Source organism: Salinibacterium sp., from assembly GCF_031364185.1.
Lineage (GTDB): Bacteria > Actinomycetota > Actinomycetes > Actinomycetales > Microbacteriaceae > Rhodoglobus.
In genome coordinates, this window is record NZ_JANLVV010000298.1 from 1 (window position 1) to 51993 (window position 51993).

At 63.0% G+C, this 51993-nt stretch carries 54 protein-coding genes; 43 read left to right on the plus strand and 11 right to left on the minus strand.

The window, feature by feature from the left end:
* Positions 1-1982, plus strand: a 1982-nt coding sequence (locus RMN95_RS12900; protein ID WP_309617312.1) for a polyribonucleotide nucleotidyltransferase, incomplete at its 5' end; no start/stop codon positions are given.
* Between the two features lie 379 nt (positions 1983-2361).
* Positions 2362-3354, plus strand: coding sequence for an aldo/keto reductase (locus RMN95_RS12905; RefSeq protein WP_309617313.1), 993 nt, complete (start codon positions 2362-2364; stop codon positions 3352-3354).
* Between the two features lie 92 nt (positions 3355-3446).
* Here the strand turns inward: RMN95_RS12905 and RMN95_RS12910 are convergent, their stop codons facing one another.
* Positions 3447-4058 carry a TetR/AcrR family transcriptional regulator gene (locus tag RMN95_RS12910; RefSeq protein WP_309617314.1) on the minus strand — a complete coding sequence of 204 codons (612 nt, stop codon included), beginning with the start codon at positions 4056-4058 and terminating at the stop codon, positions 3447-3449.
* A 234-nt stretch (positions 4059-4292) separates the two neighbouring features.
* On the opposite strand from RMN95_RS12910, the gene RMN95_RS12915 reads away from it, so the two are divergent.
* Together RMN95_RS12915 and RMN95_RS12920 are read left to right on the plus strand one after the other, a co-directional pair.
* Positions 4293-5666, plus strand: coding sequence for a pitrilysin family protein (locus RMN95_RS12915; protein ID WP_309617361.1), 1374 nt, complete (start codon positions 4293-4295; stop codon positions 5664-5666).
* A gap of 7 nt (positions 5667-5673) precedes the next feature.
* The gene (locus RMN95_RS12920; RefSeq protein WP_309617315.1) at positions 5674-6276 is read left to right on the plus strand and encodes a histidine phosphatase family protein; all 603 of its coding nucleotides are present in this window, start codon (positions 5674-5676) and stop codon (positions 6274-6276) included.
* On the opposite strand, the gene RMN95_RS12925 is transcribed toward RMN95_RS12920, so the two are convergent.
* The gene (locus RMN95_RS12925; protein ID WP_309617316.1) at positions 6273-6737 is read right to left on the minus strand and encodes a GNAT family N-acetyltransferase; all 465 of its coding nucleotides are present in this window, start codon (positions 6735-6737) and stop codon (positions 6273-6275) included. The genes RMN95_RS12920 and RMN95_RS12925 overlap by 4 nt on opposite strands.
* 101 nt (positions 6738-6838) lie before the next feature.
* Between RMN95_RS12925 and dapB the strand changes: the two genes are divergently transcribed.
* A complete protein-coding gene (gene dapB / locus RMN95_RS12930) occupies positions 6839-7600 on the plus strand; it encodes a 4-hydroxy-tetrahydrodipicolinate reductase (RefSeq protein WP_309617317.1) in 762 nt (253 codons plus the stop codon).
* Positions 7597-8043 carry a hypothetical protein gene (locus RMN95_RS12935; RefSeq protein ID WP_309617318.1) on the plus strand — a complete coding sequence of 149 codons (447 nt, stop codon included), beginning with the start codon at positions 7597-7599 and terminating at the stop codon, positions 8041-8043. Before dapB ends, RMN95_RS12935 begins: the two co-directional genes overlap by 4 nt.
* Before the next feature lie 20 nt (positions 8044-8063).
* Here RMN95_RS12935 and RMN95_RS12940 read toward each other — a convergent pair whose 3' ends face one another.
* Genes RMN95_RS12940 through RMN95_RS12955 form a run of 4 tightly spaced genes read right to left on the minus strand, consistent with a single transcriptional unit; the run spans position 8064 to position 10240 of the window.
* Positions 8064-8963 carry a TIGR01777 family oxidoreductase gene (locus tag RMN95_RS12940; RefSeq protein ID WP_309617319.1) on the minus strand — a complete coding sequence of 300 codons (900 nt, stop codon included), beginning with the start codon at positions 8961-8963 and terminating at the stop codon, positions 8064-8066.
* Positions 8963-9388 carry an OsmC family peroxiredoxin gene (locus RMN95_RS12945; RefSeq protein ID WP_309617320.1) on the minus strand — a complete coding sequence of 142 codons (426 nt, stop codon included), beginning with the start codon at positions 9386-9388 and terminating at the stop codon, positions 8963-8965. Before RMN95_RS12945 ends, RMN95_RS12940 begins: the two co-directional genes overlap by 1 nt.
* A 37-nt stretch (positions 9389-9425) precedes the next feature.
* Positions 9426-9932, minus strand: a complete 507-nt coding sequence (locus RMN95_RS12950; RefSeq protein WP_309617321.1) for a DUF4395 domain-containing protein — start codon at positions 9930-9932, stop codon at positions 9426-9428.
* Positions 9929-10240, minus strand: a complete 312-nt coding sequence (locus tag RMN95_RS12955) for a thioredoxin family protein (protein ID WP_309617322.1) — start codon at positions 10238-10240, stop codon at positions 9929-9931. Before RMN95_RS12955 ends, RMN95_RS12950 begins: the two co-directional genes overlap by 4 nt.
* Positions 10241-10329: 89 nt before the next feature.
* Between RMN95_RS12955 and RMN95_RS12960 the strand changes: the two genes are divergently transcribed.
* The 17 genes from RMN95_RS12960 (at position 10330) to dapF (ending at position 28367) form a co-directional block, all read left to right on the plus strand.
* Positions 10330-11139, plus strand: coding sequence for a thymidylate synthase (locus RMN95_RS12960; RefSeq protein ID WP_309617323.1), 810 nt, complete (start codon positions 10330-10332; stop codon positions 11137-11139).
* Positions 11136-11666, plus strand: a complete 531-nt coding sequence (locus tag RMN95_RS12965; protein ID WP_309617324.1) for a dihydrofolate reductase — start codon at positions 11136-11138, stop codon at positions 11664-11666. Before RMN95_RS12960 ends, RMN95_RS12965 begins: the two co-directional genes overlap by 4 nt.
* 10 nt (positions 11667-11676) lie before the next feature.
* Positions 11677-12651: a 4-hydroxy-tetrahydrodipicolinate synthase gene (gene dapA, locus RMN95_RS12970; protein ID WP_309617325.1), complete on the plus strand. Its 975-nt coding sequence runs from the start codon at positions 11677-11679 to the stop codon at positions 12649-12651.
* Between the two features lie 66 nt (positions 12652-12717).
* On the plus strand, positions 12718-14394 hold the full coding sequence (locus RMN95_RS12975) for a ribonuclease J (protein ID WP_309617326.1): 1677 nt from the start codon (positions 12718-12720) through the stop codon (positions 14392-14394).
* Between the two features lie 585 nt (positions 14395-14979).
* Complete coding sequence (locus tag RMN95_RS12980) at positions 14980-15948, plus strand: hypothetical protein (RefSeq protein ID WP_309617327.1); 969 nt, start codon at positions 14980-14982, stop codon at positions 15946-15948.
* Positions 15945-16667, plus strand: coding sequence for an ABC transporter ATP-binding protein (locus RMN95_RS12985; protein ID WP_309617328.1), 723 nt, complete (start codon positions 15945-15947; stop codon positions 16665-16667). The genes RMN95_RS12980 and RMN95_RS12985 overlap by 4 nt, the downstream gene beginning before the upstream one ends.
* The gene (locus RMN95_RS12990) at positions 16664-17875 is read left to right on the plus strand and encodes an ABC transporter permease (protein WP_309617329.1); all 1212 of its coding nucleotides are present in this window, start codon (positions 16664-16666) and stop codon (positions 17873-17875) included. Before RMN95_RS12985 ends, RMN95_RS12990 begins: the two co-directional genes overlap by 4 nt.
* Positions 17876-17951: 76 nt before the next feature.
* A complete protein-coding gene (locus RMN95_RS12995; RefSeq protein WP_309617330.1) occupies positions 17952-20708 on the plus strand; it encodes a DNA translocase FtsK 4TM domain-containing protein in 2757 nt (918 codons plus the stop codon).
* 7 nt (positions 20709-20715) lie between these two features.
* Positions 20716-21354 (plus strand): CDP-diacylglycerol--glycerol-3-phosphate 3-phosphatidyltransferase, encoded by a 639-nt coding sequence (gene pgsA / locus RMN95_RS13000; RefSeq protein ID WP_309617331.1) that lies wholly within the window; start codon positions 20716-20718, stop codon positions 21352-21354.
* A 13-nt stretch (positions 21355-21367) separates the two neighbouring features.
* Positions 21368-21874, plus strand: a complete 507-nt coding sequence (locus RMN95_RS13005; RefSeq protein ID WP_309617332.1) for a nicotinamide-nucleotide amidohydrolase family protein — start codon at positions 21368-21370, stop codon at positions 21872-21874.
* Between the two features lie 121 nt (positions 21875-21995).
* Entirely contained in the window at positions 21996-22304 is a 309-nt protein-coding gene (locus RMN95_RS13010) for a helix-turn-helix domain-containing protein (RefSeq protein WP_199279554.1), read from the plus strand.
* 148 nt (positions 22305-22452) lie between these two features.
* Complete coding sequence (locus RMN95_RS13015) at positions 22453-22677, plus strand: DUF3046 domain-containing protein (RefSeq protein WP_309617333.1); 225 nt, start codon at positions 22453-22455, stop codon at positions 22675-22677.
* A 258-nt stretch (positions 22678-22935) separates the two neighbouring features.
* Positions 22936-24120: a recombinase RecA gene (gene recA / locus RMN95_RS13020; protein WP_309617334.1), complete on the plus strand. Its 1185-nt coding sequence runs from the start codon at positions 22936-22938 to the stop codon at positions 24118-24120.
* A gap of 138 nt (positions 24121-24258) precedes the next feature.
* The gene (locus RMN95_RS13025; RefSeq protein WP_309617335.1) at positions 24259-24876 is read left to right on the plus strand and encodes a regulatory protein RecX; all 618 of its coding nucleotides are present in this window, start codon (positions 24259-24261) and stop codon (positions 24874-24876) included.
* Positions 24877-25019: 143 nt separating this feature from the next.
* Positions 25020-26567, plus strand: a complete 1548-nt coding sequence (gene miaB / locus RMN95_RS13030) for a tRNA (N6-isopentenyl adenosine(37)-C2)-methylthiotransferase MiaB (RefSeq protein ID WP_309617336.1) — start codon at positions 25020-25022, stop codon at positions 26565-26567.
* A gap of 3 nt (positions 26568-26570) precedes the next feature.
* Positions 26571-27488, plus strand: coding sequence for a tRNA (adenosine(37)-N6)-dimethylallyltransferase MiaA (gene miaA / locus RMN95_RS13035; RefSeq protein ID WP_309617337.1), 918 nt, complete (start codon positions 26571-26573; stop codon positions 27486-27488).
* Between the two features lie 3 nt (positions 27489-27491).
* A complete protein-coding gene (gene dapF / locus RMN95_RS13040) occupies positions 27492-28367 on the plus strand; it encodes a diaminopimelate epimerase (protein ID WP_309617338.1) in 876 nt (291 codons plus the stop codon).
* Between the two features lie 3 nt (positions 28368-28370).
* On the opposite strand, the gene RMN95_RS13045 is transcribed toward dapF, so the two are convergent.
* The gene (locus RMN95_RS13045) at positions 28371-28979 is read right to left on the minus strand and encodes a methyltransferase (protein WP_309617339.1); all 609 of its coding nucleotides are present in this window, start codon (positions 28977-28979) and stop codon (positions 28371-28373) included.
* A 42-nt stretch (positions 28980-29021) separates the two neighbouring features.
* Here RMN95_RS13045 and hflX point away from each other — a divergent pair, with 42 nt between their 5' ends.
* From hflX to metE, 3 genes are all read left to right on the plus strand, one after another.
* On the plus strand, positions 29022-30596 hold the full coding sequence (gene hflX, locus RMN95_RS13050) for a GTPase HflX (protein WP_309617340.1): 1575 nt from the start codon (positions 29022-29024) through the stop codon (positions 30594-30596).
* Positions 30597-30717: 121 nt separating this feature from the next.
* Entirely contained in the window at positions 30718-31644 is a 927-nt protein-coding gene (locus RMN95_RS13055; protein WP_309617341.1) for a methylenetetrahydrofolate reductase, read from the plus strand.
* Positions 31641-33956 (plus strand): 5-methyltetrahydropteroyltriglutamate--homocysteine S-methyltransferase, encoded by a 2316-nt coding sequence (gene metE, locus RMN95_RS13060; RefSeq protein ID WP_309617342.1) that lies wholly within the window; start codon positions 31641-31643, stop codon positions 33954-33956. Before RMN95_RS13055 ends, metE begins: the two co-directional genes overlap by 4 nt.
* A 36-nt stretch (positions 33957-33992) precedes the next feature.
* Here the strand turns inward: metE and RMN95_RS13065 are convergent, their stop codons facing one another.
* On the minus strand, positions 33993-34850 hold the full coding sequence (locus tag RMN95_RS13065; RefSeq protein WP_309617343.1) for a hypothetical protein: 858 nt from the start codon (positions 34848-34850) through the stop codon (positions 33993-33995).
* A gap of 19 nt (positions 34851-34869) precedes the next feature.
* Positions 34870-35550: a transcriptional repressor LexA gene (gene lexA / locus RMN95_RS13070; RefSeq protein WP_309617344.1), complete on the minus strand. Its 681-nt coding sequence runs from the start codon at positions 35548-35550 to the stop codon at positions 34870-34872.
* Positions 35551-35847: 297 nt separating this feature from the next.
* Here lexA and RMN95_RS13075 point away from each other — a divergent pair, with 297 nt between their 5' ends.
* From RMN95_RS13075 to RMN95_RS13100, 6 genes are read left to right on the plus strand one after another with little or no spacing between them, the layout of a single operon-like run.
* Positions 35848-36231 (plus strand): LysM peptidoglycan-binding domain-containing protein, encoded by a 384-nt coding sequence (locus RMN95_RS13075; protein WP_309617345.1) that lies wholly within the window; start codon positions 35848-35850, stop codon positions 36229-36231.
* A gap of 53 nt (positions 36232-36284) precedes the next feature.
* The gene (locus RMN95_RS13080; protein WP_309617346.1) at positions 36285-37400 is read left to right on the plus strand and encodes a histidinol-phosphate transaminase; all 1116 of its coding nucleotides are present in this window, start codon (positions 36285-36287) and stop codon (positions 37398-37400) included.
* Positions 37397-38002 (plus strand): imidazoleglycerol-phosphate dehydratase HisB, encoded by a 606-nt coding sequence (gene hisB, locus RMN95_RS13085; RefSeq protein WP_309617347.1) that lies wholly within the window; start codon positions 37397-37399, stop codon positions 38000-38002. The genes RMN95_RS13080 and hisB overlap by 4 nt, the downstream gene beginning before the upstream one ends.
* Position 38003: 1 nt before the next feature.
* Complete coding sequence (hisH, locus tag RMN95_RS13090) at positions 38004-38636, plus strand: imidazole glycerol phosphate synthase subunit HisH (protein WP_309617348.1); 633 nt, start codon at positions 38004-38006, stop codon at positions 38634-38636.
* Positions 38633-39382 carry a bifunctional 1-(5-phosphoribosyl)-5-((5-phosphoribosylamino)methylideneamino)imidazole-4-carboxamide isomerase/phosphoribosylanthranilate isomerase PriA gene (gene priA, locus RMN95_RS13095; protein WP_309617349.1) on the plus strand — a complete coding sequence of 250 codons (750 nt, stop codon included), beginning with the start codon at positions 38633-38635 and terminating at the stop codon, positions 39380-39382. The genes hisH and priA overlap by 4 nt, the downstream gene beginning before the upstream one ends.
* 12 nt (positions 39383-39394) lie before the next feature.
* Complete coding sequence (locus tag RMN95_RS13100) at positions 39395-40144, plus strand: SseB family protein (RefSeq protein WP_309617350.1); 750 nt, start codon at positions 39395-39397, stop codon at positions 40142-40144.
* 40 nt (positions 40145-40184) lie between these two features.
* Here RMN95_RS13100 and RMN95_RS13105 read toward each other — a convergent pair whose 3' ends face one another.
* Positions 40185-40535, minus strand: coding sequence for a DUF1844 domain-containing protein (locus tag RMN95_RS13105; protein ID WP_309617351.1), 351 nt, complete (start codon positions 40533-40535; stop codon positions 40185-40187).
* Positions 40536-40785: 250 nt separating this feature from the next.
* Here RMN95_RS13105 and infC point away from each other — a divergent pair, with 250 nt between their 5' ends.
* The 10 genes from infC to pheT all read left to right on the plus strand — a co-directional run bounded on the left by infC (position 40786) and on the right by pheT (position 49977).
* Positions 40786-41496 carry a translation initiation factor IF-3 gene (gene infC / locus RMN95_RS13110; RefSeq protein WP_309617362.1) on the plus strand — a complete coding sequence of 237 codons (711 nt, stop codon included), beginning with the start codon at positions 40786-40788 and terminating at the stop codon, positions 41494-41496.
* Positions 41489-41683, plus strand: coding sequence for a 50S ribosomal protein L35 (gene rpmI / locus RMN95_RS13115; RefSeq protein ID WP_283504470.1), 195 nt, complete (start codon positions 41489-41491; stop codon positions 41681-41683). The genes infC and rpmI overlap by 8 nt, the downstream gene beginning before the upstream one ends.
* A gap of 17 nt (positions 41684-41700) precedes the next feature.
* Positions 41701-42087, plus strand: a complete 387-nt coding sequence (gene rplT, locus RMN95_RS13120; RefSeq protein WP_309617352.1) for a 50S ribosomal protein L20 — start codon at positions 41701-41703, stop codon at positions 42085-42087.
* A gap of 85 nt (positions 42088-42172) precedes the next feature.
* Entirely contained in the window at positions 42173-42976 is an 804-nt protein-coding gene (locus RMN95_RS13125) for an RNA methyltransferase (protein ID WP_309617353.1), read from the plus strand.
* An 89-nt stretch (positions 42977-43065) separates the two neighbouring features.
* The gene (locus RMN95_RS13130) at positions 43066-43803 is read left to right on the plus strand and encodes an amino acid ABC transporter ATP-binding protein (RefSeq protein ID WP_397545292.1); all 738 of its coding nucleotides are present in this window, start codon (positions 43066-43068) and stop codon (positions 43801-43803) included.
* Between the two features lie 57 nt (positions 43804-43860).
* The gene (locus RMN95_RS13135; protein WP_309617354.1) at positions 43861-44715 is read left to right on the plus strand and encodes a glutamate ABC transporter substrate-binding protein; all 855 of its coding nucleotides are present in this window, start codon (positions 43861-43863) and stop codon (positions 44713-44715) included.
* A gap of 114 nt (positions 44716-44829) precedes the next feature.
* Complete coding sequence (locus RMN95_RS13140) at positions 44830-45477, plus strand: amino acid ABC transporter permease (protein ID WP_309617355.1); 648 nt, start codon at positions 44830-44832, stop codon at positions 45475-45477.
* Positions 45474-46424, plus strand: coding sequence for an ABC transporter permease subunit (locus RMN95_RS13145; protein ID WP_309617356.1), 951 nt, complete (start codon positions 45474-45476; stop codon positions 46422-46424). Before RMN95_RS13140 ends, RMN95_RS13145 begins: the two co-directional genes overlap by 4 nt.
* Before the next feature lie 20 nt (positions 46425-46444).
* Positions 46445-47485: a phenylalanine--tRNA ligase subunit alpha gene (pheS, locus tag RMN95_RS13150; protein WP_309617357.1), complete on the plus strand. Its 1041-nt coding sequence runs from the start codon at positions 46445-46447 to the stop codon at positions 47483-47485.
* Positions 47485-49977, plus strand: a complete 2493-nt coding sequence (pheT, locus tag RMN95_RS13155) for a phenylalanine--tRNA ligase subunit beta (protein WP_309617358.1) — start codon at positions 47485-47487, stop codon at positions 49975-49977. Before pheS ends, pheT begins: the two co-directional genes overlap by 1 nt.
* 334 nt (positions 49978-50311) lie before the next feature.
* Here the strand turns inward: pheT and RMN95_RS13160 are convergent, their stop codons facing one another.
* Positions 50312-50857, minus strand: coding sequence for a DUF937 domain-containing protein (locus RMN95_RS13160; protein WP_309617359.1), 546 nt, complete (start codon positions 50855-50857; stop codon positions 50312-50314).
* Positions 50858-51168: 311 nt separating this feature from the next.
* On the opposite strand from RMN95_RS13160, the gene argC reads away from it, so the two are divergent.
* A partial coding sequence (gene argC / locus RMN95_RS13165) for an N-acetyl-gamma-glutamyl-phosphate reductase (RefSeq protein ID WP_309617360.1) occupies positions 51169-51993 on the plus strand: 825 nt, incomplete at its 3' end.

Sequence of the window (51993 nt, forward strand, 5' to 3'; positions counted from 1 at the left end):
GACCGCTGCGCCCGACCTTTGTCGAGGGCCTGCGCAACGAGGTTCAGATTGTCATCACGGTGTTGTCTATTGCACCGGATGAGTTCTACGACGCACTCGCGATCAACGCCGCCTCGCTCAGTACGCAGATCTCTGGCCTTCCGTTCTATGGACCGGTCGGGGGCATCCGCCTCGCCCTCATCTCGGCTCCCGGTGGGGCAGACCAGTGGGTCGCCTTCCCGAGGCACTCACAGCTTGCTGACGCCGTGTTCGATCTGACCGTCGCCGGCCGCCTCGTCACTGACGAGAATGGTAACGAGGACATCGCCATCATGATGGTGGAGGCCGAAGCCACCGAGGGCAGCTGGGAGCTCATCAAGGCAGGTGCCACGAAGCCGGATGAGGCCATCGTCGCGCAGGGTCTTGAAGCATCCAAGCCGTTCCTCACGCAGCTCATCAAGGCCCAGCTGTCGCTTGCGTCGACCGCAGCGAAGCCCATTCAGGACTTCCCGCTGTTCCCGCCCTACAGCCAGGCCACCTACGATTCCGTCGCCGGTCTCGCCTGGGAAGATCTCAAGGCCGTCTATCAGATCGCCGACAAGATCGAGCGCCAGAACGCCGACGACCAGCTCAAGGATCGCGTCAAGGGCCACGTTGCCGCCGAGGTCGAGGCCGAGCGCCTTCCCGCCTCCGCTAACGGCGAGGTGTCTGCTGCGTACAAGAGCGTGTCGAAGAAGGTCATGCGTAACCGTGTGCTGACCGAGGGCATTCGTATCGACGGTCGTGGCCTGACCGACATCCGTGCGCTCGACGCGGAGGTGCAGGTCATCCCGCGCGTTCACGGTTCGGCGATCTTCCAGCGCGGCGAGACCCAGATCCTGGGCGTCACCACGCTGAACATGCTCAAGATGGAGCAGCAGATCGACTCGCTGAATCCCGTCACGAAAAAGCGCTACCTCCACCACTACAACTTCCCGCCGTATTCGACGGGTGAGACCGGTCGTGTCGGTTCGCCGAAGCGCCGCGAGATCGGGCACGGGTTCCTCGCCGAACGCGCCCTCGTTCCCGTGCTCCCGTCGCGCGAGGAGTTCCCTTACGCGATCCGCCAGGTGTCAGAGGCTCTCGGTTCCAACGGCTCCACGTCGATGGGTTCGGTGTGTGCCTCGACCCTGTCGCTGCTGAACGCCGGTGTGCCGCTGCGCGCACCCGTCGCCGGTATCGCGATGGGCCTCATCTCCGACGACGTCGACGGCCAGGTCCGCTATGCGGCGCTGACCGACATCCTCGGTGCCGAAGATGCACTCGGCGACATGGACTTCAAGGTCGCAGGTACCTCCGAGTTCGTGACAGCGATCCAGCTCGACACCAAGCTCGCCGGTCTGCCGTCCTCTGTTTTGGATGGCGCGCTCAAGCAGGCGAAGGAGGCTCGCACCGCGATCCTCGCCGTCATCAACGCCGCGATCGATGCCCCCGACGAGATGGCGCCGACCGCGCCCCGTGTCATAAGCGTTCAGATCCCGGTCGACAAGATCGGTGAGTTGATCGGCCCGAAGGGCAAGACGATCAACCAGATCCAGGATGACACTGGCGCTGACATCTCAATCGAAGACAACGGGACCGTCTACATCGGTGCCGTCGACGGCCCGTCGGCAGAGGCAGCTCGTGCCGCAGTCAACGCGATCGCGAACCCGCTGAATCCAGAGGTCGGTGAGCGGTTCCTGGGAACCGTCGTCAAGCTCGCGACGTTCGGTGCGTTCGTCTCGCTCACCCCCGGCAAGGACGGCCTGCTGCACATCAGCGAGGTCCGTAAGCTCGCCGGTGGTAAGCGCGTCGAGAATGTGGAGGACGTACTCGCGGTCGGCCAGAAGATCCAGGTCGAGATCATCAAGATCGATGACCGCGGAAAGCTCTCGCTCGCTCCCGTCGACGATGCCGCAGAGCCCGCGGACACCGACAGCTCCGCTGCCGCGTCCGAGGGTCCGGAAGCGCCCGCTGAAGGGTAACGCGCCCGCGTGCTCCCGGGAGGGGTCCGGTGCTTGCGCCGGTACCCTCGCGGTCAGCAACGCGGAATAGATCTGCGCGGGGCCTCTCGCCAGGCGCTCGCGTAAGACACTAGGGCCCATCCCCTCGGGGATGGGCCCTTTTGCGTACTCACGATCGTGAGCCCCATCGGAACAGGGGGGTCGTCCGATCTCAGCATTCACTTGCTGCTGGCACGGACGCAGGGTTGCCTTCGAGGCGATGGTTGGCGACGCGACGACAGCCTTCGATACAGACGGATAACGATTGGTCGATCCGTATCCCGGCGCACCCCTGACGGCAATACAGTGATAAAACCTTGGGTGAGGACGAGTGGCCCGGCTCGAGACGAGACAGTTCGACATGACAGAGCGTGTACCAGCGCCGCAGGAGCCCGCCGACGCGACCCAACCTAGCGCGATTCAACCCGGCGAGGCCGAACTGCGTTTCGTTGGCAACTCCGATCTGCGGGTCTTTCCGATTGCCATGAGTGGCAATGTCTTCGGCTGGAAGACTGATGATGAGGCGACCAATCGCATTCTCGATAGCTTCGCGGCCCAGGGCGGCAACTTTATTGATACGGCCGACTCGTATGCGGCCGGACGCAGTGAGACGATGATCGGCAACTGGATGAGGTCACGCCGGAATAGATCGAGCATCGTGGTTGCCACCAAAGTGGGTAAGAGCGCAGACAACCCGGGTCTGCGCGCGAGGGTCCTGACGAGGGCCGTGAACGCGTCTTTGGATCGACTCGGAGTGCAGCACATCGACCTGCTGTACCTACATATCGATGACACGACGGTCGCTTTCGAGGAGACTTTACTCGCGGTCGACGAACTTATCCGAGCCGGGAAGGTGAGGTTCTTTGGCGGATCAGACCACACCGGCAATCGACTCATTGAGGCAAGGATCGCGTCGGCAATGGTCGGAGTGGCTCCGATGGTCGCCCTGCAGAACCACTACAACCTCGTACACCGCCAGGAATACGAGGGCGACCTGGCGAACGTTGCGGCGCAGCAGCGTCTCGGGGTCATGCCCCGGTTCGCTCTCGCGAGCGGATTTCTTACCGGCAAGTACCGGCAGAGGTCGGATCTGGCACTCAACCCCCGAGGCGGAGAGGCGGCGAAGTACCTCAATCGCCGGGGCCTGCGAATACTGTCCGCTCTCGACGGGATCGCGAAGGCTCACGACTCAAGCGTCGCCTCCGTCGCCCTGGCCTGGTTGCTGGCCAAGCCGAACGTGGTCGCTCCGGTAGTCTCGGCCTCGCATCCGGAACAGGTGGCTGACCTTGCCGCCGCCGCTGGGTTGCAACTCTCACGACTACAGGTAGCCGAGCTCGACCTCGTGTCACGCTAGCCAACTGCCCATCACTGCCGTCGCAACAGCTTCCTTCATTCTCGAAGCAGAGCAGCACCGCGATGGCACTCCCGCTTCGACTGCGGTCGTCGCTAGTGGCCCACGGATTCTGCCAACACACGATTAGCGATACGGCCCAAAGCGGCGGATGCTGCGACGGAGTCCCCAGCGTAGCCGCCGGCGAGAGCACCATCCCTGGCGAGCAACAGCTCGTCAGCTGCGTCGCCGGGAACCGGGTGGCCCATGCTGCGCAAGAGCTCGGCGAGGGTATCGACGTACCACTCGCGGTGGGCCGTCACCACCTTCCTGACAGGATGATCAGACTGAGGGAACTCGGCGGCGGCATTGATGAACGGGCAGCCGCGGAATCCAGGCCTGTCGATTTCGGCGATGACCGCCGCGATGAACTCCCGCAGGGCTATCTCGGCGTTGGGTGAGCTGGCGATGATCGCTTCGAGGTTTGCACGCACGGTGGCGTGACGATGTGTGATGTATTCGACGATCAGGTTGTCTTTGGCGCGGTAGTGCTTGTAGAACGTGGCCTTGGTGACTGATGACGCGCTGATGATTCGGTCGACGCCGACATTGCGGATTCCATCTTCATAGAACAGCACGTTCGCCGTGTCGAGAATGCGGCCTTTCGCGGGAGCGCGCTGTATCGCTGGAACCAGATTGACGGTGGTGAGTGCTTCTAAAACGGCCACAGCGCGACTCCTTCGTGAATGATGTGACGGCAATGTCGTCGCTGCCACAGTCGTGGCAACGATGGTGCATGACCGTTATCGGGATAACGGTCATGCACAGGCTTCGGGGCCTGCGATATACCGTAGCATATGTGGACAGACAGACCAGTCTGTTTGTTCACTTTTTATCCCCCCCAATACGTGGGTCACGTCGCAGACAGGGTGTTCAGCGGCATGACGTAGGCTCGGCGGGTGATAAACGGTGCTGTGTCTCTCCCGCTCGACCTTCCGGAACTCTCCTTTATCGCATCGGGTGATGCGCTGGTTCGTCGCACAGTGCTACCCAGTGGGGTGAGAATACTCACCGAGTCCGTGCCAGGCGCGCGAAGCTCCACGATCGGATACTGGGTTGCGGTGGGGTCGAGGGATGAGTTGCCGGAGACCTACGGTTCCACGCACTTCCTGGAGCACCTGCTCTTCAAGGGGACGACCACCCGCAGCGCCCTCGACATCGCGGTGGCCTTCGATTCGGTCGGCGGCGAGCACAACGCTATGACTGCCAAGGAATACACCTGCTACTACGCCAAGGTCCAGGATAAAGATCTCCCGATGGCCGTGGACGTCCTGGCCGATATGTTCACGTCATCGATAATCGACCCGGACGAATTCGAGACCGAGCGCGGCGTGATTCTCGAAGAACTCGCGATGGCCGACGATGACCCTTCGGACGTCGCGAGCGAGCGCTTCTTCGAGGCCGTTCTGGGTGATCATCCCCTTGGCCGGCCCATTGGCGGAAGTCCGGACACGATCGCGGCAGTCTCCCGGCAGGCAGTGTGGCAGCACTATCGGGCCAACTATCGCGCCCAGGATTTGGTCATTACCGTGGCTGGCGCTGTGGACCACGATGACGTAGTTAGCAGGGTGACAGCAGCGCTTGAGCGGGCCGGCTGGGATCTCGCCCTGGAATCTGAGCCTGTGCCCCGGCGCGCATCCACTCACGACCTCATCGAGCGCGGCAGCCCGCTGGTGGTGGTCAAACGCCCGATCGAGCAGGCCAACATCCTCCTGGGCGTGGCGGGACTCGCCGCTGCCGATGAGCGAAGGGCCACGCTCTCGGTCATGAATGCGATCTTCGGTGGCGGGATGTCGAGCCGTCTTTTTCAGGAGATACGCGAGAAACGTGGGCTCGCGTACTCTGTTTACGCCTTCGCGCCGAGTTACTCAGACGCCGGCGTGTACGGCATCTACGCCGGGTGTTCCCCTGCGAAGGCCTCCCAGGTGGCCGAACTCATGGTCGGCGAATTCGCACGCCTCGCCGAGGGTGGCGTGACGACCGAGGAGATGCGTCGCGCAACGGGCCAGCTGAGCGGTGCATCCGCCCTCGCTCTCGAAGATTCCGACACCAGGATGTCGAGGCTTGGTCGTAGCGAGCTCACTCTCGGTGAATTCGTTGACCTTGATGAGTCACTCCGACGCCTGAATATGGTGACGGCGGATGCGGTGCGCGAGCTCGCGACAGAACTGGCAGCCCGTCCGATGTCCATCGCCGCCGTCGGCACAATTGATGACACGGCGTTTGCGGGAATACCCACCCTCAACGCCCCGGCACGCCCGCAGGAAACCAGGTAACCAGGTCATGGCTCATTACCTCTACCTCGTGCGTCACGGCGAGCAACAGGATGCAGAGCATGGGCTCCCCGACGGACCGCTCTCGGGAAAGGGCGTGCGCCAGGCGCGCGCTATTGCGGAGCGTCTGGGGGGAGTTCCCTTCACGCGTTCCTGGCATTCACCCCTGGAGCGCGCCGCGGAGACAGCGAGGATCATGACCGAAAGGATGCCTGCGCTAGAGTCGCAGCCCAGTTCGCTGTTGATGGACTGCATCCCCTCGGGGCCCACGAACGACATGCCCCACTCCTTCGAATCGTTTTTCGGTTCGGTGACGGCCGCCGAGATCGAGGCGGGGGAGGCGCAGATGGCTGACGCCGTGGCCGAGTTCCTGGCACCGGCACGCCATGACCAGCACGATCTGCTCATCACCCACAACTCCGTGATCGCGTGGTTCGTGCGAGAGGTTTTCGGCGCACCGACCTGGCGTTGGCTCGGCATCAACCAGGCGAATTGTGGGCTTACCATCATCCGGGTCAGGAGTGCCAAGCCTCCGGTGCTGGTCACTCACAACGATCTCGGTCACCTTCCCGTCGAATTGCGCACGGGCATGCCGGAGCTGCAGCCGTTCTAACGGCGCGTCAGTTGCTTCGCGTACCAGTTGGTTGCGTTGGGATTGTCGTTATACGGCTCGATGTCGACGTATCCGCTCGAGCGGTACAGGTTTCCGGCGGCGGCGAGGCTTGAATTCGTGTCGAGCACGATCTCGACAGCCCCGAGCTCGGCAGCAAGTCGCTCCAGCTCGGCGAGAAGCGCTCGACCCAGGCCGCGGTGCCGTGCCGTGGGCTGAAGCCAGAGGTGCTTCGCCTCGAATCGGGCGTTGTCGAGTGACCGGATGCCGCCACAACCGACCGCGCGCCCATCCAGTTCAACCACGAGGAACAGTCCCTTCGGCGGCGTGAAGGTCTCGCGGGAGGGGAACGTGGTGACGTAGCCGACCGCGTTCGGAAAGGTTGACTCGCGGTAGTCAAAGTATTCGGCGAGAAGTGCGTGCGCCGTGGCATCCGATACCGCTGTTTCGACAAAGGCCTGCACCCGTCCAGCGTAGGCGTGAACCCAAATTCTCTGACGACGAGGAGGCAAGGTCGAGTGGGCCGCGACACTTCGACGGCAGTCGACCTTGATAGATTTACCGCATGACAACGAGGGTCGCCGTCATCGGCGCTACGGGAAAAATGGGCCAGCTCGCCTCCCAGATTATCGAGGCTTCCGATGATTTCGAGCTCGTGGCTCGGATCGATTCAAAGGGCGAACTGAGCGACATGCTTGGTGCTGATATCGCTGTGGATGTCACACTCCCGGCCGTCTCGCAGGGAGTCGTGGAATTCGCGGTCGCCCATGGCATCAACGTGCTGGTGGGCACGTCGGGCTGGTCGAGCGAACGTATTGCCGCGCTGGAGCGCACCATTTCCGGAAATCTCTCCGTCGGCGTGATCATCGTGCCCAACTTCTCGATTGGTTCGGTGCTCGCCACATCGTTCGCCGCGATGGCGGCGCGATTCTTCGACTCCATCGAGATCGTCGAGGCTCATCATTCGTCCAAAGTTGATTCGCCCTCCGGGACGGCAGTGCGCACGGCTGAGTTGATGGGTGCCGCCAGAGGCGCGCTCGGGCCGGTCGTGGCTCCCCACGTCGACCAGCGCGCTCGGGGACAGCAGGTCTCGAGCATTCCCATTCACAGTCTGAGGATGCAGGGTGTCGTCGCCAAGCAGGAGGTCATTTTCGGGGGGAACGGCGAGATCCTGACGATCAGCCACGACACGCTCGCGCCGAGTGCGTACGAAGCCGGGATCCTGCTCGCACTGCGAGCGGCCCGCACTGCCCGAGGCGTGACCGTCGGCCTCGACCGACTCATTGATCTTGGCCTCGAGCGTGCCCACGGTGGTCCGGCTTCGTGAAGGCTCGCATCGCGACCCTCGTGATGGCGGCGTTGTTGGTGTTGTACCTGGTGTTCGTCACCAACTACGCGATTCTCCTGATCAACTCGGCGGAGCTGCTCGCGAAGGCGCTCGGATTCGCGCTCGTGGTTCTTCCGGGGATCGGTGCCTGGGTGCTCATTGCCGACCTGGTGTTTGTCGTCAGAGGAGAGAGGTTGCTCAGGCAACTGGGAGTTGAGGGCGGGCTGCCTGTCGACACGCTGCCACGCATGCCCAGCGGTCGTGCCGATCCCGCCGCCGCCGATGCTGAATTCCCGAGGTACCAGGCCGAAGTTGAGGCAGATCCTGGGTCATGGCGCGCGTGGTTGAGGCTCGGGCTCGCTTACGACGCCAGTGGCGATCGCCGTCGCGCGCGCTGGGCCACGCGCCGGGCGATTGCGTTGCATCGCTCTGCTCCCGCCTGACGGTTGCTGGGGCTCTCGATTCAGAGCGACTCCACGAGCTCCTGGATCGCGGCTCGAACAGTGGTGTGGCGGAATTCGAAACCGTCAGCGAGCAGTCGGTGTGGAACGACGTTCTCGCTCGAGAGGAGCAGGTCTCGACCGGCATCCCCCAGGGCGTTCAGGGCGAATTCGGGCACCGCGAAGGGATGCCACCTGCCCAGGGCATCCGCAAGGCCATCGGTGATCTCGGCCGAGGTTGCCGGGGTGGGGCCGGCCAGGTTGACCACTCCATCCAGCCCGGACGAGAGCAGATGCCGAATGGCAGCGGCCTCGTCGTGGAGCGAGATCCAGGGCCAGTTCTGCTCGCCCGAACCGAATCTCGAGCCGAGCCCTAGCTTCGTGAGCGGAATGAGGGGCGTGAACGCACCGCCGTTACCCACGACGACACCCGTGCGAAACATCACGACGCGAGTCGTCGACGGTGTGAGTCGGGCAGCATGCTCCCATGCCTCAACCACGTCGCTGAGAAAGCCTCCGCCTTTGGCCGAGGTCTCGGTGAGTTCGACGCCGGGCTGGTCGCCGTAATACCCGACGGCCGAGCCGCTGAGGAATACCGCCGGAGGGGTTGCTGCTCGTTCGATCGCCTCGGCGATGGTCTGGGTGCCTTTAACCCGCGAGTACAGGATCTCCCGTTTATAGCTGCTCGTCCACGGGATCCTGCCCGTGGTTGCACCCGCGAGGTTGATGACGGCGTCGGCCGCGTCAATCGCGCGCTGGTCGACGGTCAGCTCTGACGGCATCCACAGGAACTCGGTACTCGTTCTTGGTTCCGACCTCACCAGGGTGGTGACCGTGTGGCCGTCTTCCTGAAGTTGCCTGGTGAGCTCTGTGCCGATGAATCCGGATGCCCCGGCGATCAGCACACGCAGCGATGGGGCCATCAGGCGAGGCTGGCTTCGAGCGTGATCGGGATCCCGGCCAGGGCCCGTGAGACCGGGCAGTTCTGCTTCGCAGCTTCGGCAAGCATCTGGAATACGTCATCACCCAGCCCCGCAACTTTCGCGCTGACCAGAAGGTGGCTTCCGGTGATGCCCGTGGCGGGATCGAAGGTGACGGCCGCGGTCACCTGCAGGCTTTCGGGAGGAGTGCCGTTGCCAGCCAGGGCACCGGCGAACGCCATCGAGTAGCAGGCCGAGTGCGCGGCGCCGAGCAATTCCTCGGGGTTTGTCTTACCTGAGGTGCCTGTCGATCGGGCGGCCCAACTCACAGGGAACTCTGCCGCGTCGGATGAGTCGAGGGATGTGGTCCCCGTGCCGCTCATGAGGTCGCCAAACCACAGGGTGGTTGCTTCGCTGGTCACTGGCATGTGTGCACCTTTCGTTGGTTCCACACTATGCGCTGCGTCAGGCGGCGGCACCCCTTGCGCCTCGGGCTCGGGCAAGCAGCAGGTAGATGTGGCATCCCAGGCAGAAACCGAAGACGGCGTTGAGGAATGCGGCAATGAACGCGAGGCCCGCCGCGACGACGAGAGCGTAAGGAAGACCCGCCAGGTGAAGGACAAGCCCTGACAGGCCGATGGCAAAGCCCACACCCTGGGCGAAGGTGGGCGGCTTTGGGTCTTCGCGGTGGGTCGGTGGGCTGAGCCGTGGTCGGAGGAGCGTCGTGAAAAGCAGGCCATAAGGATGGCGGCGGACTCCGGCGAATGCGCCCCAGCCGAAGAGGGCTGTGACGACAGCGAGCAGGATGAAACCGGGCTCGATCGCCCTGCGTGCCGGCGAAACGCCGAGGGCGTGAGCGAGGGAGACTCCGACGACCAGCAGTAGCAGTGCCGCCGTGATGGCGGCGCCGAATCGCGGGCTGCGTGGGTCGATTCCGGACTGGGGTGGGCGAGGCGGTGGAGCGTTTGTCATGCCACCAGGAGCCTGTCGAGTTCAGAGCTGACGACATCCCGCCGCGCTGCGCTGCCGATACGGGATCGCACGACTCCGCTGCGGTCCAGGATGAGGGTGGTCGGCGTCTGCACGATTCTGAACCGTACCGCGAGCTCCGGGCGAAGTCCGAGATCAATGTCGACGTGTCTGACGCCGTCTCGCTGGCGTGCGAGCTCGTCCAGCACCGAATGTGTCATTCGGCACGGGGAGCGCCGCCACACCACACCCACGGCGGTGGCCAGTGCAGTGAGTCCGAACAGTGTCACAGCGATCAGGATGAAATTCATGATGCGGCTACGGTAAGCCAAATCCGGGCCGAGACACCGAGTGTTTCCATCTGTTACTCCACCGGTGGCGGCACAGTAATATTGGCGCGATGGACTCCGCGATCCCCACCCCGTACGAAGACCTGCTGCGTGACACCCTCGCCAACGGCACGCCTAAGTCAGACCGCACCGGCACCGGCACCCGAAGTGTGTTCGGCCGTCAGCTGAGGTACAACCTCGCCGACGGCTTCCCCTTGATCACCACGAAGCGTGTCCACTTCACGTCGATCGCCTATGAGCTGCTGTGGTTTCTTCGTGGTGAGAGCAATGTGGGATGGCTGCGTGAGAACGGGGTCACCATCTGGGACGAATGGGCGGATGCCTCGGGTGAGCTCGGGCCCGTCTACGGAGTGCAATGGCGCTCCTGGCCGACCCCGAGTGGTGGGCAGATCGACCAGATCTCCGAGGTCATCGATGCGATCAGGGCAACGCCGGATTCTCGCAGGCTGATCGTGTCGGCGTGGAACCCGGCCGACATCCCAAACATGGCGCTGGCTCCGTGTCACGCGCTGTTCCAGTTCTACGTCGCGAACGGCAGGCTGTCATGCCAGCTCTACCAGCGCAGCGCTGACCTGTTTCTCGGTGTTCCCTTCAATATCGCGAGCTATGCCCTACTCACCCACCTCGTCGCCGAGCAGGTGGGACTGGAGGTCGGCGACTTCGTGTGGACCGGCGGCGACTGCCACATCTACGACAACCATCTCGAGCAGGTGACCGAACAACTTCGCCGCGAGCCATTCCCGCTGCCTGCGCTGACAATCACGACCACGCGCGACAGCATCTTCGACTATGAGTTCGGTGACCTCACACTCGAGAATTACCAGCATCATCCCGCGATTCGCGGCGCCGTAGCGGTATGAGCGCCCCTGTCACCACCGAGTTGGCGATGATCTGGGCCCAGGCGCGAGGAGGGATCATCGGTAGCGCAGGCACCATGCCCTGGCATGTTCCGGAAGACCTGGCTCATTTCAAAGAGCTCACCACCGGTGCCCCGGTCGTAATGGGTCGAAAGACCTGGGACTCTCTGCCGCCGCGGTTTCGCCCTCTCGAGGGTCGCCGCAACATCGTAATCACCCGTGACACTACGTGGGGAGCTGTGGGAGCTGAGGTTGCTCACTCCGCGCAGCAAGCACTCGATCTGGCCTCCAACGACCGGCCCACCACGGTATGGATCGTGGGTGGGGCCGCAATCTACGCGGAATTCATGCCGAGGGCCGACCGACTGGAGGTGACGGAGATCGACGCAACGATGGACGGCGACACCACGGCGCCAACGATCTCTGAAGACTGGGGCATCGACGTAGTTGAACCGGAAAGTGGCTGGCACTCGTCGGGCAGGGGCCTCGACTACCGCTTCCTGACCTACCGGCGAACCGACACCCGATAGCCTGTAACCCGTGGCTATAGACAATCCATTCGGGCAGGTACTCGTCGCTCTCATTACTCCGTTCACAGCGGAGGGGGAGGTCGACTGGCCAACCGTCGAGAAGCATATCGACGATGTCATCTCGGCGGGCGCTGACGGCATAGTCATCTCGGGAACGACGGGTGAGACATCCACCCTCACCGATGCCGAGAAGCTCAGGCTGGTGGAGGTCGCCAAGAGCGTCGCCGCTGGTCGCGCAAAGATCGTCATGGGTGGCGGTTCGAATGAGACGGCTCACGCGATCGAGTTGCACAAGTCGAGCGCGCGGGCCGGTGCGGACGCGGTCATGATCGTGACCCCGTACTACAACAAGCCGACCCAGGCCGGCGTGCTCACCCACTTCAGGATGATCGCCGATGCGACAGATCTTCCGGTGATCCTGTATGACATCCCGGGCCGCTCGGGCATTCCGATCAGGTATGAAACGATCCTCCGGGCATCCAAACATCCGAACATCCGGGCAGTGAAAGACGCCAAGGGCGACTTCAGCGAAGTAAGCCGCGTACTGAACAACACCGACCTGCTGTACTTCTCGGGTGACGACTCGAACATTCTCCCGCACCTGGCGATTGGGGCAACGGGTCTCATCGGAGTGACCGCCAACATCGCGGCCACTCCGTATCGACAGATCGTGGATGCCGTCAACGCCGGCGACCTTGCCACCGCCACCGCGGCGCATAAGCTGCTCGAACCGCTGGTGCGCGCCGTCATGACCCACGTTCCCGGCACCGTCGCCGCGAAGTACATCCTGCATGGCCTGGGTCGGATCGCCAGCCCTCGTGTGCGCCTGCCACTGGTGGGCCCCGAAGATGGGGAGGCCGCGATCATCGAGGATGACCTGAGCCTGGTTCGAGACATCCCGGGCCTGAACTTTGACAACTTCCGTCCAGACCGAAACGCTGCCGCCGGCGGCGCACTGCCGAAAGTCGCAGGAGCTACGCGTTAGTCGCGGGCGGGTCACGAAGAATTACCCAGGGGGCTAGAGGCCCCATCACACCCACGCAAGGTTCAGATGCCAGTCTCCATTTTTTCCCCTCCCGCACTTCCCCAGGGCACTCTCCGCGTCACCCCCATCGGTGGTCTTGGCGAGATCGGCCGCAACATGACCACGTACGAGTTCGACGGCAAGCTGCTGATCGTTGACTGCGGCGTGCTGTTTCCCGAGGAGAACCAGCCGGGCGTCGACCTGATCCTCCCCGACTTCAGTTCCATCAGGGATCGCCTCGACGATGTGCTCGGTATCGTGCTCACGCACGGCCACGAAGATCACATCGGTGCGGTGCCGTACCTGTTGAAGTTGCGCCAGGACATCCCCCTTATCGGCAGCACCCTCACACTCGCGCTCATCGAGGCGAAGCTCAAAGAGCACAGGATTACGCCGTACACCCTGACCGTGCGCGAAGGCCAGCACGAGAAACTTGGCGCGTTCGAGCTCGAGTTCATCGCTGTGAACCACTCCATCCCGGATGCGCTCGCGGTCGCACTGACCACACCGGCCGGCGTCGCGCTGCACACAGGCGACTTCAAAATGGATCAGCTGCCCCTCGACGACCGAATCACCGACCTGCGTGCCTTCGCGCGGCTCGGAGAGAAGGGCGTCGACCTGTTCCTTCCCGACTCCACCAACGCGGATGTGCCCGGTTTCACCCCCAGCGAGCGCGACATCGGCCCCGTTCTTGAGGCCGTGATTGCTAAGGCACCCCGACGGGTTATCGTGGCCAGTTTCTCGAGCCATGTGCATCGAGTGCAGCAGGTGCTTGACGCCGCCGCCGCCAACAATCGCAAAGTCGTGTTGATGGGGCGCTCGATGGTTCGCAACATGGGCATTGCCGCCGATCTTGGGTTCCTGAAGGTGCCAGACGGTGTATTGATGGATGCCAAAAAGGCGGCCGACCTGCCTGACGATCGGCTGGTCTATATGTCGACCGGCAGCCAGGGTGAACCGATGGCGGTGCTCGCGAGGATGGCCAACATGGAGCACCAGATTGAGGTCGGCAAGGGTGACACCGTCATCCTCGCCTCCTCGCTGATTCCCGGCAACGAAAACGCGGTGTATCGGGTGATCAATGGGCTGACCAAGCTCGGCGCCAACGTCGTGCATAAGGCGAACGCGAAGGTACACGTTTCGGGCCACGCTGCGGCGGGGGAGCTGCTGTACTGCTACAACATCCTGAAGCCCAAGAACGTGCTTCCCGTGCACGGTGAATACCGTCACCTGGTCGCCAACGCGAATCTCGCCATCCAGACGGGAGTGCCGGAGGAGAATACGATCATCGCCGAAGACGGCACGGTGATCGACCTGCGCGATGGCGTTGCCAGCGTCGTAGGCCAGCTCGATCTCGGCTATGTGTATGTCGACGGCTCGAGTGTCGGGGAGATTACGGATGCCGACCTCAAGGATCGCCGCATCCTGGCCGAGGAGGGTTTCATCTCCATTTTCGTAGCGGTAGATCCACAGACCGGCAAGGTTATCGTCGGCCCCGAGATCCAGTCGCGGGGCTTCGCCGAAGACGAGAAGGTCTTCGATGCGGTCATCCCTCAGGTGTTGAAGGCGTTGACGGATGCTGCGGAGAACGGCACTCGCGATACCCATGCCTTCGCGCAGGTTGTCCGTCGCACCGTCGGCCGCTGGGTCAATACACAACACCGCCGCCGCCCGATGATTGTGCCGGTCGTCATCGAGGCGTAGTCGAGAGGCACAGTTATCGATCCGGGCGGCGAAGCCGTTCGGTCGAGCCATAGCTCGGATGAGGTGGTGAACCACCCCATCTTTCGGGCGTGACTGCGCCACGAGCGAAGATTGCCCCCCTAACCCCGTGGCTCTGACGCGGGCGGGCGGAATTTGTGCCGCTCTGGTTCGCGCCATCCCGAATCGCGCTTTGTCGTTCGCGATGCGGGGCTGCGGTCTCGGTTTCGAGACCGGCACAGCAGGCCGTGGCTGCCGAGCCGTACCGCCGTTGGCGGGAGTACCTGCACCTGCGGCGGGGTCTAGTGACGGGTGGCGGGACTCGCTACTCCCGCCGCCGGTTGTGGACTCCCGCCGGCAACTCTGCGCGCTCGCACTGCACGCAACTCTCAACGGAGGAGGTGCGGCATCGGTCGTAGAGGTAACGAGGTCTCGTCCGATTAGCTCCAGCAGTCTGTGACCCGCACCGTCGGCGAAACGTCGGGTGGGGATATCCTCCTCTCGAATGATTTGGTTTAGCCCCGTGTCGAATAGTGTTATGCGAGGCAATCTCAACGGCGAAAGTCGCAGATAGTGAGGATGGTTCACGTGGGAATCGCACGCAAATGGATTTTTCCGATCATCCGGATCCTGATTTTTGTGGCCATCGCCGCAGCGCTGGTGAAGATCGCGTTCTTCGCTGACAGTATGCCCGCCAATGACGCTGCCTCGCCGACCGGGCAGGTCGTGGAACCACAGGTCGCGGTCACGGTCGGCACAATCCAGAATGACGTTACGCTGCAGGGCACTGTCGCTGCTGACGCTGCGGTCGAGATCAAGGCGACTCTTGCGGGACAAGTTCGCGAGGTGCTCGTCAAGGCCGGACAGGCGGTGGATGTTGGCACCGAGATCCTGATTCTAAGGGCCGACGTGATCAATCCCGACGGCACCTCCTACGTGGACTACGAGACCGTGGTCTCGCCCACAGCCGGGGTGCTGTCGAGCCTTACGGCGCTCGTCGATCAAACCTTCGCCGTGGGGGACGACGTGGGCAAGGTCGCCCCACCCACGTTCAACGTGAGTGGACCTATCGCTCCCGAACAGCAATACCGGTTGCTGAACCAGCCCACCGAAGCCCAGGTCACGATCGCTGGCGGCCCAGCCCCATTCGCCTGCGGAGGGCTCACGATCACGGCGCCGGTTACCGGCTCGGATGCTGGCGCTCCTGCTCCGACCCCCACGGTCCGGTGTGCGGTTCCCGGCGACGTGAAAGTCTTCGCGGGTCTCTCGGCCGAGCTCACCCTCGCCGGCGGAGTTGCAGCCGACGTGCTGACCGTTCCCGTGACGGCGGTCGAGGGAGCATCGGAGACCGGCAACGTCTTCTTCGTGCTGCCTGACGGATCGACCGAATCTCGACCCGTCACGCTAGGAATCAACGACGGCATCAACATACAGATCGTCGACGGCCTGGTGGAGGGTGACATGATCCTGCAGTTCATTCCGGGTGCACCAGCCGCGACCGTGCCGCTGCCCGGCCAGTGCATCGACGACGGCAAGGGCAATACGGTCTGCGGATGAGCCTGCTGAGCCTGAGCGGTGTCACGAGGTCTGTCGACCTTCCTGACGCCCCACCGCTACATATTTTGAGAGGCATAGATCTCGAGGTCAATGTCGGAGACCACGTGAGCATTGTCGGGCGTTCTGGTTCCGGAAAGTCGACTCTGTTGAACCTGTTGGGCCTGCTCGACAACCCCACCGAGGGAGAGATCCGCTTTGACGACAAGCTGATCTCGAAAATGTCCGCCACTGAGCGGGATCGGTCGCGAGGTCGAGATGTTGGGTTCATCTTTCAGCAGTTCAATCTTCTGGGAGGGCGGTCGGCCCTGGAGAACGTCATGACACCGCTGCTGTACGCGACAGGAAAACAATTTTGGCGAAGGAAGCAGTTCGCAATGGAGATGCTGGGGCGCGTGGGTCTCGAAAGTCGCGCCCAGAGCATGCCGGAGAAGATGTCAGGCGGTGAGCAACAGCGGGTGGCGATCGCTCGGGCGCTGGTGCGTGGTCCGCGGCTGATCCTCGCCGACGAGCCCACCGGCGCGCTTGATGTGGAAACGGGCGCGACGATTATGGCTCTCCTGGATGAGGTGGCCGAGGCATCCGGAGCCGCACTCATCACCATCACCCACGACGTGAACGTGGCGGCCCTCGCACGCAGCCACTACCGCCTGGATCGGGGGGTTCTCCAGCCCGTCGACGTCAGCCGCGTGCTGGCAGTGCAGCCGGGTATGCCCCGGTGAGTGGCCTTATCGGGGCGATCGCGGAGGCGTGGGCCGAACTGCGCATCCACAGGACAAGGGTGCTGCTGAGCCTGATCGGGGTGGCTGTCGCCGTCACCGCGATCACGACCGTGGTGGGCCTCGGGGCCATTGCCCAGCAGGCCACCACCGAGAGTTACGAACGCAGCTCGGGGCGCCCCGCGACCCTGTTCATCAGTGCATACAATCCCGTTTCTGGCGAGTCACCGGATGCCGAAACCATCACCGAAGCGTTCACCACCGCGGTGGATCGCTACGCGATCACCTGGTCAACCCGTTCTACCGGCTCGCAGGTCTCCGTTCAGTTCGTCGATGGCGTCACCTCTGTCGGTACGACGATTGTGGATGCCGACTACGGCACCATGCATCGCGTCAGGCTCGAGAAAGGGTCGTGGTTCTCCGAGGCGGACGCTGACCGACTGGCTCCGGCGCTCGTCGTCAACGAGGTGGTCTGGACTCGGATGGGCTCTCCCGACCTCGCCACGCATCCCACGGTGACGCTCGACGGACCGAATCCGGTCACGGCGGTGATCATCGGGGTGACACCGTCGGCGTCCTTTGATGAGTGGCCGACGATGTTCATGCTCACCGATTCATATAACCGCATCTCGACGCCCGAGCAGCAGGCGGCTCTGTTCCCGCAATACGAGATGTGGGTTCCGCCCGAGATCTCGGATGAACTCACGCCGCTCATCGAACGAGACATCGCCAGCGCCCTGGGCGAGGGCTGGCAGGTCAACGTCAACCGCCAGGATTATCAGGCCTTCGGTGGCGAAGATCCTCTACTGCCTCTCAAGCTTCTGGTGGGAGGGGTCGCGGGCCTGGTGCTGTTTCTCGGTGCGCTTGGCCTGGTGAATATCTCGCTTGTGACGGTGCGCCAGCGTATCCGCGAAATCGGTATTAGGCGCAGTTTCGGCGCAACAGCGGGCCGTGTGTTCTTCGCTGTCATGATGGAGAGCGTTGTCGCCACCGTTGCGGCGGGAGTGGTCGGGGTTTTTCTCTCCGTTCTGATCGTGAAGAGCCCGATGGTGACGGATCTGATCGGGCAGGGCGTTACCGACCTGCCGGCGTTCCCTCTCGAGGCCGCGCTGATCGGTCTCGGGGCCGCGACACTGGTGGGTGCGCTTGCCGGTTTGCTCCCCGCAGTTGTCGCCGTGCGCGTGAAGGTCATCGACGCCATCCGTTACTGATGTGAGCCGAAATGCGCGCTGACACGCGCCCCGGGCATCCCCGGTTGTGACGGCCGTCGCGGGTACCGTGGAGCCCATGGCTACGAGCACCAGGTCGACGTCGCGCGCCCGCACGACTCCGGCGCGGTCGCGCGCCACCCAGGCAACCAAGCGACTCCCACGCGCGAAACAGCGCCAGGTAGTCATCGAACAGGACGGACCGCTCACTAAGGCATGGCTTGGCCTGGCCCACGCGGTTGGCGGCGCGTTTCGAGTGCTCGGCAAAGAGACGCTCGCGAAAGAGGAACGGCGTGATGGCGTTCCGTTCCTGGTATTCCTGCTGGCCGTCGCGGGCGCCGTCGTGGAGTGGTTTAACCCGACAGACTCGGTCGCCATCGCCCTGGATGCCTACACGTTCGGTGGGCTGTTCGGCCGCGTTGCGTTCGCGCTACCCGTGATCATGCTCCTGTTTGCGATCTGGCTGTTCCGTCATCCCTCGAGCGTGCATGACAACGGTCGCATCGGCATCGGGGTGAGCCTTCTCGTGGTGACTGTCAGCGGACTGTGCCACATCTTCGGTGCAGCGCCGCAGCCCACCGGAGGCATGGAGGCGCTCGCCCGAGCGGGCGGCGTGCTCGGGTGGATCCTGGCGCAACCACTGCTGAGCCTCGGCACAGCGGCACTCGCTGTGCCGGTTGTCGTGCTTTTGCTCGCCCTGTCGCTTTTCATCATCACCAAGACGCCTCCGAATCGTATTGGGTCACGCCTGCGTGAGCTCTACTCCTACCTATTCGGGGCCCAGCTTGCGGTCGCATCCGACACCACGAGCTCGACGTCGTCGAAGAACGATTCACTCGAGTTCGGCTCGCTCAGTGATCTCGGGCTCAACGAAGATCCCGCATCAATCCCATGGTGGCGTCGGAATAAGTCCAGCCGCACAGACGAGCCCGCCGCGTTTGACAGCCCGGTCGTGTCCCGTGATCAGGTCACGGACGTCATTGATCGAACCCCGCCCGCTGAGGGCATCGACGTTCTCGCCGAACTTCTCAGAGCCGAGGATGCGGTCAAACGGTTCACCGGTGAGGTTGAGCCCGGCGCAACCAGTCTGCGCGATGACGGCGCCGGCATCCCGAACCCTGAGCGGCTGCCAGGCTTCACGACCACGGCCCGCGAAAAGGGGGTGGCGGGGGAGTTCGAGGATGACCCACCACTCGCGCCCGCCGCGAGAGCACCGCGTCAGCCCACCGCGGCCTACCGGCTGCCGGCGCCGGCCGTGTTGACCGCGGGCACACCGCCCAAGTCCCGCTCAGCGGCTAACGACGAGGTCGTCGCATCGATTACCGAGGTGCTGAACCAGTTCCAGGTCGATGCGAAGGTCACAGGCTTCAGTCGTGGCCCGTCGGTGACACGCTACGAACTCGAGCTCGGCCCCGGCGTGAAGGTAGAACGCGTTACCGCACTTGCCCGCAATATCAGCTACGCCGTTGCCAGCAATGAGGTCAATATTCTTTCACCGATTCCGGGAAAGAGCGCTATCGGTGTAGAGATCCCGAATAAAGATCGTGAGATCGTCTCGCTGGGTGACGTGCTGCGTTCGTCTGCGAGCACGAAGAGTGTGCATCCCATGACCATCGGGCTCGGCAAAGATGTCGAAGGCGGTTTTGTTGTCGCCAACCTCGCCAAGATGCCGCACCTTCTGGTGGCCGGATCTACCGGCTCGGGCAAGTCGAGTTTCGTGAACTCGATGATCACCTCAATTCTGATGCGGGCCAAACCTGCCGAAGTGCGGATGGTTCTGATCGACCCGAAGCGAGTGGAACTGTCGATTTACGCGGGCGTGCCACATCTCATCACCCCCATCATCACCAATCCCAAAAAAGCCGCCGAGGCTCTGGCCTGGGTCGTCAAAGAGATGGACATGCGCTACGATGATCTCGCGTCATTTGGGTTCCGCCACATCGACGATTTCAACCGTGCCGTGGTGGCGGGCGAGATAGTGTTGCCCGTCGGCAGCGAGCGCACCCTGTCGCCCTATCCCTACCTACTAGTCGTTGTTGACGAACTTGCCGACCTGATGATGGTCGCCCCAAGAGATGTCGAAGACTCCATCGTTCGCATCACGCAACTGGCTCGGGCATCCGGAATTCACCTCGTTCTCGCGACCCAGCGACCATCGGTCGATGTTGTGACCGGTCTGATCAAGGCCAATGTTCCGTCGCGCCTCGCGTTCGCGGTGTCGAGCATGACCGATAGCCGCGTGATCCTTGATCAGCCGGGCGCCGACAAGCTCATCGGGCAGGGAGACGCGCTATTCCTGCCCATGGGCACGTCGAAAGCGATTCGCGTGCAGGGAGCCTGGGTAACCGAGAGCGAGGTCGCCGCTGTCGTGCAGCACGTCATCGCTCAGGCCAGGCCCGAGTATCGCGAGGATGTTGCGGTATCGGTGGAGAGGAAGAACATCGATGCTGACATTGGGGATGACCTCGAGTTGTTGCTTGCGGCCACCGAACTCATCGTGAGCACCCAGTTCGGCTCGACCTCGATGCTGCAGAGAAAACTTCGAGTCGGGTTTGCCAAGGCGGGCAGGCTCATGGATCTGCTCGAATCGCGCGAGATTGTCGGTCCCTCCGAGGGCTCGAAGGCGCGGGATGTTCTGGTGTCAGCCGAGCAACTGCCCTCCGTACTCGCCCGCCTCCGTGGTGACGATGGGTCGACCTCCGGTGCGCCGGCGTCCGGGGCAGATGGTTCACCCGCTGCCGCCCGATACGACCCAGTGGCAGATTCGCTGGCCGGGTACGATGAGGTCAGCGCCGAATCCGGTGAGGACGCCTGGGGCCTGACCGATCGAGAGTGAACCGCCTGTGAGCGATCTACCGCGGGCCGACCGGGAGAGCATCTTTGCCGGGCGCATCCTGAGCAGGGGTGACAGCCCGGCCAGCATCGCCAACATCGCCAACATCGTCACCGTCGCTCGAATCCTGCTCGCCCCGATCTTCATCTGGATGCTGCTGTCGGACGACGATAGTTACGGCGTGGTCCGCTATCTCGCCGCCGCTCTGTTCATCTTCGCGATCGTCACCGACACCGTGGACGGTCACCTGGCCCGAGGCCGAAACCTGATTACCGACCTCGGCATCATCCTCGATCCCATCGCAGACAAACTCCTCATTGGCGGCGCGCTGGTGGCACTCTCCATCCTCGGTGAGTTTCCGTGGTGGATCACCCTTGTCATCCTTCTCCGCGAGTTTGGCATCACCATCTTCCGATTCGCAGTGCTCTCACACGTCGTCATTCCGGCCTCTCGCGGCGGCAAACTCAAGACCGTCGTCCAGGCTGTTGCCATCGCCCTCTTCCTCGTCGCACCATGGATATTCCTCGGCCCCTGGGCGGGATGGGTCAGCTGGACCGTCATGGCATTCGCAATTGCCCTCACGTTGTACACCGGAGTCGAGTACCTCGTGAATGCCTGGCGTCGCCGCTCGAGCGCGGCGCCTCAATGATGACGGTGCGATCATGACGGGCGAGCAGGCGCAGGATGCCGCGGCGCTGGGCGAGCGGATCATCGCGTTGCTCACCGCCAGGCACCACACCATCGCGGTCGCCGAATCGCTGACCGGGGGGCTGCTCGTGGCCGAGCTGATCCGCATTCCCGGAGCATCCGCTGTGGTGTCAGGCGGAGTCGTTGCGTACAACACCGAGCTGAAACATACCATTCTGGGGGTGAACGCCGAGATTCTCGCTTTACACGGAGCCGTGCATCCTGATGTTGCAGCGCAGATGGCGGCAGGAGTGCGTGACCATCTGGCGGTCGGCGGGCAGCCAGCGCATATCGGTATCTCGACCACGGGTGTCGCCGGGCCTGACCCCCAGGATGGCCAGCCCGTCGGCACCGTTTACCTCGGCTTCGCGATGGGTGGCGAGGTGCGCACGAAGCACCTGCAACTCTCGGGCAGCCGGGAAGCCATCCGCTCAGCCGTCGTCTACGAATCACTATCAGAGCTCGCAACACTTCTCGCGTGATCGTGGGAATACCACTCGTTTCGATCTCGTTACAACTACAGCATTCACAAGTGTCGTACAGATATGGGTAGTTAGAGTAACCATAAGCTAGCGATACGACAGGAAAGAGAAGGAGGGTCCAATGGTTCTAGTTCGGCAGGAAATCGGTGACGTTCTTCGTGACTTCCGCCTGCAGAAGGGCCGCACCCTCCGTCAGGTCGCAAGTAAGGCAAGTGTCGCGCTGGGCTACCTCAGTGAGGTAGAGCGTGGCCAGAAAGAGGCAAGTTCTGAGATCCTCGCGTCGGTGGCTGATGCTCTCGACACTCCCATCTCCGTGATCATGCGCGAAGTAGGTGACCGACTGGCGATCATCGAGGGGCTCAACCCCATCCCGGACACTCTTCCAGATGATCTGGTTGCCGAGTTCGATGCCGACCTCGTGTCGCGCTGACCTCACCATAGTGCGACGACTGCCCTGGCCCGAAGGCCGGGGCATTCGTGCATTCGGAAGATGACCGGGCGGTCACGGTCTTCGACATTATGAGCTTCGACGTTGGGGGCGTACGGTCTAAATTGCGGTGTTACAGGAGGCAGGTTCGATGAGGCTGAGTGAGTTCTGGCTGGCCGTTTCCGACGAGTTCGGTGATGCTTATGGCCGCATCCTCACCCACGATCTCGTTTTGGGGGACATCGGCAGCCTGACGGCTGAGCAGGCTATCAAGGCGGGGTCGAATCCCCGTGATATCTGGCTTGCGCTCTGCGGGGCGATGGATGTTCCGCCCGCCCGCTGGCATGGCGCCGGGCGGCGCGATCCGAAGAAATAGGCCCAACACGCCGGACTCACGTATCGAACATGTGTTCGTATCTTGGTAGTCTCCTCCATAACGTCGTGTCGAAGACGGGTTTTATCCACACAACGCCAGTCGCGGGCATCCAATGTCGGCGGGCGAGCGTAGCGTGAAAGACAGTTGTTTCGACTCGAGACGACGCCAGCCTTTGTCGGGAGGCTGGAGCCCTTGTTCCACCGGGTTTCAGCAGAACGACAGCCTATGGGCAGCAACCAACGATGCAGGGAGACGTACATGCCATCAGCAGCAGATCGCGAAAAGTCACTGGAGACCGCGCTCGCACAGATTGATCGCCAGTTCGGCAAGGGCTCGGTCATGCGACTGGGCAGCGATGATCGGGCCCCAGTAGAGGTCATCCCTACTGGATCAATTGCATTGGATGTCGCGCTTGGCATCGGCGGCCTGCCTCGTGGGCGCATCGTCGAGATTTACGGCCCTGAGTCGTCCGGTAAGACCACTCTTACGCTGCACGCTATTGCCAACGCGCAAAAGGCCGGCGGCATCGCCGCTTTCATCGATGCAGAGCATGCTCTCGACCCCGAGTACGCAGCAAAACTCGGTGTTGACATCGATTCCCTCCTTGTCTCCCAGCCCGACACCGGGGAGCAGGCGCTCGAGATTGCCGACATGTTGGTGCGATCCGGGTCCATTGACCTCATCGTTATCGACTCTGTGGCCGCACTCGTGCCGCGCGCAGAAATTGAGGGCGAAATGGGTGATACCCACGTCGGTCTTCAGGCTCGCCTTATGTCGCAGGCTCTGCGCAAGCTGACCGGTGGGTTGAGCCAGACCAACACCACCATGATCTTCATCAACCAGCTACGTGAGAAGATCGGCGTGTTCTTCGGCAGTCCCGAGACCACCGCCGGTGGTAAGGCGCTCAAGTTCTACGCTTCGGTCAGACTCGATATTCGTCGGATCGAAACCCTCAAAGACGGCACCGACGCCGTGGGTAATCGCACCCGCGTCAAGGTGGTCAAGAACAAGATGGCTCCGCCGTTCAAGCAGGCAGAGTTCGACATTCTCTATGGCACCGGAATCTCCCGAGAGGGCAGCCTGATCGACTTCGGTGTCGAGCACGAGATTGTTCGCAAATCGGGCGCCTGGTACACCTATGAGGGCGATCAGCTCGGCCAGGGTAAAGAAAACTCGCGAAAGTTTCTGCTCGAAAATCCGAAGATTGCAAAAGACATCGAGCAAAGGATCATGGTCAAGCTCGGTGTGGGTGCTGAAGCCAAAGCCCAGAAGGCGAAAGAGGCGAAGGCCATCATCGACGCCGCCGTTGCGGCCGAAGCCGCCGAGGCTAAGGCTGCTGCTGGCGGTTCCGGGCCCGTCATGGCAGTGGCAACGGCAGCGCCCACTACGGCAGCGCCCACGAAAGCTTCGGCTGCGAAGCTGAAGATGGCTGTGGGCGAGTAGCTGATGGGTGTCGTCGGCGATGAGCGGATCGCGCCCGTTACATACCTCTTTGGCACTCGACAGGTAACGGAGTCGGATCACGTAGACCCGGGGCAACAGAAAGCGACACGCCCGGCGCGGGCGCCGATGCAGATGCCGATGCAGATGCCGATGGGGGTAACTCCTACGGAGGCTGATGTCAGCGCTGTCGAATCGAGTGCTGTCGAATCGAGTGCTGTCGAACCGAGTGCTGTCGAATCGAGTGCTGTCAAGAAATCTCCTTCCGCTGAGAAGACAACGGGCTCCTTCGACAGGGTGAGCAACGTGAGTATGTACGCCCTGGCGCGCCGAGGCATGTCCTCCCGTGAGATGAGGGACTACCTACTGGGTCGCGAATTCGAGTCCTCGGTGGTCGCCGAAGAGATAGAGAGGCTCGAGGGGGTCGCGCTGCTCGACGATCACGCTCTCGCCGAGACATTGATCCGCACTCTGCAGGCGCGAAAGGGTCTTGGGCGGTCCGCTTTGGTGGCAGAACTTCGTCGACGAAACATCGATCAAGTGGCCATTGAATCGGCGCTCTCCGTATTGGATGATGACGACGAACTCGACCGTGCCACAGTCATTGCCGTCAAGCGTGCAGGACAGCTGCGCTCACTCGATGCCACCACTGCGAAGCGCCGACTCGGAGACTTCCTGATGCGTCGGGGGTATTCGGGCAGTGTGGTCTCCAAAGCCGTACAGCAGGCGCTGGCACCGTCGGGGCCGACCTTCCGCTGACATCCATGTTGCTGACATCCATGTTGCTGACATCTGTCGCTAACAGGGCGGGCCGCCGGTGAATCGGCCAGCGAGAAGGTAGGTGTTCAGCAGTCGTCAGCACTCGTCAAGGCCGCGCATCCTGCAGGCTTAAGATTGTCGTCATGACCGAGCAGGCACTGGCAACGCGCACCTATGAGGTGCGCACCTACGGATGCCAGATGAATGTGCACGACTCCGAGCGGCTGAGTGGGTCGCTCGACGCCGCAGGGTACGTTCAAACCACCGATGGTCATCCGGATATCGTCGTCATCAACACCTGTGCAGTGCGCGAGAACGCGGACAATAAGCTTTACGGCAACCTCGGGATGCTCGCCAGTGTGAAACGCGAGCGTGAGGGGATGCAGATCGCCGTGGGTGGTTGTCTCGCCCAGAAGGACAAAGAGATCATCCTCGAAAAGGCTCCGTGGGTCGATGTCGTGTTTGGCACGCACAACATGGGCTCACTGCCAGCCCTGCTTGAGCGGGCACGGCACAACGGCGAAGCCCAACTCGAGATTCTCGAATCGCTTGACGTGTTCCCTTCCACGTTACCGACTCGCCGAGAATCCACACACAGCGCCTGGGTCTCGATCTCCGTTGGCTGCAACAACACCTGCACATTCTGCATCGTCCCGGCCCTGCGGGGTAAGGAGAAAGACCGTCGCCCCGGAGACATTCTCGCCGAGATCCAGGCCATCGTCGCTGACGGAGCGATCGAAGTAACGCTGCTCGGTCAAAATGTGAATTCATACGGTGTCGAGTTCGGTGATCGTGAAGCGTTCGGGAAGCTTTTGCGGGCCGCCGGTCGCATAGAGGGCCTCGAGCGAATCAGGTTCACGAGCCCTCATCCCGCTGCTTTCACCGACGATGTGATCGACGCTATGGCCCAGACGCCCACGGTCATGCCGCAACTGCACATGCCGCTCCAGTCAGGTTCAGACCGTATCCTCAGGGCAATGCGCCGGTCGTATCGCTCCGATAGGTTCCTCGGAATCCTTGACCGGGTGCGGGCGAAGATCCCCGACGCCGCGATCACCACAGACATCATCGTGGGCTTCCCCGGTGAGACCGAGGAGGACTTCCAGGAGACGCTGCGCGTTGTTGAGCGAGCCAGGTTCGCGTCGGCCTACACGTTCCAATATTCAATCCGCGAGGGCACTCCTGCGGCAACGATGGAAGACCAGGTGCCGAAGGCGGTGGTGCAGGAGCGGTTCGAGCGCCTCGCCAATCTTCAGGACAGCATCTGTCGCGAGGAGAACCAGAAGCAGGTCGGTCGACGCGTCGAGGTGCTTGTGACGGCAAGCGAGGGCCGTAAGCAGAGCGAAACGCACAGGCTGTCCGGTCGCGCCGAAGATTCGCGGCTCGTGCACTTCGACATCCCGATCGGTAGCACAGTTCCGCGGCCGGGTGACGTAGTCAGCGTCGAGATCACGCATGCCGCCTCGTTTCATCTGGTGGCTGACTCCATTGATGGCGCGCCCCTGATGGTGCGTCGCACCAGCGCGGGGGATGCCTGGGATCGCGCCGCCGCCGCATCATGCGGCGTCCCCCCGGTGCAGGGCCTCGCCGCAGAACCGGGGAGGGTCTCCCTGGGCCTGCCGACACTGCGAGTCGGCCCGCGGGCAATCGACACCGGCATCAGGTACGACGCCGAAGACGGCCTCAGGTAAACCGTGTCACAGCTCGTCGTGATTGTCGGAGCGACGGGAACCGGCAAGTCCGAGCTGTCTCTGGAACTCGCGACGGCTATCGCTGATGCCGGCGGAGCTGCCGAGATCGTCAGCGCCGACGCGATGCAGCTGTACCGAGGTATGGATGTCGGCACCGCGAAGGTGGGAGTGGGCGAACGCCGCGGCATCCCCCATCACATGCTCGACGTTCTTGATCCGACGCAGGAGGCCAGCGTCGCCGACTATCAGGCCGACACGCGGGCGGTAATCGAGAACATCGAGACGCGCGGCGCTACACCAATCCTGGTGGGTGGCTCAGGGCTCTACGTGTCAAGTGTGATCCAGGATTTCCGGTTTCCGGGCACCGACGCCGTGATTAGGGCGAGGCTCGAGTCGGAGCTACTGGCTCAGGGGTCTCGCATGCTGCACAGCAGGCTCCGCAGCGTCGACGCCGACGCTGCGGCGGCCATCGGTCCCCATAATGGCAGACGGTTGGTGAGAGCTCTCGAGGTCATCGAGATGACGGGGGAGCCCTTCGGGTCGGGCCTTCCCGAGGAGTCCCTTCCCTGGCGTGAGGCCGTCATCATCGGTCTGCAGGCACCCCGAGAGCAACTAGTGCGACGCCTGGATGCGCGGGTGAACTCGATGTGGACCGGAGGGATTCTCGAGGAGGCAGCGGCGCTGACGGAGTCAGGGCTGGGTGTGACGGCGAGTCGCGCGATCGGATACGCGCAGGCTTTCGCGCAACTCGCGGGGTCGCTGGCACAGAGTGCGGCGATTGAGCAGACCGCGGCGCTCACCCGCCGCTATGCCCGCCGACAGGTTGGCTGGTTCCGCCGCTATCGTGGTGCCCAGTGGCTGGAATACGACGATCCTGGGCGGCACGCGACCGCGTTCGAGCGTGCCGTAGGACAGTATTAGGGCATGGCAACACTCCACTTCACCAAGGGTCACGGCACTGGCAATGACTTCGTGCTCTTCGCGGATCCCGCAGGGGAAGTCGATCTCACCGAAGACCAGGTCGCTGCGATTTGCGATAGGCACTTCGGTGTCGGTGCCGACGGCATCCTCCGCGCGGTGCTTTCTCGCAATATCGCGGAGGGAGCCGCGGCTCTCGCCGAGGATGCTGATGCCGAATGGTTCATGGACTATCGCAATGCCGACGGATCGGTCGCCGAGATGTGCGGCAACGGCATCCGTGTATTCAGTCGCTTTCTCATCGACAATGCTCTGGCCAGACTCGAACCCGGCGAGACGCTTCCGATCGGCACCCGCAGCGGCGTGCGTGACGTGCAGCGTAATGCCGCGGGTTTCCAGGCCGATTTGGGTCGTTGGCGCCTCAGTGCTGGTGAGCCCCTGGTGCGAGCCAAGGAGCTCCCCGTTGCGCGACCGGGTCTCGGCATTACCGTGGGCAACCCCCATGTTGTCGTAGCTCTCGCCAGCGTCGAAGAACTCGAATCGGCGGATCTGGCCTACAGCCCCGTGATCGAACCAGAGCAGCCCGACGGCGCTAATGTCGAGTTCGTCGTGGCGGCCGAGCCGATGGTGAAAGACGGTGTCGGGCACATCAGGATGCGCGTGCACGAGCGCGGCAGCGGCGAAACACTCTCGTGCGGCACAGGAGCGGTCGCGGCGGCACTGGCTACTCGCTACTGGGCCGGTGCCGGTGCGCCTAATCAATGGAAAGTTGACGTTCCTGGCGGCACCGTCGGCGTGCGGATGTTTCCCACCGAAGATGGCGAACATGTGTCGCTCAGCGGCCCTGCCGAGTTGGTGTTTGTGGGGGAGCTTGAGGTGTGATGGCTATCGGCGACGTGCTCTCAGCACTCGATAACCCTTGCTGGTTGTGGCACGCACAAAGCTGAACTCCTCGGGGAAGCTCGATTGCAGCCAGCGGTGAAGCGAATCCGATCCGAGATTGCGTTGCACGACCAGCCAGGCATCACATTCACTGTCGAGCTTTGGCAACCAGAGTTGAAGCATCCCGTGCAACTCGTTCTTGCCCACGCGGATTGGGGGATTCGACCATATCGTCATGAATCTCACCTCATCGGGAATCATTTCCGGTGTTACCGCCTTGATATTTTCTATGGACATTTTTTCAGCGTTAGCCCGCACCAGGTCCAGTGCGCGCTCGTTGACGTCCACGGCCCACACTGTCGCATGAGGTGACTCAAGCGCGAGTGTGAGAGCGATAGGCCCCCAACCGCAGCCAAGATCAAGCAGGTTCCCGCCGGGAGGCGCAGCGGGCACGCTCGACAACAGAACCTGCGTCCCGGTGTCAATCCGTTCGGGGCTGAACACACCGTTAGAGGTGACCAGCTCGACTTCCCGACCCGACAACCGTGCGCGAATGGTGCGCGGCTTGAGCTCGCTCTCCGGCACAGGGGAGAAGTAGTGCTCACTGTTCATGGAGAGAAACTTACCGAAGACTACGAAAGTAGGGTTAACCCAATGAATGAATCTTCCACCGGCGACGCCGCACGGCACGCCACAGATCACAACGCGGTCTCAGCCCAGACCGCGGGCACAGGAGCCAGTGCGATCGACCGGGTGCTCGCCAGCGAAGGCGCGCGCTCTGCCGGCTACACACTCTTCGGTTCGGCAACCGCGCAGGCGCTGCAGAGCGATAACGTCTACGAGGGTGATCGTGACGGCGACCAGTTCGATCGAGAAGACCGCCAGGCGCTTCGGCGCGTGGCCGGCTTGTCGACCGAACTGCAGGATGTCACCGAAGTCGAATACCGCCAGCTTCGGATCGAGAATGTCGTGCTCATTGGCATCTACCATCAGGGCAACCTGCAGGAGGCCGAGAACTCGCTACGCGAACTGTTCGCACTGGCAGAGACCGCCGGCGCGGTCGTGCTCGACGGACTGCTTCAGAAACGTGCCAACCCTGACCCGAGCACCTTTTTCGGTAAAGGCAAAGCCCAGGAGCTTCGGGATGTCGTCTCCGCGACCGGAGCAGACACCGTGATCGCAGATACGGAGCTTGCCCCCAGCCAGCGTCGCTCTCTCGAGGACATCGTCGGGGTGAAGGTGATCGACCGCACCGCGGTCATTCTCGACATCTTCAGTCAGCACGCCACGAGTAGGGAGGGTAAGGCGCAGGTCGAACTCGCCCAACTTGAGTATCTGCTTCCGCGACTGCGCGGGTGGGGTGAGTCGATGTCGCGCCAGGCCGGCGGCCAGGTTGGTGGTGCTGGTGCCGGTATGGGAAGCCGTGGACCGGGTGAGACCAAGATCGAGCTGGACCGCCGCCGCATCCACACCCGTATGTCGCGACTGCGCAAGCAGATCAAAGGTTTTGCGCCGGCTCGAGAAGCCAAGCGCGCCAACCGAAACCGTTTCGAGGTGCCGAGCGTTGCCATCACCGGCTACACGAACGCCGGCAAATCGAGCCTGCTCAATCGAATCACCCGCGCTGGCGTGCTGGTAGAGAACGCCCTGTTTGCGACGCTGGATGCCACCGTGCGCAAGTCCACTACGGCCGATGGCCGCCTGTATACGCTGAGCGACACCGTCGGATTCGTGCGGAACCTCCCCCCTCAGTTGGTGGAGGCGTTCCGCTCGACGCTGGAGGAGCTCGGCCAGTCCGACGTCATAGTGCATGTGGTGGATGCGTCGCATCCGGATCCTGGTGCGCAACTTGCGACCGTGCGAAACGTGATCGGTGACATTGGTGCCAGGGACATTCCGGAGATCGTGGTGTTCAATAAGAGCGATCTCGCCGATGATGATCAGAGGCTCCTCATTCGTGGCCTCGAACCGAGTGGTGTTTTCGTCTCGGCCCGCACCGGCGAGGGTGTCGACGAGTTGCTTGCTCGCATTGCCGAGTTACTCCCTGCACCCGAAGTAGAGCTCGTGTTGCTTGTGCCCTATGACCGCGGAGAAGTCATCTCTCGGCTGCATGTGCAGGGCAGGGTGATTTCTACCGAATACCGGGAGGACGGCACTCTGGTGACGGCGATGGTGCATCCCGCGCGCGTGGCAGATCTGCGAGAGTTCGTGGCAAAACAGAATTCGTAACACAAGGAAACGTCCTAGGCATGGTGCCTAGACTTGATCCTGTCCGGCCACCTCGCCGGGCATGAGCGACAGCCGAGCCCGGCACCCGCCCACTCGGAGTACGCCTACCGAAGGGGATCGAGTGACGACATTCTCGTTCGAGTTGTACCCCCCGCGCTCGGCCGGGGCGGAGAGCGCCCTCTACCTGGCACTCCCGCACTTGGTGGCTGCGGGGCCGGAGTTTATTTCGGTCACCTACGGTGCCAACGGCAGCTCACGCGAGCCGTCCCTCAGCGTGCTCGGCAGGATCCTCGAGGGAACCAGTGTGCAGGCGATGGCTCACCTGACCTGTGTCGGCTCATCGTATTCAGAGGCCAGCCAGTTGATCCGGCAGTTCCTGGACGCAGGAATCACGAGCTTTCTCGCCCTGAGGGGCGATCCTCCCGTCGGCGCGTCAGAGGCCGACAGTTTCCTGGGAGATCTCGGCAGTGCCGGCGAACTCGTCCAGCTCATCCACCGAGTCCAAGCTGAGCGCGAGCAGTTCGCGGTTCATGAGGTGCCGGGTTTCCCCGGAGCGAAGCGCATTGCCCGCGGCCGGAAGGTGACGATAGCGGTCGCGGCCTTCCCTAACGGGCATCCACGATCCCGGTCCGTCTCGCAGGATCTCGACACCCTCCTCGCCAAGGAGGCCGCCGGCGCAAACCTCGCGATTACCCAGCTTTTCTTTCACGCTGACCACTACCTCGGATTTGTCGAGCAGGCCAGGGCGGCCGGCGTGACGATGCGCATCTTGCCGGGGATCATGCCCGTTCTGAGCGTGCAACGCCTCGCTCGCATCCTCGAACTGACCGAGGAAGCGACTCCGGTCGACCTTGAACGCCGCCTCTCGGCGGCGACCGATGAAGCCGACCAGTGGCGCATCGGTATCGACCACGCAGTGTCTCTCGGCAGCGAGCTCATCGCTGGCGGCGCAACCGGATTACACCTGTATACGTTCAACCAGCACGAGCCCGTTCTCGCGGTTCTCCGCGGCGCAGGGCTGCTCGATCGAGAGAAGGAACACGCATGACGAACCCAGCCGCATTTCCCACTGGAACAATCCTTGGCTACCCCCGAATTGGTCGACGCCGAGAGCTCAAGAAAGCCGTCGAGTCCTTCTGGGCAGGCACGACGACGGCAGAGGAGCTGGAGGCGACCGCAGCCGAACTGCGCAGGATCACTCGCGAGAAGTTACTCTCGCTCGGCCTGGGGCGCACCGATTCCTCCATCCCCGAATCATTCTCCTTCTACGACCAGGTGCTTGATGCAGCAGTCGCTGTGGGGGCCATCCCGACCAGATTCGAGCGGCTCATCAAGTCTGATGGCACCATCGATCTCGGTGGCTACTTCACAATCGCCCGCGGTGAAGGCGCCGACACCCCCGCCGAGATGACCAAGTGGTTTGACAGCAACTACCACTACCTGGTGCCAGAAATTGGGCCGGAGACGAAGCTGCATCTCGCGTCTGACCGTCTCGTGCGTGAGGTTGCCGAGGCCACCGCCAGCGGCTTCCGCACACGCCCCGTGATCGTCGGCCCCGTCACACTGCTGCTGCTCAGCAAGCCCTCCGCAGGCGCCCCCGAGGGCTACCAGCCGCTTGACCGCCTCGGTGACCTGCTTCCGGTCTATGCGGAACTGCTCGCGGCTCTCACTGCCGTGGGATCCGAATGGGTTCAGCTCGATGAGCCAGCCCTCGTAAGCGAGAGCATCGACGTGCCCCGGGAGGCAGTACTTGCCGCCACGAAGCGCGCATACGATGGGCTCGGAGCTGCCGCCATTCGCCCGAGCATCTTCGTAGCCGCGCCCTACGGCTCCCTGGACGACGCACTTCCCGTGCTCGTCGGCACGCCGGTTGAGGCGATCGGAATTGATCTCGTCAAGGGTGACCTGCCCTCCGGCATTTCCACCGATAAGGTGCTCGTGGGAGGCGTGATCGACGGTCACAACATTTGGCGTGGTGACCTCGAGGCCGCACTGGCATCGCTAGATTCGTTGCGAGGACTCTCGCCGAACGTGGCGGTCTCCACGTCCACGAGCCTGTTCCACACTCCGCATGACGTCAACGATGAGCCTCTGCTTGCTGAGCAACTGACGAGCTGGCTGGCCTTCGCCGACCAGAAAGTGGGGCAGGTTGCCACCCTCGCGAAGGCACTGGTCGAGGGCAAAGGCGCCATCCAGGCCGAGCTGGATGCCGCATCCGCTGCTCTGAAGGATCGTCACCAGGCCGCGGGCGTGCGCGATGGTGCCGTGCGCACCCGTGCCGCGGGCCTGACGGACGCGGATTTTTCGCGCGGAGAATATGCGGCGCGACTTGCGGCCCAGGATGCCGCCCTCGGGTTGCCTTTCCTGCCCACCACGACGATCGGGTCGTTTCCGCAGACCGGCGACATCCGCAAGCGGCGCGCGGCGTTCGTCTCCGGTGCCATCTCGGAAGAAACGTATAAGCAGGCCATGCGTGACGAGATCACGCGGGTGGTACAACTCCAGGAGAAGATCGGCCTCGACGTGCTGGTGCACGGTGAGCCCGAGCGCAACGACATGGTGCAGTACTTCGCCGAGCACCTTGACGGCTTCGCGGTTACCCAGAATGGGTGGGTGCAGTCGTATGGGTCTCGCTGCACACGCCCCTCGATCCTGTGGGGCGACGTATCACGCCCGGCGCCGATCACTGTCGAATGGTCGACTTTTACACAGTCGTTGACCGGCAAGCCAGTCAAGGGGATGCTCACCGGGCCGGTCACCATTCTTGCCTGGTCGTTCGTGCGTGACGACCAGCCCCTTCGCGACACCGCGAACCAGGTTGCCCTCGCGCTGCGAGACGAGATTGGAGACCTGGAGAGCGCTGGCATCGGCATCATCCAGGTCGACGAGCCCGCGTTGCGCGAGCTGCTTCCCTTGAAGAAGAGGGATCACGATGATTACCTCGACTGGTCGGTCGGGTCTTTCCGCCTCGCCACAGCCGGAGTCGCCGACCGCACTCAGATCCACACTCACCTGTGTTACTCCGAGTTCGGTGTGGTCATCGACGCGATAAACAGGCTGGATGCCGACGTCACCTCGATCGAGGCGGCCCGATCCAAGATGGAGGTCGTCCCCGATATCAAGTCGAGTGGTTTTGGTCGGGGAATTGGTCCCGGCGTGTACGACATCCATTCCCCTCGCGTGCCCTCGGTCGATGAGGTGAGCGAGCTTATCGAAATCGCCATCGGGTCGATTCCGGAGCGCCAGATCTGGGTCAACCCCGATTGCGGGCTGAAGACACGCGGGTATGACGAGACTGTGGAATCGCTGACGAACATTCTCGCAGCGACCCGCGCCGCACGAGCGAAAGCTGGCGTGTAGCGCCACTGCCGCTCGACTGCACCTAACACACGGCAGTCAGTCGAGCGGCAGTCCGCAGGTCGTACGCACAAAGTCGTACAGGGCGCCGCGCAATTCGACCGACGACGCCAAGTAGAGGTGACCCGCGAAACCGTCAGAGGTCGTGACCGCAACGGGGAAGATGGTTCCTCGCTTATCCTCGGCGATCGCATGCGCGTCGCAACGGTTCGGCGCATACGCGAGGGTTACCGTCGAGGGCGCGTCTGTGCCGACGATCTCACGGTCGATAGCGCTTTCGGCGGCGTCAACGCCGTCAGGGCCCACGGGCGTGAGGAGGGTGGTGCTGGACGCGCTTTCGAGAGTTACTGAGCCACCAGCGCCCGTGGGCGTAAGCACGAGGTCTATTTCGGCGACCGGGCGCCCCGCCACAGTCGAGAGCCGGAGCACCGACGCGCTCCGAATATCGACGACCGATGCGACCGACACGGCGATACAGTCGTCTTCCCGGATGCCCGGAAGCCTCGTCAGCGTGTCGACGGGCTCGGCGACCGCAGTTCCCGCACGACCATTCGCCAACCGGTAGTCAAACTCCACTGTCGCCGCAGTCGGCGCCGCCGCGCAGTCCGCGCCCGGGAGCGGTACCGGAAGGGAAATCGTCGCGCCTGACGGGATAGTCGTTGATGCCCTGGGCCAGAGTGCTACCCCAACGAATTGGCTCGCGCGCAATTCAAGCCGGGTGACAGTGAGCACGCCATCCGTCTCATTGAGGAACGAGACCTCCAGTGTGCGTGCCTCAACATCCGTCCTGTTTTGGTAGACACTCAGCGAGATGCCCTTGGGAACCTCAGCAGACTCCGCAGCCGAGCATCCGGAAAGCAGGACCAGCGTGAGAAGGGCGGTCAAAACGCGGCGCATGATCCGAGCGTATCTCCGCCTACAGCGAGCGCAGCACCGTCACGACCTTGCCGAGTATCTGGGCATAGTCGCCCAGGATCGGCTCGAAGTTCGAATTGCGGGGCAGTAGCCAGGTGTGACCATCTCGCTGTCTGAATACCTTCACCGTGGCCTCGTCGTCAAGCATCGCCGCCACGATGTCTCCGTTCTCTGCAGTGTTCTGCTGCCGCACGACCACCCAATCTCCATCGCAGATCGCGGCGTCGATCATCGATTCGCCCACGACCTTAAGCATGAACAATTCGCCCTTGCCGGTGAGCTGGCGGGGAAGCGGGAATACCTCGTCGATGTGCTGTTCAGCGGTGATGGGGATTCCGGCGGCGATGCGACCGACCAGCGGAACCATCACTGCGTCTCCGATAGAGACCGTACTTTCTGGAGCCATATCGGCACCACCCTCGATGGCAGGGAGGTCTATCAACACCTCCATGGCACGCGGACGGTTGGGGTCACGGCGAAGATATCCACTGAGTTCAAGCTGGTTGAGCTGGTGGGTGACACTCGAGAGCGAGGAGAGGCCGACGGCGTCGCCGATCTCACGCATGCTCGGTGGGTAACCCCGGCCGGACACCGAGCGCTGGATGACATCCAGGATGGCGAGCTGCTTATCGCTCAGGCTCTTTCGGCGGCGTGTGCCGCCGGTGCGGATGTCACCAGTCATGGTCTCCCCATTTCTGTGCCGGTCGACGCAATGTCGGTGGCTCATTCGAAACTGTATCCATAGTGGGGTCCAAAAACAAACACCTGTTCTAGTGTGTCGCAGTCAATTCTGGAAAAATGTTCGAATATCTCCTTGATATTAGAGCTGTTCGAAGGTATGTTCGGAACAGATTTACTAGTCGAAGGGTCCCAGCAGGATTTTTCTCGTGGGTTCGAAAATTTGCTTCGAAAAATCAAACGCTTCGTATCCGGCGCTCCCGGCCGAGAGCCGGATACGAAATTGTGTAAGGAGAGCGTAATGAGCACGCCAATTGCCACGAACGCAGCATGGGCTCGCGCGGAATCCGTGCGCGGAGTGCGGGTGGGCGCGCCGCGCCTGCGGATGACGAAACGAGGTCGCTCCGTACTCAGCGCCCTTATCGCAGCGCCGCTTGTGGTCGGTGCGATGCTGATCGCGCTCAACGGGGGAGAGGCCTCGGCATCTCGAGATAGTTCCGACGTGGCTTTCCAGTACGTCACGGTTGCCTCCGGTGAGTCGCTGTGGCAGTTGGCCAGCGAACTTGCCCCGACTGCCGACCCGCGCGACGTCATCGACCAGATTATTCAGCTCAACGAGCTGGCATCCTCTGATGTGTTTGCGGGCCAGGAGCTGGCCATTCCGGTGCAGTACTCGCAGGACTGATTTTCCAAGAGAGCATCAACGGGAGCGGTGGCAGACACCCGTAGGCTTGGAGCGTGACAGGCCTCTTCGATCTTCCCATTCGCGATGACCTGCGTGGGCTTACCCCCTATGGCGCCCCGCAAGATCATGTGCCCGTACAACTGAATGTCAATGAAAACACTCATCCGATCCCGGAAGAAGTGGCGACGGACATCGTCAAGGCGCTGGCGCAGGCTGTAATGGGCGTGAATCGGTACCCCGATCGCGAGTTTTCCGAACTGAGGGATTCGCTCGCCCACTATCTCGGGCACGGACTTACCCGTGAGAACATCTGGGCCGCGAATGGTTCAAACGAAGTGTTGCAGCAAACCCTCCAGGCGTTCGGCGGCCCCGGGCGCAGTGTGCTTGGATTTCCGCCCACCTACTCGATGCATTCGATCATCGCCCATGGCACCGGAACCCGCTGGATCACGGCGGAGCGTGATTCCGACTATGAAATTTCGCCCGCGACGGTAGTGACGGCGATAGAGCGGGAGCAGCCCGACGTCGTGTTCCTGTGTTCGCCCAACAACCCCACGGGCACTCGACTCGAGCTCGAGACCATCGTCGCGGCCTATGACGCGACTCCGGGCATCCTGCTCATAGACGAGGCCTATGCCGAATTCGCGGAGGGAGACACAGTGCTCACCCTGCTCGAGGGCAGACCGAGACTCCTGGTGTCGCGCACCATGAGCAAGGCCTTCGCATTTGCGGGCGCCAGGCTGGGCTATCTCGCGGCAGACCCGGCCGTCACCGACGCCCTCAGGCTCGTTCGGTTGCCCTATCACCTGTCGGCGCTCACCCAGGCAGCGGGGGTCGCCGCTCTGTCCCATGCCCCCGAGATGCTCGCGATGGTGGACGACATCAAAGCCCAGCGCGATCGCATGATCGCCGTTCTGCCCGGTCTCGGCTACAGCCCCGTGCCGAGCGAGTCCAATTTCGTGCTGTTCGGTGGCGTCGCGGATCCGCACCTCACCTTCGAGGCACTGTTCGAGCAGGGCATTCTGATCCGGGATGTTGGCATTGCGCACCACCTGCGGGTCACAGCGGGCACCGAGCAGGAGACCGAGATATTCCTGGATGCGCTCTCAAGCCTGGTAGGTCACTCGCTGCAACCCACGTCTGGCACGATCGATAGGATCAGGGAATGACCGCACACCGCACGGCCAGCCTGAGCCGGTCGACCAGTGAGTCTAGTATCGAGCTGAGTATCGATCTTGACGGCACCGGCACCTCATCGATCGCTTCGAGCGTGCCGTTCTTCGACCACCTCCTGACCGCACTGTCGAAGCATTCACTGATTGACCTTGATGTCACCGCGACGGGTGACACTCACATCGACGTCCACCACACTGTCGAAGACATCGGCATCACTTTGGGCTCAGCACTCCGGCAGGCATTAGGTGATAAGTCCGGCATTTCGCGCTTTGGCGACGCGCTGGTGCCTCTCGATGAGGCGCTGGTGCAGGCCGTGGTCGATGTCTCGGGCCGGCCGTATCTCGTGCACAGCGGTGAACCCGTCGGTTTCGAGCACCACCTTATCGGCGGCCACTTCACGGGGTCGATGGTCAGACACGTGTTTGAGGCGATCGCGTTTAATGCGGGCCTGACGGTGCACATCACTGTGCTTGCCGGGCGCGACCCCCATCACATCGCGGAAGCCGAGTTCAAGGCATTTGCGCGAGCGCTCAGGGTCGCCATCGAGCCGGATTCCCGGGTCAGCGGCATCCCGTCAACAAAGGGTGCGCTCTGAGGTGGTGAGTCCTTCCGTTGTCATACTCGACTACGGCTCCGGCAACGTGCATTCGGCCGCGAAGGCACTTGAATTGGCTGGCGCGCGAGTTGCTCTGAGCGCTGATCGTTCGGTAGCGGAATCTGCCGACGGTCTTGTCGTGCCCGGTGTCGGGGCTTTTGAAGCCGTGGCGAGGCAGCTTGCCGCCGTGCGCGGTGGCGCCATCGTCGAGAAGAGACTCACCGGAAGCCGCCCGGTGCTCGGTATTTGCGTGGGTATGCAGGTGCTGTTCGAGCATGGGGTCGAGCGTGGTAACGACACGCCCGGACTGGGTGAGTGGCCCGGAGTGGTTACCGAGCTGGATGCCCCGATCCTTCCTCATATGGGGTGGAACACGGTCGAGGCGCCGGAGAGTTCACGGTTGTTCGCGGGCATTCGAGACGAACGCTTCTACTTTGTACACTCATACGCCGCACAGGCGTGGACGCTTGAGGTGCACGATCCGTTCCCGCAGCCGCAGCTCACCTGGGCGCATCACGGCGGTCGGTTCCTCGCTGCCGTGGAGAACGGACCTCTTTCCGCAACCCAGTTTCATCCGGAGAAATCCGGAGAGGCTGGCATCCGACTTCTGAAGAATTGGCTGGAAACCCTATGAGCGAGTTGACACCCTATCCCCGACTGATCCTGCTACCCGCAGTTGACGTGGCGGACGGCAAGGCCGTGCGCCTCACCCAGGGTGAGGCAGGGAGCGAGACGAGCTATGGCAGTCCCGTCGATGCGGCCCAGGAATGGGTTGATCAGGGCGCGGAGTGGATTCACCTGGTCGATCTCGACGCCGCGTTCGGCCGCGGAGATAATCACGCCGTCATCCGCGGGGTGATCAGGAACACCCCCCGCTCGGTGAACATCGAGCTGTCGGGAGGTATTCGGGATGACGCGAGCCTCGACGCCGCGCTGTCGACCGGAGCCAGGCGCATCAACCTGGGTACGGCGGCTCTCGAGAACCCCGAGTGGGCGGCCAGGGTGATCGCGAAACACGGCGAGGCGATTGCGGTGGGTCTCGACGTGCGCGGCACGACGCTGGCGGCGCGCGGCTGGACACAGGAGGGCGGAGACCTCTGGACGGTTCTCGACCGGCTCGAGGCCGCAGGTTGTTCCCGGTATGTCGTCACCGATGTGACCAAGGATGGAACGCTGAAGGGCCCCAACCTCGAGCTATTAAGGGAGGTTGTCGGACGCACGGATCGTCCGGTGATCGCCTCGGGCGGTGTGGCCACCCTTGACGACATTGCCGCGTTGCGCGAGCTGGTTTCCTCCGGAATCGAGGGCGCGATCGTGGGCAAGGCACTCTATGCGAAGGCGTTCACCCTCACCGCGGCCCTCGACGTCGCATCCCACTAGTGCGCGCATGCCATGAGTGATTCGTCGGGCCACCCGTGGAAGGGTCGCCGGTTCGAGCATGGTCAGAGTTCGGATGACGACGGTTCGGCACCGCAGGATCTCGTCGACGCATTGCGTCGTTTCCGTGCGGGCGAGGCCGGCGAGGCCGATGTCGTTGACGCCCTCCGCGAATCACGGCTTCTGATTCCGCTGGTTGCCGTGGCGGGCGAGCGGGGTGCCAGCGAGAATAATGGGCCCGCGGACAAAACCCAGGAACTCTCCATCGTGACGGTCGCGGGGCCCGACGGTCGCAGCGTGCTGCCCGCCTTCACCTCCGTTGTGGCCATGTCAGCATGGGATCCGCAGGCTCGCCCCGTGCCCGCCACTGCTGCGCGGGTGGCGCTAGCCGCGGCGAGCGAAAACACCGACCTGGTGGTGCTCGACCCCACCAGCGCTACCGAATTCGTCGTGCGCAGGCCCGCGCTGTGGGCGCTTGCGCAGTCCGCGCCGTGGGGGCCCAGTTATCTCGATACGGAGGTTCTGTCTGCATTCATGGACGCCGCCGAGCCGGAGCCCGCGGTCACCGCGGTGCAGCTTGCCCCCGGCGATCCCGGTGCGAGGCTGGTCGGGCCCGAGCTGATCGTCCATTTGTCACTTCGACCGGGGTTGGATCGGGCGGCACTCGACGCCGTGGTCGCGCGCTTGCAGGCGCGCTGGGCAGTCGATGAACTTATCGCGTCGCGTGTCGATTCGTTGGCGGTGAGGCTCGAATCTGCTCGCTAGCGCCGGATGGCAGCCCGGGGAAAGAAAGTAGCCCGGACAGCTAATTTACGGCGCCGGTGAGCTTCTCGCCAGGGCCAGCGCCCGGGGCATCCGGAATGGATGATGCCTCGCGGAACGCGAGCTGCAGCGAACGAAGCCCATCTCTGAGCGGCCGGGCGTGCTGGTCTCCGATCTCAGGCGCGGCAGCGACTACGAGCCCCGCGAGCACCGTGATCAGTTTCCGTGCCTCGTCCAGATCGATATCCGCAGTGGCATCCGGTCCGTCGGAGAGCCCAAGTTTGACCGCAGCGGCGCTCATGAAGTGCACGGCAACCGTATTGATCAGTTCGACAGCGGGAACCTCGGAGATGTCCCGGATCTCGTCGTTCAGGTCGAAGCGTGCGTCATTCATAGTTCCCTCAATAGTTCTAGACCCTTCACTGGTTCTAGATCCCTCAATAGTCCGGCTCTTAGTAGTTTGGCGCGGTATCTGCTACTCTTCTACAGGCTCCGGGGTATGTCCCCGGTTACGAAAGTGGAGATTCTCCCACCTGTCAACCGCTTCTCAAGGTTACCGGGTAGTTACACCCCGTTCGCTCGGCACTGCTGCGCGAATAGCCAGGGTGCATAAGCGAGTTTTCCCTTTCCGTGCCGCGCGACGACTGTCGCAACCGCATACGAGAAGGAGAACACGCATCAGCGATCCCCGTACCAATGACCGAATCCGCGTTCCGGAGGTCCGTCTTGTTGGCCCCAATGGCGAGCAGGTCGGTGTCGTCCGTATCGAAGAGGCCCTGCGCCTAGCCGTGGAGGCCGACCTGGATTTGGTTGAGGTTGCTCCCAATTCCAAGCCTCCTGTTGCCAAGATCATGGATTACGGCAAATTCAAGTACGAAGAGGCCCAGAAGGCCAAAGAGGCTCGGCGTAATCAGGCGAACACCATCCTGAAGGAGGTTCGGTTTCGCCTCAAGATCGATACCCACGACTACGAGACGAAGCGCAAGCGCGCCGAAGGCTTTCTCGCGGCCGGTGACAAGGTGAAGGCCATGATCCTGTTCCGCGGGCGCGAGCAGTCTCGCCCAGACCAGGGTGTGCGCCTTCTTCAGAGATTCGCCGAAGACGTCTCAGAGTTCGGTTCCGTGGAATCGACCCCGATGATCGACGGTCGCAACATGGTCATGGTGATCGGCCCCCACAAGACGAAAGCAGCGGCAAAAGCCGAAGCGGACGCTCGAAAGGCGGCCAATAAGCCGGCACGTGCGCAGGGAGAGACCGTCGCGGCGGAGAAACCGAGCACACCAGTCGTAACCGAGGCGGCTCCCGCCCCGGTCACAGCAGCAGTATCAACTACAGAAGAGGATAAAGATGCCTAAGCAGAAGACGCACTCCGGTGCCAAGAAGCGCTTCAAGCTGACCGGTAGCGGCAAGGTCATGAAGCAGCAGTCCGGCATGCGGCACAACCTGGAAGTCAAGAGCGGCAAGCGCAAGCGCTCTTTGAACCAGGAACAGGTTCTTGCACCGCAGGACGCCAAGGTCATCAAGAAGCTTCTCGGTAAGTAAGGGTCAGGAACAGAACAATGGCAAGAGTAAAAAGGGCAGTAAACGCCCATAAGAAGCGTCGCGTCATCCTCGAGCGTGCCAAGGGTTACCGCGGTCAGCGTTCGCGCCTCTACCGCAAGGCCAAGGAGCAGGTCACCCACTCGCTCGTTTACGCATACCGTGACCGCCGCGCCCGTAAGGGTGACTTCCGGCGCCTGTGGATCCAGCGCATCAATGCTGCGTCCCGCGCGAACGGGCTCACCTACAACCGTCTCATTCAGGGGTTGAACCTGGCGGGCGTAGAGGTCGACCGTCGTATCCTCGCCGACCTCGCGGTCACCGAGCCTGCTACCTTCGCCGCGATCGTCGCTACGGCCAAAGCTGCCCTGCCTGCCGACACAAGCGCGCCGAAAGTCGTCGCGTAGCTTCGCAGACGTTCACTCCAGCAGCCCCGGATGCGCCCAGCGCGCCGGGGCTGCTGCGGTATCCAGCGCGCCTAAGCTTACTGTCATGATCGACAATCCACGTTCGCCGCGAGTGCGGGCCGTCGCTAAGCTCGCCAAGAGGGACGCCCGGTCTGAGACCGGGTTTTTTCTTTTGGAGGGCCCACAGGCCGTGGCCGAGGCTCTCGAGTTTCGCCCCGAGCTTCTCGTCGACCTGTTCGCTACTCCCACCGCTCTCGAGCGCAACGGCGCGATCTCGCGAAGGGCAACGGAGGCGGGTGTAGAGGTGGAGTTCGTTTCGGAATCCGTGATCGAAGCGATGGCAGATACGGTGACCCCGCAGGGGGTGATCGCCGTGTGCCGTCAATTTCCGACGTCGCTCAAAGATATCCTGGGCGCAGAGCCCATCCTCATTGCGATTCTTGAGGAGGTGCGAGATCCCGGTAACGCCGGCACCATTATCAGGGCCGCGGATGCCGCGGGCGCTGACGCGGTCATCCTGACCGGGCGCAGTGTCGACCTCTACAATCCGAAGGTTGTTCGAGCGACGACCGGTTCGCTCTTCCACGTTCCGGTGTGTGTTGGGGTGGAACTGGAGACAGTTCTCGAGAAGGCGAAGGCGGCCGGCCTGCAGGTGATCGCCGCCGACATCAAGGGCAGCGATCTTTTGGCCGAGCGTTCGGCGGGCACGCTGGCGGGACCGACGGCCTGGTTGTTCGGCAACGAGGCGCGGGGTCTGTCTGAGGAGCACTTCGCCCTGGCCGACCGGGCGATTACGGTGCCCATTTACGGTCATGCAGAGTCGATGAACCTCGCGACCGCAGCGTCAGTGTGCCTCTACGAGAGTGCTTTCGCCCAGCGCACGCCCTAGAGCGATGGCGAGCGACACGAGCCCTCGCCTCGGTCGCCAGTGGACAGGTCGTGTTGACCCCCGTTCGTGGGGTGTGGTTGGGTGGTTCCATGCAGCCACTGGTGGTCGTCGATCATGTCAACAAACATTTCGGTGAACTCCACGTTCTGAAAGACATCACCAACACCATCCACAGGGGCGAAGTTGTGGTCGTCATAGGGCCGAGCGGATCGGGAAAATCGACACTCTGCCGGGCGATCAATCGGCTCGAGACCATCGATGACGGCACAATCACCATCGACGGCGAGGCGCTTCCTGCCGAGGGCGCGGCGCTGGCCAGACTCAGGGCCGACGTGGGGATGGTGTTCCAGTCATTCAACCTCTTTTCGCACAAAACGATCCTTGAAAACGTGACGCTAGGGCAAATGAAGGTGCGCAAGCGTTCGAAGGCCGAGGCCGATAATCGAGCGATGGAGCTGCTCGATCGGGTGGGTGTCGCCAACCAGGCCGCGAAGATGCCATCCCAACTCTCTGGTGGCCAGCAGCAGCGTGTCGCCATCGCGAGGGCGCTCGCCATGGATCCCAAGGTCATGTTGTTTGACGAGCCGACGTCGGCGCTCGACCCCGAGATGATCAACGAGGTGCTGGATGTGATGGTCGGTCTTGCGAAGGACGGCATGACCATGGTGGTGGTCACCCACGAAATGGGGTTTGCCAGGAAGGCCGCCGGGCGAGTGCTCTTCATGGCCGACGGCGAAATAGTCGAGGAAGCCACACCGGAGAAGTTTTTCACCGACCCCCAAAGCCCGAGAGCGAAGGATTTTCTCTCGAAAGTACTTACCCACTAACCGGTGGTTGAGAAACACAGCAAACAGGAGGAAACCATGAGACTCAATAAGGGTCTAATGATCTCAGCCATCGCACTCACCAGCGTTATCGTTCTGAGTGCATGCACCGACTCGGGTGCTCCCACCGCCGAGGAGACGGTCGCCCCCGAGGCGGAGGTCTCATTCGAGGCAGGCACCACCATGGCCGCGCTCAATGAGGCGGGAGCCATCACCATCGGAACAAAGTTTGACCAGCCGCTCTTCGGCCAGGTCGATGCCAGTGGTGATCCGCAGGGTTTTGATGTGGAAATCGGCAAGCTGATCGCGGCGAAGCTCGGAATTCCCGAGAGTGGAATTAACTGGACGGAGACCGTCTCCGCTAATCGCGAGCCGTTCATCCAGTCTGGCGAGGTCGATATTGTCGTTGCCACCTATACGATCAACGATAAGCGCAAGGAGGTTATCTCCTTTGCTGGGCCGTACTACAACGCTGGTCAAGACATTCTCGTTCTCGCGGGCAACCCCGAGAAAATCACGGGTCCGGAGGACCTCGCAGGCAAGCCGGTATGCACGGTGGCGGGCTCCACCTCAGAGGGAAACATCGCCAAGTACACCGACCAGATCACGGCACTCGGTGGTTACGCGGAGTGCCTACCGTTGCTGAGCTCGGGTGCGGTCGTCGCCGTGACTACCGACAACGTGATTCTTGCCGGGCTCGCGGCCAACAGCGCTGGTGAGTTCGAGGTCGTTGGCAATCCCTTCACCGAGGAGCCATACGGCATCGGCCTCACGAAGGATGACACCGACTTCCGCACATTCATCAACGATGTTCTCGAGTCGTCATTCGACGACGGCGACTGGGCCGCCGCCTGGGAGAAGACAGCGGGAGCCGAGTTGCCGCTGCCTGACCCGCCCGCGGTCGATCGTTACTAAGCGCTACGAGCTGGTACTAGCGCTACGAGAGTGACGCGGCCCATCCGGTTTCTGCCGGGTGGGCCGCAGCCCGGGTAGCGACCGAACCTGACCTCTGCTGTTGAACGGACACCCATGGACGCGATCATTGAAAACTTCCCGAAGTTCGTTGACGCCTTTTTGACGACACTGCGGTTGCTGGGTGTGTCGGGAATCGGAGCTCTCATCCTTGGCACGATCATTGCCGCGATAAGAATTTCACCGGTTCCGGCGCTGCGCGGTTTCGCTACTGCGTACACAGAGATCATCAGGAACACGCCTTTGACCCTGGTGCTATTTTTCTGCGCGTTCGTGCTGCCGCAATTGGCCGTACGGCTGGACTACACCACCGCCGCAATCATTGGCCTGACTCTTTACACATCATCCTTTGTTGCTGAGGCCGTCCGCTCGGGAATCAACGGGGTACCGGTCGGCCAGGCAGAGGCGGCACGTGCTGTGGGGTTCAATTTTGCGCAGACACTCGGTCTGATCGTGTTGCCGCAGGCCATTCGAATGGTTATTCCTCCGCTCATCAACGTGCTGATCGCGCTCACCAAGAACACCTCGGTCGCCGCGGGCTTTGCGGTCCTTGAGCTCATTGCGGTGTCACGGCAGGTCATTCAGCTCAATGGCAACGCGGTTACCGCCATCCTGCTCGCGGTAGCCGTGTTCTACCTTGTCATCACCGTGCCGCTCGGCCAGACTGCAAATTTGCTCGAGCGAAGAGTGATGGCGCGCCGATGACGAACGTGCTGTACGACGTGCCTGGACCAAAAGCTCGTCGATTCTCACTCATTCTTTCTCTGGTCGGCGGTGTGCTAATAGCCGCCAGCTTGATCGCGATTTTTGCCTTCCTATCCCAGCCGCGTATCAATGCGGGGGGCGTAGCTCAGCCTGGGGTGTTCGACGCCAGCAAGTGGGACATTCTTGGTGACCGGGCGCTGTGGCGAGCGGTGTGGCGAGGACTGTCGGCCACGCTGCAGATGGCCGGCGTCGCGGCCGTGCTCGCTCTCGTAGTCGGTGTCCTGCTCTCGATGGCGCGCACCGCGACCACAGCGGTCATCCGGATTCCGTCGATCGTGGTGATCGAGTTTCTTCGGGGAATGCCCGTGCTACTTATGATGCTGTTCGTGCTGCTGGTTTTCTCGACCGGTCAGTTCTGGGCCGGCGTGGGAGCGCTCGCCGTTTACAACGGTGCCGTGATCGGCGAGGCGCTGCGTGCCGGCATTGCATCACTACCGAGGGGGCAGCGAGAGTCCGGCCTTGCGGTGGGGCTGACGCCGCTGCAAACCCGCTTCTCGATCGAATACCCCCAGGCGTTTCGGCAGATGCTGCCCATCATCATCGCGCAGCTCGTGGTGCTGCTCAAAGACACATCGCTGGCCTACATTCTCGGCTACCAGGAACTGCTCAATGTGGTGCTCAAGCAGGGGTCGACCACGTTCGGGCCGACCTACCTGTTCACCCTGTTCTTCGTGGTGTGGGCCGTCTATCTCGCGGTGAACCTGAGCCTCTCGTGGATAGCGCGCTTCGTTGCGCGACGCACAGCGTCGGGACGGGGCGGCGGACGAAACGGAAAGCGCGCGGCGAAGGTGATAGCCCAACTGGGCGGTGCGGGAGTGGCGGGCGCGAGCGATCCGCTCAGTGTCCGGGGTGCGCGATCCGACCACGACACCGGGTACCAGCCGTAGCCTGAGTAAACTCAGGTTCTGTGTCAGAATCCACTCCCATCACCGAAGACGTCGTGAACGCGGCTGTCGACGCAGCGCTCGGGGCTGTGGCCTCGGCCACCACCATGGCCGAACTCCGCTCAGCCCGCGCCGAGCACGCTGGTGAATCCTCACCGCTGGCTCGGCTGAACGGCAGCCTCAAATCCATCGATCCGGCCGATCGCGCCGCGGCGGGGAAGCTCGTCGGGCAGGCCAGGGCCCGCGTGGGGCAGGCGTTCGCTCCGCGCGAGGCTGAGCTGGCCGTGGCCGAAGAGAATGCCCGGCTCGCGGACGAGACCCTGGATGTCACGGCGGTGCCCTCTCGCTGGAACGCCGGTGCGCGGCATCCACTCAGCCTGCTCATGGAGCGCATGAGTGACGTGTTCATCGCCATGGGCTGGGAGATCGGCGATGGGCCGGAGCTGGAGAACGAGTGGTTCAACTTCGACGCACTCAACATGGATGAAGACCACCCGGCTCGCAGCGAACAGGACACGTTCTTCATCGACCCGATCGACGGTCATCTTGTGTTACGCACCCAGACCAGCCCTGTGCAGATCCGGTCGCTGCTGACTCGCGAACTTCCCGTGTATGTCGTGTCGCCGGGCAAGGTGTTTCGCAAAGACGAGCTCGATGCCACCCACACTCCCGTGTTCCACCAGATTGAGGGCATCGCGATTGATAGGGGGCTCACCATGGCGCATCTCCGCGGCACCCTCGAGCATCTCGCTCGCGCCATGTTCGGCGACGCAGCACAGATCCGGCTTCGCCCCAACTACTTCCCGTTCACCGAGCCGAGCGCCGAGATGGACGTCTGGCAGCCGAACGCCAAGGGCGGTGCGCGCTGGGTCGAGTGGGGCGGATGCGGCATGGTCAACAGCGCCGTGCTGCGTGCGGCCGGCATCGATCCCGACACCTACCAGGGGTTCGCGTTTGGGATGGGGATCGAGCGAACCCTGCAGTTCCGCAACGACATGAATGACATGCGAGACATGGTCGAGGGCGATATCCGCTTCTCCCAGCAGTTTGGGATGGTGGTCTGATGCGCGTGCCCATCAGTTGGTTACGCGAGTTCGTTGACATCCCGCTCGACGTCACGCACGAGCAGGTTCACGCCGCCCTGGTGAAGGTCGGCTTTGAGGAAGAAGACGTTCACACCTTTGACCTCAGCGGCCCGATCGTGGTCGGTCGGGTGCTCTCGTTCGAGTCAGAACCGCAGTCGAACGGCAAGACCATCAATTGGTGCCAGGTGGATGTCGGCGAAGCCGAACCTCGTGGCATCGTCTGCGGAGCGCACAACTTCGCCGTGGGCGACAAGGTCGTCGTGTCGCTTCCCGGTGCAATCCTTCCCGGCCCGTTCCCGATTGCGGCGCGCACAACCTATGGTCACGTGTCCGATGGGATGATGGCGTCCGCCCGCGAGCTCGGCATGGGGGAGGAGCACGACGGCATCCTGCTGCTCAAAAACCTCGGCCTTGACCCCGTCATTGGTGCCGAAGCGGTTCCGCTGCTCGGCCTCGATGACTTCGCGGTTGAAATCAATGTCACGCCGGATCGCGGATACGGGTTCTCGATCCGGGGGATAGCGCGCGAGTATGCACATTCGAGCGGGGCGACGTTCCGCGATCCTGCACTCGCGGGGACGGTCGAGGCCGGGCACGGCTTCTCGGTCACGGTCGACGATGACGCCCCGATCCGAGGGCATGTCGGTGCGAGCGTGTTCGTGACGCGAGCGGTGCGCGGCGTGGATGCAACCAGCCCCACGCCGCCGTGGATGGTGGCGCGGCTTGGGCTTGCCGGCATCCGGAGCATCTCCCTGACCGTCGACATCACCAATTACGTGATGCTCGAACTTGGCCAGCCCATCCACGCCTATGATCTCGACAAGATTTCGGGCGGCATCGTCGTGCGTCGGGCCGGGCCGGGCGAGACTCTCACCACTCTCGACGGCAAAGTTCGCGCGCTGGTCGAGGAAGATCTTCTGATCACGGATGCCTCGGGGCCGATCGGTCTCGCCGGTGTCATGGGCGGCGCCTCGACCGAGATCGACTCCTCCTCTACGAACGTGCTTGTCGAGGCGGCCAACTTCGACCCGACGTCGATCGCGCGAAGCGCTCGCCGCCATAAGCTGCCGAGCGAGGCCTCGCGTCGTTTTGAGCGCGGAGTCGACCCGGCGGTCGCCCCTGTTGCCGCGGCGCGTGTCGTAAACCTACTGGTCGAGCTGGGTGGGGGAACCGCCGACGAGCTTGGTTCGGTGCTCGACAGCTCCGCCGTCCGAGAGCCCATCGAGCTGCCGACCGGGTACGTTGCCAGCCTTATCGGTGTGGATTTCACGGCGGATGACGTCGCCACCTCACTCGTCGAGATCGGCTGCGCGGTGGCCAACATAAGCTCCGGGCTATCGGTGACCCCGCCCACATGGCGCCCCGACCTCACCGATCGGGCCACCCTCGCCGAGGAGGTCGTGCGCATCGTCGGCTACGATCGCATTCCGTCGGTGCTCCCTGTGGCGCCTCCCGGCCGCGGGTTGACGAGGCAACAGCGTCTGCGTCGATCGGCGGCGAGCTCACTGGCCTCCGCCGGACTCACCGAGGTCCTGGCATATCCGTTCGTATCGCAGGCCTCAAACGACCTGTTCGGCTCTCCGGCTGAGGGCCCGGTTGCGGCGATGAAGCTGGCGAACGCGATCGACTCGGAAGCCGCCTGGATGCGCACGTCTCTTCTTCCAGGGCTGATCTCGGTGTCGAGGCGCAACCTCTCCCGGGGCCTCACCGATCTTGCTCTCTTCGAGGTGGGCACGGTGTTCCTGCCGCAGGCGGGAGTGAGCTACGGCATCGGCGAGCTTCCCGCCGGTGATGAGCCGCCGTCGAGCGATGTACTGGATGAGCTGCGCGCGAGCATCCCGCCCCAGCCGTGGCATGTCGCCGCGCTCTTTGTGGGGGATGCGGTCGCCCGGCAGCCGGGGCAGACCGCCATTCACCGCGGGCTGTCCGACGTGATCGGCGCGGCGCAGCATCTTGCCGCGACCCTCGCGTCTCCGCTGACCGTGGCCACGGGCATCCATAAGGCCATGCACCCTGGGCGCACGGCGGAGTTACGTTCGGGTGATCGTGTGATCGGGTATGCGGGGGAGTTGCTGCCGTCCCTCGCCGCCGAGTTCGATCTGCCGCGTGTGGTTGCCGTGCTCGAGCTCGATCTCGATGCACTCATTGACCTCGGCGCGACGGAGGTAGTGCCGACCCCGATTGTGTCGTTCCCGGCCGCCACACAGGACGTGACTCTTGTCGTTGCCGAATCCGTTCGCGCCGGAGAGTTGCTTGCGCTACTGGTCGAGGGCGCTGGCGCCCTGCTCGAGAACGTCGTGCTCGTCGACGACTACCGCGGTTCGGGCATCCCCGATGGCAGCAAGTCGCTGACTTTCGCGTTGAGGTTCAGGGCGACGGACCGCACCCTGACCGCACGCGAGGCGACGCAGGCGAAAGCTGCCGCGGTCGCCCTCGCCGAGGCCAGGGTGGGAGCCGTGCTGCGCGAGTAGCGCTCGCATTCCCTACGCCGCGAAGGTCGTCGCGCGTGACACTCTTTCTCGCACTGAGGCTCTACTCGTGAAGGCCGTCCCGTTCGTGGTGCGGCCTCCGTCCCGGCCGAGGACTTCCCGGTCTGGCGGGAGTTGCCTACCGGCGGGAGTTACCTACCGGCGGCGGGAGTCACGACTCCCGCCGCGAGCAAGTTTCCCCCGCCGCGAGTGTCGCAACTCCCGCCGCGAGGGCGGCTCTGCGCCGCTCGTTGTAGGCCGCCGCCGTGACCGAGTCGACGCGGATGCTGACGGTCAGTGAACCTATTGTTCCCGTGCACCAGCGGCGTTCTACCCTCTACCGCCGGCCCCCGCCGAGCAGCCCGCCCAGCACGCTGCCGAGGATGTCCTGGCCGCCAGAGCCACCGAGCAGCCCACCCAACAGGTCGCCAATGCCGCCTGACTTCGCTGGCTCCGGTGTGGGCGCGGCCGGTGCCGCCTCCTTCTTGCCGAGGAACTGCGAGGCGAGCCAGGCGATGACGATGGGAGCGACGATCGGCAGGATCTTCGCGATGATGTCCTGGGTGATGTTGCTGTCTCCGGTGCTGGCGACGGCGGCCACCACGTCATCTTTCTGAGAGCCGAAGACGTTGTTCACGATCTTCTCGCCGTCGTTGGTGTTGATGTCGCTGACGGATGCCGTGGGGAAGACACCGGCGTGACCGGTAAGGGCCTTTTCGAGCGAGGCGGCACCGTCGCCATCCTTCGCATTGGCCGCCATTCCGCCCAACAGGGTGGGAATGACCTGCGCCACGGCACCGTGCGCCACATCCTCCGGAATTCCCAGCTTCCTGGCGATATCGCCTACCGGGATCAGAGCGAGCAGTCCATCAATATCCGACATGAGATCTCCTGGTTGTGCGATGCGTGCCCGCGTGGGCGCGTTCCCCAAGGCTAGCGATTCGCGGTTGCCAGCGGCAGTGCACTACTGTCGGGAATGTGACCACGTCTCTCGCCCTCGACGCACGCCTCAGGCTGCGTCCGTCGGCGCGCCGTGCACGAGGGCTCCGCGTGTCAGGAACACGACGCCAGTCCGACGAGCGACGATAGGCGACGTTTCACTTCGCCGCCACCGGTTCCCCGTGAACCGACCAGGCCCCTGTGAACCGCCGCCGCGGCATCCCCCTTCGTCCCTCCTCTCATTAAGGTAGAGCCATGTCTTTATCCGTCGCCGTGGCCGGTGCCAGTGGCTACGCAGGCGGCGAGCTGCTGCGGTTGCTCTCTGCTCACCCCGAGTTCGAGGTGACCACGGTCACCGCATTCACCAACGCGGGGCGTCCGTTGGTCGCCCTCCAGCCTCATCTGCGCTCGCTTGCTCATCTCGAGCTCCAGTCAACGGATGCCACAACCCTCGCCGGGCACGACGTCGTGTTTCTCGCGCTGCCGCACGGCATGTCGGGCACGCTCACGGCCGACCTGTCAGCCAATACTCTCGTGGTCGACTGTGGAGCCGACCATCGGCTCACCAGCGAGGACGACTGGGCGAAGTTCTACGGCGGCGACTACTTCGGCGCGTGGACTTATGGGCTTCCCGAACTCCTCACCGCGACCGGCAGCCAGCGGGACTCCCTCAGGGGCGCAACCCGCATTGCGGTTCCCGGATGCAACGCCACGGCGATCACGCTCGCCCTCGCCCCTGGCATCCACTCCGGGCTGATTCTCGCCGACGACCTCGTATCGGTACTGGCCGTCGGCCCCTCCGGAGCCGGAAAATCACTGAAGACCGAGCTGCTCGGCAGCGAGCTGATGGGTTCGGCGCACGCGTACCAGCTGGGTGGCGTGCATCGCCACAACCCCGAGATCCGGCAAAACCTTGAGACGGCGGGTGGTGTCGCTGTGAGCATCTCCTTCACTCCTGTGCTCGTGCCCATGAGCCGCGGCATCCTGGCGACATCAACCGCGAAGATGGCACCGGGGGCGACCGAACGCCAGGTGCGGGCGGCGTGGGAGTCTGCCTACGTCGACGAGCCATTCGTGCAC

Excerpts from the sequence above, each read along its gene's own strand:
- RMN95_RS13160 (WP_309617359.1), bottom strand. The coding sequence starts at position 50,857 with ATGTCGGATATTGATGGACTGCTCGCTCTGATCCCGGTAGGCGATATC.
- RMN95_RS12975 (WP_309617326.1), top strand. The coding sequence starts at position 12,718 with ATGCCAGTCTCCATTTTTTCCCCTCCCGCACTTCCCCAGGGCACTCTC.
- RMN95_RS12965 (WP_309617324.1), top strand. The coding sequence starts at position 11,136 with ATGAGCGCCCCTGTCACCACCGAGTTGGCGATGATCTGGGCCCAGGCG.
- RMN95_RS13045 (WP_309617339.1), bottom strand. The coding sequence starts at position 28,979 with ATGAACAGTGAGCACTACTTCTCCCCTGTGCCGGAGAGCGAGCTCAAG.
- RMN95_RS12955 (WP_309617322.1), bottom strand. The coding sequence starts at position 10,240 with ATGAATTTCATCCTGATCGCTGTGACACTGTTCGGACTCACTGCACTG.
- dapF (WP_309617338.1), top strand. The coding sequence starts at position 27,492 with ATGGCAACACTCCACTTCACCAAGGGTCACGGCACTGGCAATGACTTC.
- RMN95_RS13005 (WP_309617332.1), top strand. The coding sequence starts at position 21,368 with ATGACGGGCGAGCAGGCGCAGGATGCCGCGGCGCTGGGCGAGCGGATC.
- RMN95_RS13015 (WP_309617333.1), top strand. The coding sequence starts at position 22,453 with ATGAGGCTGAGTGAGTTCTGGCTGGCCGTTTCCGACGAGTTCGGTGAT.
- recA (WP_309617334.1), top strand. The coding sequence starts at position 22,936 with ATGCCATCAGCAGCAGATCGCGAAAAGTCACTGGAGACCGCGCTCGCA.
- RMN95_RS12940 (WP_309617319.1), bottom strand. The coding sequence starts at position 8,963 with ATGGCCCCATCGCTGCGTGTGCTGATCGCCGGGGCATCCGGATTCATC.
- RMN95_RS13010 (WP_199279554.1), top strand. The coding sequence starts at position 21,996 with ATGGTTCTAGTTCGGCAGGAAATCGGTGACGTTCTTCGTGACTTCCGC.
- RMN95_RS12950 (WP_309617321.1), bottom strand. The coding sequence starts at position 9,932 with ATGACAAACGCTCCACCGCCTCGCCCACCCCAGTCCGGAATCGACCCA.
- miaB (WP_309617336.1), top strand. The coding sequence starts at position 25,020 with ATGACCGAGCAGGCACTGGCAACGCGCACCTATGAGGTGCGCACCTAC.
- RMN95_RS13125 (WP_309617353.1), top strand. The coding sequence starts at position 42,173 with ATGATCGACAATCCACGTTCGCCGCGAGTGCGGGCCGTCGCTAAGCTC.
- RMN95_RS13145 (WP_309617356.1), top strand. The coding sequence starts at position 45,474 with ATGACGAACGTGCTGTACGACGTGCCTGGACCAAAAGCTCGTCGATTC.
- RMN95_RS13025 (WP_309617335.1), top strand. The coding sequence starts at position 24,259 with ATGCAGATGCCGATGGGGGTAACTCCTACGGAGGCTGATGTCAGCGCT.
- RMN95_RS13135 (WP_309617354.1), top strand. The coding sequence starts at position 43,861 with ATGATCTCAGCCATCGCACTCACCAGCGTTATCGTTCTGAGTGCATGC.
- hflX (WP_309617340.1), top strand. The coding sequence starts at position 29,022 with ATGAATGAATCTTCCACCGGCGACGCCGCACGGCACGCCACAGATCAC.
- RMN95_RS13100 (WP_309617350.1), top strand. The coding sequence starts at position 39,395 with ATGAGTGATTCGTCGGGCCACCCGTGGAAGGGTCGCCGGTTCGAGCAT.
- RMN95_RS12905 (WP_309617313.1), top strand. The coding sequence starts at position 2,362 with ATGACAGAGCGTGTACCAGCGCCGCAGGAGCCCGCCGACGCGACCCAA.
- rplT (WP_309617352.1), top strand. The coding sequence starts at position 41,701 with ATGGCAAGAGTAAAAAGGGCAGTAAACGCCCATAAGAAGCGTCGCGTC.
- RMN95_RS12960 (WP_309617323.1), top strand. The coding sequence starts at position 10,330 with ATGGACTCCGCGATCCCCACCCCGTACGAAGACCTGCTGCGTGACACC.
- RMN95_RS12920 (WP_309617315.1), top strand. The coding sequence starts at position 5,674 with ATGGCTCATTACCTCTACCTCGTGCGTCACGGCGAGCAACAGGATGCA.
- RMN95_RS13075 (WP_309617345.1), top strand. The coding sequence starts at position 35,848 with ATGAGCACGCCAATTGCCACGAACGCAGCATGGGCTCGCGCGGAATCC.
- RMN95_RS12995 (WP_309617330.1), top strand. The coding sequence starts at position 17,952 with ATGGCTACGAGCACCAGGTCGACGTCGCGCGCCCGCACGACTCCGGCG.
- metE (WP_309617342.1), top strand. The coding sequence starts at position 31,641 with ATGACGAACCCAGCCGCATTTCCCACTGGAACAATCCTTGGCTACCCC.
- RMN95_RS13065 (WP_309617343.1), bottom strand. The coding sequence starts at position 34,850 with ATGCGCCGCGTTTTGACCGCCCTTCTCACGCTGGTCCTGCTTTCCGGA.
- hisB (WP_309617347.1), top strand. The coding sequence starts at position 37,397 with ATGACCGCACACCGCACGGCCAGCCTGAGCCGGTCGACCAGTGAGTCT.
- RMN95_RS13130 (WP_397545292.1), top strand. The coding sequence starts at position 43,066 with ATGCAGCCACTGGTGGTCGTCGATCATGTCAACAAACATTTCGGTGAA.
- RMN95_RS13140 (WP_309617355.1), top strand. The coding sequence starts at position 44,830 with ATGGACGCGATCATTGAAAACTTCCCGAAGTTCGTTGACGCCTTTTTG.
- RMN95_RS12945 (WP_309617320.1), bottom strand. The coding sequence starts at position 9,388 with ATGCCAGTGACCAGCGAAGCAACCACCCTGTGGTTTGGCGACCTCATG.
- lexA (WP_309617344.1), bottom strand. The coding sequence starts at position 35,550 with ATGACTGGTGACATCCGCACCGGCGGCACACGCCGCCGAAAGAGCCTG.
- RMN95_RS13105 (WP_309617351.1), bottom strand. The coding sequence starts at position 40,535 with ATGAATGACGCACGCTTCGACCTGAACGACGAGATCCGGGACATCTCC.
- dapB (WP_309617317.1), top strand. The coding sequence starts at position 6,839 with ATGACAACGAGGGTCGCCGTCATCGGCGCTACGGGAAAAATGGGCCAG.
- pheT (WP_309617358.1), top strand. The coding sequence starts at position 47,485 with ATGCGCGTGCCCATCAGTTGGTTACGCGAGTTCGTTGACATCCCGCTC.
- priA (WP_309617349.1), top strand. The coding sequence starts at position 38,633 with ATGAGCGAGTTGACACCCTATCCCCGACTGATCCTGCTACCCGCAGTT.
- RMN95_RS12985 (WP_309617328.1), top strand. The coding sequence starts at position 15,945 with ATGAGCCTGCTGAGCCTGAGCGGTGTCACGAGGTCTGTCGACCTTCCT.
- rpmI (WP_283504470.1), top strand. The coding sequence starts at position 41,489 with ATGCCTAAGCAGAAGACGCACTCCGGTGCCAAGAAGCGCTTCAAGCTG.